Origin of the sequence: Xanthomarina gelatinilytica, assembly GCF_000348685.1 — a bacterium.
Lineage (GTDB): Bacteria > Bacteroidota > Bacteroidia > Flavobacteriales > Flavobacteriaceae > Xanthomarina > Xanthomarina gelatinilytica.
The window spans coordinates 1-57,671 of the sequence record NZ_ANLA01000021.1 but is presented as its reverse complement, the minus strand read 5'-3'; the positions used below and the strand labels follow the sequence as shown (position 1 = coordinate 57,671).

The window sequence follows — 57,671 nt, the reverse complement described above, 5'->3', positions numbered from 1 at the left end:
TTTAAATTGATGCTGCCAGGACAGTAAACCAAGCCATCGGCCTGCTTTATTTCCGGAAAACTGCCTTGCAGCACATCACAGGTATGGTGTGTGAGGTTTTCATGTTGAAAATCAGGTTCATTTCGGCTGAGATTGATTATTTTATGATTGGGAACCAATGTTTTTATTATGGCATTGCCTATGCCTTTGCTCCCTCCAATAACGATATATGTTTTCATGTGTTAAGCCATTAAAGGTTTGCCTTTCAATCGTTTTTCCACTTTGCGTTTCATGGCTGTAAGACGTTTCATGATATCCATGATCTTTTGGTCTTTTTTTCTTTTGTACACTTCATTTAAACTTAAAATAAGTGCTTTCGCTTCCCTAGAAATTTTAATACGATCGCTGGTAGATAAGGATTTTAAACTTGTTTGCTCAAATTTCAAAGCTTTGTCTATAAGTTCCATAATATTATTGTTTTAAATAGTTCTGTAATTCTGAAATTTTTTGTGCTGTGTTGAATTGTCCGCCATAATAGGTGGTAACAGTGGCCGAGGTATCGTCTTGAATGCCTCTGGAAGAGACACATAAATGTTTGGCATCTATAATCACGGCAACATCTGACGTGTTAAGGATGGCTTTTAATTCTTCGGCTATTTGATTGGTTAAACGTTCCTGCACCTGTGGTCTCTTGGCATAATACTGCACGATTCTGTTTAGTTTGGACAAGCCAATTACGGTTCCAGACGAAATGTAAGCCACATGTGCCGTGCCTATGATAGGTACAAAATGGTGTTCGCAATTGGAATAAAAAGTGATGTTTTTTTCAACCAGCATTTGGTTGTATTGGTATTTGTTGTCGAACAAGGCCACCTTGGGTTTGTTTTTTGGGTTAAGGCCAGAGAATATTTCATCAACATACATTTTGGCGACACGTTTTGGGGTTCCTTTTAACGAGTCGTCTGTCAGGTCCAGTCCCATAACGTCCATTATTTCTTCAAAAAGGATGGCTATGCGTTCTTTTTTTTCAGTATCGCTTAGTTTAAAAGCGTCTGCCCTTAAAGGGGTTTTCAAGCCAGTATATAAATGTTCGTCGCCAATGTCTTCATGACTGAAGCCATTTAAGGGATTTGTTTTTTGTTTTAGTGTGTTTGTTTTCATAGTGTCTTTTTTAGGTGCTGTCATAAGCTGTTTATCAACTTAAGCAAAGCAACAATTAGCGTTTGGAAATATGATTGTGTGTAATTTGTTTTTGTCTGGAGCTTTTAAAACGGCCTTTTTCAAATTCCCGCAATTTTAGATGCTTGGTTTTTCTGCCCTGAACCCGTTTTCTCCACATTTTAAAACTGCTCGCTTTCATTTCTTTTCGCATCAGGTTTATAATGTCTTGTTCCTTTAGTTGGAACTGATGGCTAATGGCTTCAAAAGGGGTTCTGTCTTCCCAAGCCATTTCAATAATTCTATCTATTTGTGCGTTTGTAAAATTCATAATTTGGGATGATTCATGGTTGTGCATAAGAGTCTTTGGTCCATCATTTTCTGAAAAAAGCCCTTGTTGTCCCGAAGTCTGTTATCCTGTTTAAATTGTATAAACTGTCCTTGGGCATGAATGCTTGTATTTAAACTTTTAAATACCACCAGTTGGTAGTATGGAATTACCCAAGCGTAGGTTTTTAAAGTTGCATGTATTCTTAGCAACACTCCTTTAGGACGTAGTTCTATGTTGACATAATTGATATCTTGGCTTTTGTTTAGAAGACTTTCAATTTTATAACTGGCTTTGTTGATAATCATACGTTTGGAACCAATGCCTTTAAGTTTTAAGGTTTCGATAAACCCAAACTTCTTTCCAACCAAATTGTCAATACGTTCTTCTTGGTCTCTTTCTGTGTATGTGGTATTCAATATCATGATTTAAAGATACACATAAAATTCTTTTGTCTAACTTTTTTAAGAAAAAATTATACAAAATTAACATTCGACTGTAAGGTTGCTTAGGGATTTACTAATATAAATTGGGATGATTGATGATATGCTGCGCTCGTTTCTTCATATTTTGAAGGTCTTGTTTGTTCATTTTATCCAATAGGTTGTACATCATTCCCATTCTAAAATTATTTTTTAAATAGGATCGTTTTTCATCCAGGAAATTCCAGTACAAACTGTTAAATGGACAAGCATTATCTTCTGTTTTTTTGTTTTTGTTGTAATGGCAGCTCTCACAATAGTTGCTCATTTTATGTATGTAAGAGCCAGAAGAAATATAAGGCTTGGTGGCTATTGTCCCTCCATCGGCATATTGGCTCATGCCTCTGGTATTGGTGAGTTGTACCCATTCTATGGCATCGACATAAATCCCTAAATACCATTCGTCCACTTGATCTGGATGGGTTTGTGTTAGCAGCAGGTAGTTGCCGGTTATCATTAAACGTTGGATGTGGTGCGCATAACCGTTATTCAATGAGTTATTAATGGCCTGTTTGAGGCAGTTCATTTTTGTGTTGCCAGTCCAGAAGAATTCTGGAAGTTGGTTGTGGTTGTCCAGTTCGTTTTTGGTTTTATAAGCTGGCATACAGGCCCAATACATGCCTCTCATGTATTCCCGCCAACCTATTATTTGTCTTATAAAACCCTCTACTTGAGACAGGTGAATGTTGTCTCCATGTTTTTGGTAGTAATTAAGTACTGTTGTTACCACATCTTTTGGAGAAATCAACTTTAAGTTCATGGCAAAGGACAGTCTGGAATGAAACAGATAGTCTTGGTCTGTATGCATGGCATCTTGGTAATCTCCAAAATGAATTAGGAGTTTTTCGCAAAAATATTTGAGTTGTTCCAGGGCTTGTGTTCTGGTAATTGGATAAGTAAAGGTTTTGGTGTCCAAGCGCCCAATGGTTTTAATACGTGCCGTTTGTAGGTCTTTAATAACTTCCGAAACATCATTTTTAAACCACTTGTATGTTGGGATATCTACATCGCCTTTCCATTTGTTTCTATTGCTTTTGTCGAAATTCCATGTGGCACCTTCTGGTTGTCCGGCAACCATAAGAATGTCGTGTTTTTTTCTCATGTCTCGATAGAAGTTCTCCATGAGATATTGCTTTTTACCTTCAAAAAAGTTGGCTACATCTTGTCGATTGGTATAAAAATGTTCGGCAGAAACAACGTTTGAAGAGAGGTCCAGCGATTTGCAAAATGTGCGAAGTTGTTTGTCCAATCGGTATTCGTCTGGTTCTATGTATTCAAAACTTTTGATGTAGTGTTCTTGTATGGATTGTAAAAGATTATCGGTTAAGGACTGCGTGTTTTTTTCATCGTTGATTTTTAAATACACAAGCTCATGACCTTGCGTTTTTAAATGCGATGCAAATTGACGCATGGCTGCAAAAAAACCAATTACTTTTTGAATGTGATGTGTGGTATAATTGGTTTCTTGACGCATTTCAAACATACAATAAACAACATTTTCATTGATGTTTTTAAACCATGAGTGTTTGATGTTAAGTTGATCGCCCAGAATAAGTCTTAGTGTTTTCATTTAAAATAAGGTTTGTTGTAACCAAAGGCATTGATATTTGTTTTGGGGATCATAGCGTTTTGTTTGTAAATCGACATTAAAAGTTCTGTCTCTTGGATCGTTGCCAACACCTGCAACATACATCCAATTGCCATAATTGCTATGCACATCGTAATCTATGAGCATGCTTTCAAAATAAGCAGCACCAATGCGCCAGTCCAGCATGAGTTCTTTTGCAAAAAAGGAGGCTACATTTTGTCGTCCTCTATTGCTCATCCATCCTGTTTTTTTTATTTCTATCATGTTGGCGTTTACAAACGACGATCGAGTGTCTCCATGTATCCATGATTTAACCCATTGCTCGTTGGATTCCCAGAGATAATTTTTGTGAAGGATGCCACCAATTTTAAAAATATCGTTGTGGTGTTTTAATGAGATATACTTAAAATAATCTCTCCAGATCAGTTCAAAAACAAGCCAATAAGTCGATTGATTTTTAAGGTGCTCTTTTTCAAAATGTTTCACATTCCAGTAAATGGTTCGTGGAGACAAGCTGCCATTGGCCAACCAAGGTGAAAATTTGGAACTAAAATCGCTACCAATCAAGCCATTTCTGGTCTTTTTATAAACGCTTAGCTTTTTGGTGGTGAAAAAATAATCGTTCAGCCTTTTAAGGGCTGAAGTTTCACCTCCTTTAAATGGAAAAGCTGTGTTGGGATGCGGTTTAAAGTCATGAAAACCTAAATCGTTCAGCGTTGGGATTGTGGTGTGGTTTTCAATAGGAAGCGTTTTGGTTGCCTGGTCACATTTGACCAAGGGTCTGACAAAACCATGCTTTTCCACTTTTTTTCTAAAGTTGGTGAATATCTTTGGGATTTCTGGATAAGACATGTTGATGTCTTCAGGATGATATAGAAATTGATTGTAGAAGCTATGCCATATTACCGTTTTGGGAACCGCTAATTTGACATTGTTAATTTCCTGTACTTCTTCACTGGTCCATTCTTTTTGATGATATACAGAGGTGATATGATGCTTTTCCACCAAGTATTTAATTGCTGTTTCTGGAGTTTCATTAAAAACAAACAACTCTATGTTTAAGGGTTTTAGGTTGGATTTTAAATTGCTAACCGTATCAATTAAAAATTGGGCCCTATATTTTTCTGTTTTTTTAAAACCAAAGTCTGAATGTTCAAAATGTTTGGGATTAAAACAATAGCAGCCTATAATAGACCTGTGATTTTGCAAGGCTTGTTGCAAGACATAATTGTCTTTAACCCTTAAATTGTTGGTAAACCAAACCAAGCCTATTTCGTTTTGTTTCGTCTGCATTTTTCGCTACAATATGTTAGATGTTCCCAGTTCTTTTCCCATTTTTTTCGCCAGCTAAAGGGCAAACCACAGGTTTTGCAAGTTTTTTTTGGTAGATTTTGTTTTTTTGTTGATTTAGGCATTAGGCATTGGTTGTTTGTTGCAGAAAAGAATAAAGTCCAATTTTAAACATTTACCAGCTCATTGATCATGCCTTTAAAAATAAACCCATGAAAGGGCCAAACGCTATACCAGTACAATCTTCCCCAAAGACCACGAGGTCTAAAGGTGGCAGTTTGTTTTAGTATGTTATCTTCAATTTTAAACTCCAGCCAAGCTTCACCAGGAAGTTTCATTTCGGCATAGAGCAGTAATTTTTGCTGTTTTTTGTCTGCAAAAATCACGCGCCAAAAATCTAAAGCGTCGCCAGCGTCAAGATCTGTAGGACTGGTTCTACCACGACGTAACCCAATACCGCCAAAAAGTTTATCGATGTATCCTCTTACTTTCCATAGATAGTTGCCATAATACCAACCGTTAATTCCACCAATGCTCCAAATTTTATCCAGTGTTTTTTGGGTATCGACAACTTGTCGTTCTTTATAATCTTTAAAACAACCAAATTTAGGCACATTGATGTATTTGTGGAGGTTGTTGGGAAGTCTTCCACTGCTAACCATGGAATCTTTCCAACTGGATACTATGCTATTTTGTTCAATTTTTTCAAAAGCCAAAGCTACTGCTTGTTTATAACTTATTGGCTCAACCTCTAACAAAGCATTAATATTGCTAGGTTTCCCAATGATTTGCACTCCCATACTATCCACCAATGAAATGGCAAGTTTGTAAGAGGTAGAGGTTACAAAATATAACCAATAAGAAGATAGTTTGGGTGTCATTACCGGAACGGTTAAAATATAGCGTTTTAAGCCCCTAACCTCGGCAAATTGTAATAGCATTTGCTTATAGGTTAATATTTCCGGTCCAAACACATCGTAGGATTGGTTGTATAGATCCTCACGTCCTGCACTTCTGTGTAAAAACGCCAATACATCACGAACAGAAAGCGGTTGTGTTTTTGTATGTAGCCATTTGGGAGCGATCATAAATGGTAACTTTTCTACCAAGTCCCTAATAATTTCAAAGGAAGAGCTGCCGGAACCCACAATTATACCTGCTTTAAAAACCGTTAGCGCATAAGCATAGGATTGTAGGATGTCTTCAACATGTTTTCGGGATTTTAAATGTTTGGACAAGTTATTTTCGTTGGTAATACCACTTAGGTAAATAACCTGTTTTACCTGAGTGGTTTCAAGGTAAGTCTTGAAGTTTATGGCACAACGTGCTTCCAAGGATTCAAATTTTTTAGAGGAATTGGACATGGAGTGAATTAAGTAATATGCCACGTCAATATCGTTTGGAATGTTTTGAAGTGTTTCGGGTTTTAAAAAATCGGCTTCAACAACTTCAATTAAGTCCTCTTCTTGGTAGGTTTTGTCTGCCCTTAGTTGATCCCTTACAGTACAAACTACTTGATGACCACTATTAACCATTAGTGGGATAAGGCGTTTGCCAATGTATCCAGTAGCTCCTGTAACGAGAATTTTCATGATAATATGTTTAAATTTGATTTTGGCCTTTGGTAAGCCAATCTGGTTTTTTTGGAAGGTATGGCATAAGCGTCCAGACCATTAATGGCAGCAATTTGTCCTTTGGACAGATCCAAAAAACCATCGGCTTGTAACAAGCCTTCTTTAATGTACATATCTGTAATTTTCCCAACAATCAATATGGTGTTATTGGCTTTAATGTGATATTCCTCCACATAGTCAAGAGCCATTTTAACAGGCGCATCCTTAACAAAAGGTGCGTGACACTGGTTAAGATATTCGGGTACTAACTCACTGGCTTCAAACTCTGAAATTCCAGAAGGATACTTTGCAGAGGTGTGATGCGCTTTTTCAATTATGGATTTATGAATGTGATTGATGGTGAACACAGAGGTTTCCTTAATATTGTTGTAGGTGTCCCTAACAACTGTGGTTGGCCTTAAAAAGAAACCCAACATGGCAGGATCGGATCCTAAATGGGTTACCGAGCTAAACACTGCCAAGTTTGTAATTCCGTTTTGGGATTTGGTTCCAATTAAGTTGGCAGATTTATATCCTGAACAACTATTGATAAGATTGATTCGATGCACATAAGACATGTTGCTAAAATCTTTCTGACTGAAATGTTCCATTGTTAAGGTTATAGGTTGTTAATAATGATGTGTGAAGATTTTAAGTCGAACATCAGATTATAGAGTCCGAAAAACGTTCTGTTCATATAGATAAAATGTTTGGAACCTCTGTTGGCATTGTATTTTCTTATTTGTGTGTTTTTGGAGTATTGTTCACCCAATTGCGCTATTTTTAAAAAGAAGTCTGCATTTGAAAAATCGAAGGTTTCGTCTTGAAGAGGTAGCGAGAACAGGCTTAGCATGTCATGGAACATTTTACTGAAAAAGGCTTTTTCCTCTTGGGTGTCTTCTGGTTTTAAAATTTCCAATTCGTATAATTTGGCCAAGAATTTTTCTTGGTTGGAAATGTTTTCTTTTTGGGCCAACTCAAAATAAGGTATGTAAAAGTCTTCCGGAATGGTTTTAACGCACCCAAAATCCAAAACGATAAGCTGTCCATCTTCAGAAATTAAAAAGTTACCTGGATGAGGGTCTGCATGGACTTTTTTGAGTTTATGGATTTGGTACATATAAAAATCCCAAAGTGCTTGTCCAATCTTATTGGCTTTTTCTTGATTGGTGTTGTGTTTGGTAAATTCCGAGAGATGTTCCCCTTCCATATAATCCATGGTGATGATTCTGTCTGAGGAAAGATCAGGATAATATTTTGGAAACTTTAAATTGGAAATGTGTGCACAGGCTTGTGCAATTTCCATGCTCTGTTGTACCTCAAGCACATAATTGGTTTCCTCAATAAGTTTGGTTTCCACCTCTTTAAAATACTTGTCGGAATCCTTTCCTTTTATATTGAACATGCTCATGGCCACTGGTTTTACCATGGCCAAATCGGATGCGATACTGTCCGCAACTCCTGGATATTGGATTTTCACAGCAAGTTTTTTCCCATCTTTTTCTGCCTCGTGCACTTGGCCAATGCTGGCAGCGTTTATAGAAGTTGCGTTAAAGGTATCGTAAAGTTCATCTGGTGTTTTACCAAAATAGTTTTTAAAGGTTTTAAGAACCAAAGCAGGCGATAAGGGAGGAACGGAAAATTGAGCCAAGGAAAATTTTTCCACATAGGCCTGTGGCAGGATGGTTTTTTCCATACTTAGCATTTGGGCTACTTTTAAAGCGCTGCCTTTTAATTGCTTTAAGCTGTCGTAAATATCTTCGGCATTGTTTTTATTTAAACGGTCTTTGGCTTCTTCTTTGGAAGTCACCATTTTATCACCATAATATTTAATGTAATTCACGCCTACTTTGGCTCCTGTGGAAACCAATTTGGTGGCGCGTTGAATTTTTGAGGTAGGAATTTTGTCTATGGTTTTCATGGATTCATGTTTACTTTTTCTTTAAATAAAAATTTTCCAAAATCCAGTACACTTTTAAGAGGTGTCATTTGAAGGATATCGAAACTTGTATTTACAGATTTTTCAATAAAGACATCTGTTTTTTCAAAAGAAGCCGATTGGTCTTCCATCCAAAACTTAAGGGTTAGCAACAATTGTATCCAAGCAGATTCCTGCAAACCTTTTTGTTGTATCTGTTGAATTTGTTTTTGATTGATATCCAACATGTCAATATCCAAATCTTGAATGTATTTTGTAAAACTGAGACGTAACTTAGAAAGTTTTTTAAGCCCTTTTAAGCTGTTTTGATGCGTTTTCAAGGCCAGAAGCACAAAACTTCTATTTGCCGTTAGGTTTTCAAAAAAAGTAAAATAGAAACTTAGGAGTTTGTTTCTGGCATCAAAAGTTTCGTAATCTGCACTTTTGTGCAAGACCGTTAAAGTGTTGTCAAAAAATGCTTGAAAAATCTCTTTTTCCAATACCTCAAACGAAGTAAAGTGCTTGTAAAATTCCTGTTCATCCAGTTTGTTTGCTCTAGCAAACTGATACACTGTGTGAGGTTTTTTCTCATGTTCCAACACATAATCCATGTATAGGGACATGATGTTCTCGTGGTTTAGGGTTTTCTTTTTTGCCATGATTTCAGTACGTTTGTGTAAAGATACTAAATGTCTAACTTTAAATATTAAAAATTAGACAATTTTAACATATGATGCAATAAGATTTCTCTATGAAGCTGCAAAAAGGCTTAATTTGGCCTACAGGTACCCATAATTAAAATTGTACATTGGATTAAAATGTTCTAAAACTTAAGGATGTAAAGTAAGGAGAGACTGGAAATAAAAACCCATAAAACAACTGCAAAAAGGAATGGCTTTAAACCCGTTTCTTTAAGCTGTTTGATGGAAAGAGTGGTTCCAACCAAGAATAATGTTAGGATTAACAATCTTTTGGAAACAAATACAATATTAGTGGACCAACTGTTGGGAATTAGGTCATAGCTGTTAATAAGTATGGCCACTATAAAGCCTAAAATAAACCAAGGTATTTTTATTTTGTCTGTTTTATTTTTAAATAAAAACATAGAGAATATGGACAAAGGGATTATCCACAAGGTCCTGGACAATTTAACAGTGGTAGCAATTAGCAAGGCTTCTTCGCCATATTGCAAAGCAGCACCAACCACAGAACTGGTATCGTGAATGGCCACAGCGCACCAAAGTCCGAAATCGCTTTGGCTTAGGTTGAAATAATGTCCCAAACCCGGAAAAATAAACAAGGCCACCGAATTGAGGAAAAAGACAATTCCCAGAGCTATGGATATGGTTTTGGGTTCTGCTTTAATAATTGGAGACACAGCTGCAATGGCACTGCCTCCGCAAATGGTGGTTCCAGAAGTTATTAAGTGGCTTAATTTTTTATCCAATTGCATGTATTTTCCAACGAGCAAACCTAGGGCAACCGTTAAAAAGATTGAGAGAGTGGTCAAGCTAAGTCCTTCCAAACTGGTTTCCAGGGTTTCAATTAAGGACATCCCAAAACCCAAGCCCACTACCGCTATTTTCAACAAATATTGAATGCCTTTTTGACTTTGCCTTAAAAAAGGATTTCCAAACAGGATGGTAAATATAAATCCAGTTAACAAGGCCAACGGACTGTTAAGAACACCCAATAGGCAAAGCAATAGAATGATGATAAAAATAACTTTGGAACTGGTGTTTTTCATTTAAAACTGGAACAAGGAATAAACAAAAACCCCAAGTGGATTGGAGTTTTTTTTTGATATGCAAATATAGCAATGTTTTAAGTTATTCCTTAATTATTTTAAATCCAACTTATTTGTGTTTTAAGCAATAACATAACACATGTACCAGATTGAATGCTTTAGCTTTCAATTTTAATGGATTAGCATTTGGGCACATGGGTTCTAATCATTCTTTTGTTAACAGGTTTTGTTAAGGTAATGTTCCATAAAATATTCTACAAAGCTTCATGCGTATCGTCCAAAATTGGTAGTACAGCTCTTCAGTTTGGATATTTTTAGTTAGGACAACTAAAAACCTGTTGTTTTAAAATAAACTTACTGTAAATAAAGGTTTTTGGGTTTAAGAAGTTCGAAATAAAAAATAATTTCTTTTTCATTTTTTTAAAATTGTATATTTGAAATGATAAAATCGAAAATCAAAATGAAAAAATTTACTTTTCTGTGTCTAGCTGTTTTATTTGCAAACATCAGTTTTGTGTTCTCTCAAAACACCTTGTCTGAGAAACAAATAAGAAGCATCTACCATAATTATGGTTGGGAAGATTAGTAATCTTTTAACAATTACGCATGATTTTTACCCGTATTTTTACAATACTAAAGTTTAATTAACATTAAAACAAAACAGATGAAAAAAATATTACTATTATTAGCTGTGGTAGCTTTGTCATTTCAGATGCATGCACAAGTAACAACACCACAATCAAGTCCGTTCAGTAAAGTGGAACAAAAAGTGGGCTTAACAGATGTTACCTTAGAATACTCGAGACCAAGTATGAAAGGACGTGTCATATATGGAGATTTGGTGCCATATGATAAATTATGGAGAACAGGAGCCAATAAAAACACCCTCATTACTTTTAGTGATAATGTAACCATTATGGGACAGTTGGTAAAAGCAGGTTCTTATGCTATTTTTACCAAACCAGGCAAAGAGGCTTGGGAAGTTTTGTTTTATTCAGATACTGAAAACTGGGGAACCCCAGAAAAATGGGATGATGGCAAAGTAGCTGCTAGAGTAAAGGCAGAAGCTGTTTCCATGCCATTTGAGGTGGAAACATTTACAATTGATATTAATCAGATATCAAATTCTGGAGCAACCCTTGAGATAATTTGGGAGAAAACCTATGTAGCTGTTCCTTTTTCAGTTCCAACAGACGACAAAGTTTTGGCATCCATCAATGATGCATTAAATGGAACACCTAAAGCAAATGATTATTATGCTGCCGCTGTGTATTACTTACAAGAAGGAAAAGATATTAAACAAGCCAAGGAATGGATGGATTTAGCCATGAAAATGACAGAAAAACCAATGTTTTATCAATTAAGACAACAGTCCTTGATTTATGCAAAAGCTGGTGATACCCAAGGCGCTATTGAAATTGCCAAGAAGTCCCTGGAAGGAGCCAAGGAAGCCGGAAACGACGATTATGTTAAAATGAACATGGATTCCTTAGCCGAATGGGAGAACTAAAAATCTAGTATAATTCTTATAAATAAAGCCTCACAATTAAAGATTGTGAGGCTTTTTTGTTTAAAAACTTTGGGAAACTTTATAGATTATCCTTTAAGATCTTTCCCGTAAAAAACCTTTAGGACGATTTAGGATTTAATTTTTGAAGGATAAAAGCTATTAGAATAACAAGGATACACCCAAACAAATTAAGCCATAAATAAGGCATCCAGTCTTGCCACCAGCCCAAGATAACTATGGCTTGAGTTATTAAAGCTGCCACAAAAACGGCATTGCCACGAACATATTTAAAGAAAAAGGCCAGAAGGAAAATACCAAGCACATTTCCGTAGAAAATAGAACCTATAATATTTACCAATTGGATTAAATTATCGGCCAAATAGGCCACACAGGCAATAATTATAGCTAAAATTCCCCATGCAAAAGTGAACCATTTCGTGGCTTTTAAATAGTGGGTTTCGCTTTTTCCAGGAACCATACTACGTTTGTAGAGATCCAAGGAGGTGGTAGACGCCAGTGCATTCAATTCGCTGGCAGTACTGGACATGGCAGCACTTAAAATCACGGCCAGTAATAAGCCAATCAAACCTCTGGGTAAATTGTTAAGTATAAAATGGATAAACACATAATCCTTATCATTGGTTTCCACACGCACAATCTTACTGTCTGCTGCTTCCTGTATCAATAATTTAGCAGCTTCCCTATTGGCTATGTCTGCTTGGTTGGCTAAGGCTATTTCATCTGTTAGCATAGGGTTTCCAGTGTCAACGTATTTTTTGATAACCTCTTGTTTGGTGTTGAAAATGGCCAGTTGTTCCTGTTCCAAATCTTGATAGGCATTGGCATATTCCGAATTTAAAATAAGCTCTTCTGCAGCAGGATTGAAATTTATAGGCGAGGGATTGAATTGATAAAACACAAACACCATGACACCAACCAAAAGAATAAAAAACTGCATAGGGACTTTCAACAAGCCATTGAAAATCAATCCCATTTGCATTTCCTTAACCGATTTTCCCGAGAGATAGCGTTGCACTTGGCTTTGGTCTGTTCCAAAATAGGAAAGCGCCAAAAAGGTACCTCCAATCAAACCACTCCAAACCGTGTATCTGTTTTCCAAATTAAAGGAAAAATCCAGGACATCCATTTTACCACTTGCTCCTGCAATTTCCAAAGCTTTGGTAAAGGTGATGTTTTCTGGGAGATAACTTATAATTAAAAAGAAAGCCACAAACATGCCTGTAAAAATAACAGCCATTTGGTGTTTTTGTGTCATGCTTACTGCTTTAGTTCCACCGGAAACCGTATAAATAATGACCAAAATCCCTATGATAATATTCAAATAGGTGAGGTTCCAACCCAGAACGGCCGATAATATAATGGCTGGAGCATAAATAGTGATTCCAGCTGCCAAACCCCGTTGTATAAGAAATAATATGGCCGTTAGGCTTCGTGTTTTTAAATCGAAACGATTTTCGAGAAATTCGTACGCAGTATATACTTTTAACCTGTGATATAAAGGAATAAAAACCATGCAGATTATTATCATGGCTATGGGAAGACCAAAATAGAATTGCACAAAGCCCATTCCGGAATGAAAGGCTTGTCCTGGAGTGGATAAAAACGTTATGGCACTTGCTTGGGTAGCCATAACCGATAAACCTATGGTCCACCATTTCGATTCGTTGCCACCACGCACATAATCCTGTACATTTTTACTGCCTCTGGTTTTCCAAGTACCATAGCCTACAATGGTTACAAGGGTTCCTATTAAAACAATCCAGTCTAATGTTTGCATTTTTAAAACGCTTTAGTGATTAAGTAAAAAACAATAAGGTATAGTGCATTTGCAATCAACACCAAGGTGTACATGTTATTCCATTTGTATTTTTGGTTTGGTTTCATGGGTTATGTTTTTACTTATTAGTTTTCAAGTGGTTTTGCTGAGGTTTCTGGATTTTTGCCAAGGCTCAGCATGTTGGCAAACAATCTATAGGCTCCAGGCACGCCTGCAGGAAATTCCCTAAAAAAGCTCAGTCCTGTATAAATGTAATGGCCTTTACCATATTTAGCTACCAATAAACTTCCTTTTTTAGCCGATTCCCCTTTGTCGTGCATGGAAAAAATAGGAGTGAATTCTTTGGCCCAAGTATCTGGAAAATACAAGCCTCTTTCTTGGGTCCAACCCTTAAAATCGTCTTGTGTTATCTTGTTTGGCGTATTTAACACGGGATGTTTGGGAGCCAGGAATTTTACTTCAGCAGTTTCATCGGTTACACGATCCCTGGAGAGCTCCAGTTTGTAAGGCGCCAATTCATCCACTTTCAATTGATGACTGGTATTGTATTGTACAATCATGTTCCCTCCATTTTTAACAAACTCAAATAACAATTGTTGTTTAAATTTAATGGATTCCAAAGTATTGTATGCTCTTATTCCAACAACTATGGCGTCAAATTCATCTAAAGTTTTGGGGTTGATGTCTTCAGGTTTCAAGAGGGTAACTTGATAGCCAATTTGCTCCAGACTTTCTGGAACAACATCTCCAGCACCAACGATGTAACCAATGTTTTCCCCTTCTTTATGAAGGTCCAAACGCACTATTTTTGTTTCCGAAGGCAACAAAACGGTTTGATAGGGAATATGTTCGTAGTCTATTTCAATCAGTTCCTTGGAATAGGTTTGTCCGTTTACCAGCATTTTTGGGATGATTTGTCCTTCATGTTGATTTTTTGGAGGGGTTACACGAAAGATCACTGTTTTTTCTTCGCCTTTATTTTCAATTTGTATGTCCTGTTTTTGGGGAGTTACCTGCCATTCCTTAGGATACTTCAAGCTTAAAGTTCCTTCTAGGTTATCGCGACCGGCTTTTACCATAACAGGAATGTCCTTGGCTTGGCTATTCTCAAAAATGATGACCTTTTCTGAAATTTTAACCGATGCTTCTGGTATAATTTCAAAGGGTTTGTAAACCTCACCTTTTACAGGATCGTTGGTTTTGTAAACAACAGGTTTTGTGAAAGTTATGGGTGTATGGTTGAAGCGTAATTTGAAAGACACTGTAAAAACCCTTGGTGTTTCTGGTTTTCCTATTAAAGTGTCATTGGATACTTGGTACATGCCTAGAGTCCCTTTTTCGGTGAGCCAATACGGCGTGGTAGGCTTTTGAGTGTCTGGGATTTCCAACACTTCATGAAAGTCAAATCCGTTGTTTTCAGTTAAAGCAAGCTGTTTTTCAATGTTTGTGTTATTGCAAGTTATGGTTTCCAAAGTAATGGGATAAGCACTTCTATTGATGGTTTCTATATTCAATTTAACGGTTTCCCCTGGAGTTGCTTGGCTTACTACAGATGCAGCTTCTAGATACAGTCCAGCACAATTGTAAATAATGTTTTTGATTTCTTCGGTTTTGTAAGTTCTCCAATGTGTGTCTTCCAGTTTTTGAATTAGTTGGTAGGCTTCCACCAGCTTAGGAATACTTGCTGCAGGATTCTTAAAATCGTAATTGGCTTCAACTTGCTGTAATATGTTACCAATGGCTTCGCCACCTTTTACGCGCTTCCAAGTGGTGTCTATACCATCAAACAAGTTGTTTTTATTTTGAGGCATGTCTCCTTTTATCAATTCAAGATATTCCATTTGCACACCGCGAGTACCTGTGTTTCCAAAGCCTTGTGATTTGTGTTGACTTCTGCTTAAAGCGGCGATTTCTGTATTGCTTAACCCAATTGATGGATAATAAACCCCCAAATCGAATTCCAACAACTTGCTTTTATCGGCTTTGTCAAATTTCTCCTGACTGCCATAAAACCACCAAGAAGTATTAAAAAACACACGTTTGGGTTGCCACAGACTAGTGTGATTCAATTGGTTGGGATATGCTGATTTTTTGTTGGTTAAATCGAACGCTTCTAGGCTAAGCATGGCAGAGCTGGTGTGATGTCCATGAGTTTTTCCTGGGCTTCTGTGGTCAAACCGATTGATAATGATATCTGGTTGAAATTGTCGGATGGCTAAAACCACATCGCTTAAAACAGCTTCCTTGTTCCATATTTCCAAGGTTTCATCTGGATGTTTGGAATACCCAAAATCGTTGGCACGTGTAAAGCGTTGTTCACCACCATCTATCTGTCTGGCAGTTAAGAGTTCTTGGGTTCTAATTACACCAAGAAGCTCCCTGATTTCGGGACCTATAAGGTTTTGGCCACCATCGCCACGAGTTAGGGAAAGATAGGCTGTTCTGGCTTTTACATGATTGGACATGTAAGAAATGAGACGTGTGTTTTCATCATCAGGATGTGCTGCCACATACAGAACGGAACCTAAAAAGTTGAGTTTTTTAATGGATTCGTAAATTTCGGAGGCATTCGGTTTTTTTGGTGCTTGAGAAAATGTATGAAAGCCAGAAAACAGCGTTATAATTACAACAAGTAATAGTCTTTGCATGATGGGTTTTTTTGAAAGCAATAAATATAAAAAGAAAACCAGCAAGCTTGCCGGTTTTTATGTTTCTTTAACGTTTCTATTATTGAAAAGGATTTGTTTTTAGTTTAGTTACAACCACTTTTTTCTTTTAAAATAGTAAAGCATGCCCAGGAAAATGACAATCATAATGCCCCAAAGAATCACATAGCCATACCTGAAGTGTAATTCTGGCATGTGGTCGAAATTCATGCCATAAATGCCAGCGATAAAGGTTAAGGGAATAAAGATGGTTGCAATAATGGTCAGTACTTTCATGACTTCGTTCATTTTATTGCTGATGCTTGTCATGTACATGTCCATTAAACTCCATACCATTTCCCTGTAAATATCAATGGAATCGGACAATTGAATGACATGGTCGTAAATATCCCGATAATATTGTATGGTATTGGGTTGTATTAGTGCATGTTCGTTTTTTTCAATGCGACTGATGATTTCACGAATGGGGAAGATGGCACGACGTATTTTTAAAACTTCTTTTTTAAGGTTTAAAATTTGTTTACTTAAATCTTTCTTCAATTCGCCATTAAACAAAATTTCTTCTAAATCTTCAATTTTATTGCCCATGGTTTCGCTTACTATGTAGTAATGGTCCACGATGGCATCTATTAATGCATATAGTAAATAATCGGCTCCAAGGGTTCTTATTCTACCATTTGCCAAACGAAGACGTTCTCTTACATTATCAAACACATCACCTTCAATTTCTTGGAAAGACAAGACGTAATTTTCTCCTAAAACCAAACTAATTTGTTCAATTTTAATGTCTTCGTTTTCATCATAATAAAGCATTTTTAAGATGACAAAAATATAATCGTCATAAACATCAATTTTTGGTCTTTGTGAGGTATTGGCAATGTCTGCCATGATCAATGGATGCAGGTTGTAGTGTTTTCCTATTTTTTCAATATCCTGAATGTGGTTAAGACCGTTAATGTTAATCCAGGTATTGGAATTGGTGTGTTTAAAATTAAAAGCTTCTTCAACCGATTTTAGTTCGGATTCTTTTACAAAGTCTATGGCATAGTCAAACACATCTATAAATAATTTTTCAGTAGGGTTTTCTCCAGTGTAAACTATAGAACCTGGGGATTGTTTGATGTGTTTTTTGTATTTATTGGTTCTTTTCTTTGCCATAAGGTATAAATAATACTATAAATATATGGAATATTTAAATAGCATCAACCCCTTCGTCTATGGCATCTTTTTTAACCAAAGTCACTGCTTTTTGAAGCATTAAATTGTTAGGATAGGTAACCAGGTCGCCATTGTCCAGACGTAAATGAAGTTGAAACGCCCTAATATCCTCAATGATGCCTTCTATAGGAAAATCCTTGTCATGAATCTGGATTTTATCGCCTACCTTATAAGGAAATGAAAAGAACATAATAACACCAGAGGTGATGTTACTTAAAATAGACCAAATAGCAAAAAGGGCAATTCCAATTACGGCAAACACCGAAGAAAATACCAGAGCCAAATCTTTCAATTGGGCACCAAAAATAAAGGTTTCAATTAAAAGGGCCAACAGGATTAAGGTTACAGTGGCATAACGGCTAATTAAGTGAATGCGTGCATCGTTTATACCTGTTTTCTTTCCTAGTTTATAGATTAATTTTTTAGAAATGGACCTAATGATTATCAAGAAAACAATGATAAATAGACTAGCTATAAGTTCTGTTTGGTATGTTTGAAAAAAAGTCATTTTTTTTAAACTCAATTGTGAATTGCAAAGATATAATAGAAATAGGAATTACAGGGCTTCTTAAGGTTTCTTTAAGAAGAAATAAGTGTTTGCAAGGTTTTATAAACCAAGTGGGTTGGTAAGCCTACTACGTTAAAATAGGAGCCTTCTATTTTTATGATTCCAATTTGCCCTATCCACTCTTGAATGCCATAAGCTCCGGCTTTATCATAAGGTTTGCAGGTTTTTAGATAATAATGGATTTCGTTGTCTTCCAATTTTTTAAAAGTAACTTTAGTAATAGCATGTACCGTTTTCTGGATGTTTGTGGTTGTAAAACATACAGAGGTAATAACTTCGTGAGTGGTATGGCTTAAGGACTTTATCATGTTAAAAGCGTCCTGCTCATTTTTTGGTTTTCCTAAGGCTTGTTGGTTGTGCCAAACAATGGTATCACTTGTAATCAAAATATCATTTTCCTTTAATTCCTTTAGAAAAGCAAGGGCTTTTAGTTGAGCCAGGTAGTCGCTAATTTCAAAATGTTTCAATCGTGAAGGAAATTCTTCTGGTATGGGTTTTAACCTTACTTCAAAATCCAAGCCCAATTCCTTAAAAAACTGTTGCCTTCTAGGGGAACCTGAAGCGAGAATTAGGTGGTGGTTTTTTAGTTTTTCTTTTAGCATTATCCCAGTAAAACAAATTGATAAAGTGCCAATGAGAGCATACCAATTAACATCACCAATTTAAGCAAACTACTAATAAAACGAAGTTCTTTTTTGGTTTCGGCCGTATAGGACTTGATGCTGATATAAATTAATGGTCCTATTATAAAGGCCAGAAAATATCCGACCACCAATAACTGGGAATACAAGAATGTGATGATGTAATAAACAACACCAAACACAAGCAAAACCGATAGGATAAACACTACTTTTATGGCTCTGTTTCTTCCAAAGGCAATAGGCAAGGTGTTGAAACCAGCTTTATATTCCCCATCAATATCTTCTATGTCCTTTACAATTTCCCTTATGAAATTGATGATAAAAGCAAAGAAAGCATAGTCTAAAATTATTTTGAAAAAGGTGATTTGAGTTTCTTTGTTTTCAGGAGTCATGGTAGGCAGTAAGTCGAACAAACCAACAATAATAAGGCTTAAGGCCACCAATAAAGAAATCACTAAATTCCCAACCAATAGCAATTGTTTTAAGTAAGAGGCGTAAATATAGAGTAAGGCCGAAATGATAACAAACAAAGCAAAAAAACCATTTTTCCCAACCATATTGGATAAGTAAAAACCCAGTAAAACACCCACCACATTAAATACAATAAATAAGGTGTTGGCTGTTTTTTCTGAAATGCTTTTCCCAACAATCACTCTGTCGGGTCTGTTTACCTTGTCTATTTCAACATCATAAACATCATTAATGATGTAACCGGCTGCAGCCAAACACAGGGTTGCCAAGACCAAGATGGTAAACCCAAACAGGTTTAAGGTAATGCTTAAGTTGGTAGCTTCCAAAAACGGATCCAAAAGTGCATATTTTATTAAAAACTGAACCAACGCAATTAGGAGTAAGTTTTTATAGCGAATAAGGTTTAAGAATTTCAAAGTGTATGGTTTAAAATGGGTTAGTGTTTATAATGTTCAAGTTAAAATAACTATCTTTTGTATGGTTCCTGGTAATGTTTAATTTGAAAAAGTTATTAGGCTATTAAGAGGTTCTAAATAAATAATTCAACAATCAATAATTTCATTACAAATTTAAGAACAATTGATTTTAAATCCATTGAGGGATCTATGATTTTATTGGTTTTTTGTAAATAGACAGATTTTAATTGTAATTAGCATCAAAATTATCCAGCCATTTCCCTTGTACTTTTAGCACCTGTTCTATCACGTCCCTTACAGCACCTTTGCCTCCGTTTTTGTGGGATACGTATTTGGAAATGGCTTTAATTTCCGGAACAGCATCTTGTGGGCAACAAGGCAAGCCTACTAAATTCATTACTGGAAAATCAGGAAGGTCGTCTCCCATATACAGCACATTTTTTATGTTCAATTGATGTTTTTCCAGGTATTGGTTTAATTGGTCTATTTTGTTGTGGGCTCCAAGAAACACGTCTGTAATGCCTAAGCCTTCAAGTCTAAGTCGGACGCCTTCATTGGTGCCTCCGGAAATGATACAGACATGAAAGCCTTTGTTCACTGCTGTTTTTAAGGCATATCCATCTTTAATGTTCATGGTCCTGAGCATTTCTCCAGAGGTGGTGACAGTTATAGTGCCATCGGTTAACACACCATCTACATCAAAAATAAATGTGCTAATATGTTCTAAATATTCTTTATAGCTTTTATCTTCCATGGGTTTTTTTAATTGTATTGGTTAGAAGGTTGTAAATTGCTTTATGTTGTTCGTTCTTAAGTTGTTTTAGGTGTCTTTTAATTGTATTTTTATCGTTGCGTTTTGCAGGGCCTGTTTGAGCCATGTAAGGCGACATGGTTTGAACTTTTTGGGCTGTTTCAAGAATCAATGGTTTTAAAATATCGAATTCCACACCTTCCGATTCGGTAATTTCATGGGCCACACGATAGAGCTGATTTGTAAAATTATTTACAAACACAGCTGCTAAATGTAAGGCTTTTCTTTGGTCGCTGTTCACTCTATAATGAGGGCTCCCAAGCGCTACAGCCAAAGACTTTAATTGAGGGTAATCTTTTTTGCCAATGGTTTCTATGCAAATGGGTACCTGTTTGAAATCTACCTTCGCTTCTTTGGAAAAGGTTTGAAGAGGGTAAAACACAGCCCGTCTGTTTTTTTTGTCCAAATCGTAAATACCTACACTTCCGGAAGTATGCACCACCAAACGGTCTTTAAAAGGCAAAGCTTCAGAAACAGAAGAAATGGCATCATCACTAACAGCAATAATATAAATGTCTGCTTCTGCTAAACCATTTAAGTCAGCAACGATTTCAACTTTATTTTTAAAAGAACTTATTTTGTTTAAATCCCTGCTATACCATTGTTTCACTGAAACGGTTTTGGTTTTCGAGAAAGCCTTGAACAGATGGGTAGCAACGTTTCCTGCACCAATAATAGATACTGTAATCATGTGTCTAAAATAAGGATATTTATATATAAACTTTACGTTGTTTAAGTATTAATTTTTCAGTTTTTTCCAATTGTTTGACAGCTCTAATTACGGTTTCTACACGTAAACCTGTTAAATCGGATATTTGCTGACGTGTTAATTTTACTTCAAACAAACCTTCGGCATTTGCCGAATCCTTTAAGTGGTGCAACAAGGTTAAAATGCGATGTTCTGGTGGATGAATGGACAATTCCTTCATGATTTTTGCCTTGTAGAGCATTCGGTTGCAAAGTTGTTTGGTAAATTTTAAATGTATGTCTGGATGGGCTTTCAGTAAATTGATAAACACTTTTTTATCAAGTACGTATAATTCGCAATCTTCTATGCACATGGCACTGGCTGGATAAGCAAAAGACCCAAAAAGGGGAGGCTCACCAAACGATGTGTTTTTTTCAAAAAAGCCTTGGGTAAATTCTTTGCCATCTTCCGTGAGATTAAACATTTTAACCTTTCCCGATTTTAATTGATAGTAATATCGTGGGATTTCGGCTTCGTTAAAAATAATTTCATCTTTTGAAAAGGTTTTCAAAATAGGATGATAGGTTTCTAAAATAGCCGTTGGAATCATGTTTGTATGATTTGAATCATAAAAGAACAAAGATAAAATTTAGAATTTTGTATCGAGAATTTAAAACACTAAAAAAATGAATTTTTACCAAAAATCCCTAAACGACTTTAGGGAAAACTTTATCTTGTACATACCTCTCTCCATCATTTTGCAGAGTTGTATAGGCTCCATAGCAGCCATGTTTATTTTAATGAACAGTACAGCCGAGTCTTTCAATTTTATTCAATTAACTTTGTGTGTTGTTTTTTCCATGGGTTACAATGCGGTTATTTTTGCCCAATTGAAAAGCAAATTGATTTTTAATGCCTTAATTGCCACTTTATTGGTCAATATTGCATTGATTGTGATTAATGTCATTCAATTATCATAAACTATTTAAAATGACTAAAAAAGATATAGAAACACACGAAGATGTCCATTTATTGGTCTCAAGTTTTTATGCCAAGATTAGGAAGGATACCTTTTTAGGACCTTTTTTCAATCGGGTGATTACCGATTGGGAGGCTCATATAGATACCCTTACCACTTTTTGGGAAACCAGCTTGTTTACCACCAGAAAACTGGAACGTAAATATTACGGAAACCCTTTGGCCGTTCATGTAAAAGTAGATCAAGAGAACAACCAAAGCATTACACAGGAGCATTTTGGGAACTGGCTTAACCTATGGTTTGAAACCATTGACGAACATTTTGAAGGCGAATATGCCCTGAAGGCCAAACAAAAGGCAAGGAAAATGAGCACCTTTTTATATCTCAATATTTTTCAATCCAGACAATAAGACTTATAAAGTTTAGTCATTTTTAACACAACAAAATAAACTAAAAGGCTTAAATTTGCACGACCAAATTTAAGCGTCTCAATATCATGCAAAATAAAATCACTAAATTCTTATTTTCTACCAAATTAACTGCTGTTTTGTTTCTTGTATTTGCTGCTTCCATGGCTATAGGAACGTTTATGGATGCAGGACAGGACACTTCGCCAACGCCATACACCAGGAACCTAATTTACAACACTTGGTGGTTTGAAGCCATCATGCTCTTGTTTATGATTAATTTTATCGGTAACATTCCAAAATACAGGTTGTGGCGTAAAGAAAAATGGGCAACCTTAATTCTGCATTTGGCCTTTATTTTAATAATTCTGGGAGCAGGTATTACCAGATATATCAGCTTTGAAGGCATGATGGCCATTAGAGAAGGAGATACAGAGAATTCCATTTTATCACATAAAACCTATATTATTGCTTATATAGATGGAGATTATATGGTGAACGGCCAAGCCCAGCGAAAAGTAGTGGAGCAGGAAGTGGATTTTTCGCCTCGAATGGAAAATGAGTTTTATTATGAAACCGATTACAACAAGCAGGAGGTAAGCTTCGAGCTTGAAAAGTTTATTGGTGGCGCAGAAATGGATGTCGTTCCTGACGATACTGGTAAGGAGTACTTAAAAATAGTGGAAGCTGGTGGTGGAGCACCACACAATCATTTTTTGGAAGCAGGACAAGTGCAAAGCATACACAATATTTTGTTTTCCTTAAACAAAGAAGTGGAAGGAGCCGTTAACATTACCTCCAATGAAAATGGATTGACCATTCAATCGCCTTTTGAAGGGGAATATATGACCATGGCAACAGGAGCCACAGGAAAGTTGGAAAAAGACAGTATCCAGCCTTTAATTTTGCGTTCCCGATATGTTATAGGAAACATGCAAATGGTTTTCCCTAAACCTGTTATAAAAGGGTCTTTCGATCTGGTTAAGAAATCTGAAATGTTACGAGGAGATGAAAATGGTGTGGTGTTAAAGATTACATCCAACGGGGAAACCAAACGGGTAAACCTGTTGGGAGGTCAAGGATACAGCAAACCTTTTGAAAAAGTAACTGTGGGTGGATTGGACATAGCTGTAAAATATGGCTCTAAAATTATCGAGTTGCCTTTCAGCATAAAATTGAACGATTTTATAGCAGACAAGTATCCAGGAACTGAAAAAAGCTATTCGTCTTTTGCCAGTGAAGTAACTGTTTTGGATGAAGTCCATGGCGATTTTAATTACCGTATTTATATGAACCATATTTTGGATCATGGAGGTTACAGGTTTTTCCAATCTGGTTTCGATCCTGATGAAAAAGGAACCAAACTCTCTGTAAATCACGATTTTTATGGAACTTGGGTTACTTATATAGGATATTCTTTGTTGTACTTTGGCATGTTGGCCATTTTATTTGATAGGAAAACACGTTTTGCCGATTTAAAACGCATGCTCAATAAGGTTAAGGACAAGAAGGCAAAAGCATTGATGATGCTGTTTTTGTTCATTGGATTGCAAGGTTTTTCACAGGACCATTCTCAAAACGATGGTCATGCGCATAGCAATAGACCAACCAAACATCAAATAGACTCAATATTGGCAGCAAACATCACGCCTAAAGCGCATGCCGATAAGTTTGCCCATTTGGTGATACAGGATGTAGGAGGGAGAATGATGCCAATAAACACCTATGCATCTGAAATGCTTAGAAAATTAAGCAAACATGATACTTACGAAGATTTTGATGCCAATCAGGTATTTCTTTCCATACAGGAAAGTCCCTTATTGTGGTACAACGTGCCCATAATCTATTTAAAACCACAAAAAGCAGATTCCATACGTAGATTGATTGGTGTAGCAGAAAGTCAGAAATATGTTGCTTTGGTAGACTTTTTTACAGAAAATGGGGCTTATAAACTGGCTCCATATCTGGAAGAAGCATACAAAGCACAGATACCAAATGGGTTTCAAAAAGAATTTAAGGAAACAGACCAACGTGTAAATCTGTTATACAATACCATTGAAGGTTATGCTTTAAGAATTTTCCCTATTCCTGATGATGAGAACAATAAATGGATCTCTTCGGTTGAATATAGACGGGATGGATATAGAGACAAAATCAATGACTCCCTATATGGCAACTTTATAAATAATGGTTTTAGTGCCTACTTAATGACTTTAAACGCTGCAAAACAATCAGGGGATTTTGCCAAAGCTGAAGAGTTGCTGGGGTCTTTCAAAAAAACACAACATAAATTTGGCAGCAGCGTCATGCTTTCAGACAAAAAGATTCAGGCCGAATTGAACTATAACAAATACGATATTTTTAAAAGACTCTATAGTTTGTACATGTATGCTTCAGCAATTATGTTCCTACTTATCATTTTCCAAATTTTTAAGGAAAGAAGCAAAGCATTAAAAATATCCATAAATGTGTTTAAGGTGATTATTTGGGTGTTTTTTGGATTGCATACCTTAGGCTTAATAGTAAGATGGTATATTTCTGGTCATGCACCTTGGAGTGATGCCTACGAATCCATGATTTACGTAGCTTGGGCTACCATGTTATTTGGGTTGATATTTGGAAGAAAAAGTGATTTAACCATAGCTGCAACGGCTTTTGTAACCTCCATGATTTTAATGGTGGCTCATTGGAACTGGATGGATCCTTCCATAGCCAATTTGCAACCTGTATTGGATAGTTATTGGTTAATGATTCACGTGGCTGTTATTGTGGCCAGTTATGGGCCTTTTACCTTGGGAATGATCTTGGGAGTGGTCTCTTTACTGCTTATGATTTTTACCACCAAGGAAAATAAAAGTAAGATGCTTCTCAACATCCAAGAGCTGACCCTAATCAACGAAATGGCATTAACGGTTGGTTTGGTATTGCTTACCATAGGAAACTTTTTAGGAGGTATGTGGGCAAACGAAAGTTGGGGAAGATATTGGGGTTGGGATCCAAAGGAAACTTGGGCCTTGATCAGCATCATGATTTATGCCTTTGTCATTCATATGAGATTGGTACCTGGATTGCGTGGTCGTTTTACCTTTAATTTAGCTTCCATAGTCGCTTTTTCAAGCATTATGATGACTTATTTTGGAGTTAATTTTTATCTGGCAGGATTGCATAGCTATGCCAGTGGCGACCAAATTGTAAGTGTGAAATTTATAGCCATAGCCTTTGGAATTGTTGCCGTATTAGGCTTATTGGCTTACAGAAAATATGCCAAGTTTTACAAAAAGTAAGCTAAGCATGTTATAAAGAAAAAAGGCTGCCCATGGCAGCCTTCTTGGTTTTATGTTAATAAAAAATGTATTAAAGCTTTATAGGGTTTTTATCTAAATTCAACTCATCCAACATGTCTTGGGTAAATTTGTAATGTCCACGACGTGTGATAATTTTAAATCTATGGTCTTTCATTCTGGTCAATACATCCAGAAAGCGCCATTTGGATTTTAATAGCTTTGGTTTTTCAGATTTTAAACTTATTTCAAAATAATGTTTCCTACCACCTTTTTCAGCCACTATGTCTGGAGTAATAGTAATATCGCTACCTTTTTTAAGGTAGGATTTTGGTGTCTCATAACCATCAACATCCGCTTTAATGTTGTCGAATCCTAGGTTCTCTAAATACGTTAAAGATTCTTTTAAAAATACTTCGTTTTCTAATTTGTCCTGTGCTATCATGCTATAAAGATAAGAATTTTAAATGGAACTTTTGGTTAAGAACCTGTTAAACCTGTTTTTGTTTGTTCATTTTCAGTAGGTTATAGGGGTTATGCTTGTTTTTATATAACATGAGCAATATCAATTAGTTTTAATAGTTAAACATTAAATTTGTAAAATTGTACCTTATACCAACCAAAAGATGATAGAACATTTAAAAGATAATTATGGTTATTTGTTTGAAGACGCGCTGCTTCAAGAGATTAATCAAGTGGGTGTTTTTAAAGAAATTCCTGAAGGCAACAAGTTAATAGAAATTGGGGATTATATTAAATCCATGCCTTTATTGATTAGTGGTGCAGTAAAAATATTAAGGGAAGATGACCAAGGCGATGAGCTGGTGTTGTATTTTATAGAAAGAGGCGATACCTGTGCCATGACTTTATCCTGTTGTATGGGACAAAAGAAAAGCGAAATTAGGGCCATAGCCGAAACAGACACCACCTTGATCATGATTCCTGTGGAACACATGAGTTTATGGATGGGGAAATACAAAAGCTGGCAAAACTTCATCCTGCAAAGTTATCACGAACGCATGTCGGAATTGCTTGAAGCCATAGATACCATTGCTTTTTTAAAAATGGACGAACGTATTTTAAAATATCTTAGGGACAAAGCCATGGTTAACCATAGCGAAGAAATCTCGGCAACCCATCAACAAATAGCAAACGATTTGCATACCTCTAGAGTGGTGGTGTCCAGAATCCTAAAAGCTTTGGAAAACAACCATCAAATAAAAATTAATAGAAATAGAATTACTTTGTTGGACCTTTAAAAAGCTAATTGTAAATTTTCAATATGGATTTACATACCATTTTTGGATATCTGGGAGCATTGGTAATAGGTGTGGTACTGGGATTGATAGGAGGCGGAGGTTCCATTCTTACTGTTCCGGTATTGGTGTATCTACTTTCCGTTAATCCGGTGACAGCAACTGCCTATTCACTTTTTACAGTCGGTTTTACCACTTTAATTGGCGCTGTACAAAACATAAAAAAAGGATTGGTGGATTTTAAAACAGCTTTTGTGTTTGCAACTCCAGCTTTTATAGCAGTATATGCAACCAGAAAGTATTTAGTCCCAGCCATTCCACAGCACATTGGGACAGTTTACGGTTTTGTAATCACAAAGGACATGGCCATCATGATGTTTTTTGCCATTATTATGTTATTGGCTTCCATTTCCATGATTCGTAATAACCAAAAGATATCCTTGGAAGGCAATAAGGTGTCTTATAATTATCCTTTAATTGTTGCCGAAGGGATTGTTGTTGGTGTTTTAACTGGCATTGTTGGCGCAGGAGGAGGATTTTTAATCATTCCTGCCTTGGTGTTATTGGCCAAACTTCCCATGAAAAAAGCAGTGGCAACATCCTTATTGATTATAGCCATTAAATCATTAATAGGATTTATAGGCGATATAGAAAATTTAAAAATAAATTGGTTATTTTTATTGGCTTTTACAGCGGTTTCAGTAGTAGGAATTTTTATAGGAACCTATCTTTCAAATTTTATTGATGGGAAGAAATTAAAAAAAAGCTTCGGGTGGTTTGTTTTAATTATGGGATGTTATATTATTTACAAAGAACTTACCCATTAACAATAAATTGTAACAATTGTTACTACTAAAAAAGAATAACATGCCTATTTTTGTAACCTAATTCCAAATAAAAGTAAAGCTTAAGAGCTGTATTTTTAAAACGAACATATAAAATACCAACACATGAAGATAGAACAAATTTATACAGGTTGTTTGGCACATGCAGCCTATTATATAGAAAACAATGGAGAAGCAGCAATTATAGATCCTTTAAGAGAAGTACAACCTTATATAAAAAGGGCCAAATTGGACGATGCAAAAATCAAATATATTTTTGAAACCCATTTTCATGCCGATTTTGTGAGTGGTCATTTGGATTTAAAAAAGAAAACTGGAGCAGATATAGTATTTGGACCAACTGCAGAACCTTCTTATGAGGTGATTATTGCCGAAGATGGACAAATATTTCAAGTTGGGGAGTATCAAATTAAAGCCATACATACTCCAGGACACACCATGGAAAGTACTACCTATTTGTTGATAGATGAAAATGGAAAAGAACACGGCATCGTAACTGGAGACACTTTGTTTATAGGTGATGTGGGAAGACCGGATTTGGCGCAGAAAATAGCATCCGATTTAACCCAAGAAAAACTGGCAGGTTATCTGTTCGATTCGCTACGAAATAAAATCATGCCATTAAGCGACGATCTTATTGTATATCCCAATCATGGAGCAGGTTCTGCCTGTGGAAAAAACATGAGCAAGGAAACTACCGACACTTTAGGTCACCAAAAGCAAGTAAATTATGCCCTGAGGGCAGATATGACCAAAGAAGAATTTATAGCAGAATTATTGGATGGTTTAAGTGCACCTCCAGGGTACTTTCCTCAAAATGTAATGATGAACATTCAAGGGTATGAAAGTTTTGATCAGGTCATGGAAAAATCGCATAAGCCCTTAACACCTAAAGAGTTTGAAGCAGCTGCCAACGAAACCGAAGCAGTTGTTTTGGATGTGCGCCATCAAAACGATTTTGTTAAAGGACACATACCACGTTCCATTTTTATTGGAATTGATGGAGGTTTTGCTCCTTGGGTTGGCGCTTTAATTGTAGATGTTAAACAACCCATTTTAATTGTAGCTCCTAAAGGGAGGGAAGAAGAAGTCATTACCAGACTCTCTAGGGTTGGTTTTGATCATGTTGTTGGATATTTGGACGGCAGTTTTGAAGCTTGGAAAAAGGAAGGTTTGGAATACGATACCATTTCAGCCATTTCTGCTGAAGAATTTAAAAACAGATACGAAGACATTAAAGACGTTATTTTTGATGTGAGAAAAGAAGGTGAGTACATAGCAGAACATATTGAAAATGCTCATTTTACACCATTGGATTTCTTAAATGACTATTTATCGGAGTTTCCAGACAACGAAACCTTTTATTTACATTGTGCAGGAGGTTACAGGTCTGTGATAGCAGCTTCCATTTTAAAAAGTAGGGGAATCCATAATTTGGTGGATGTTGCCGGTGGATTTTCAGATATTAAAACCTGTGGTGTTCCAACCACAAACTATGTTTGTCCTTCCACTTTAAAATAAACTTGATTTTTTATAATAAATAATTGTGAAGAGCGACCAACGGTCGCTCTTTTTTATGTAACTTATGTTACTGATGGGTTAGGTATAAACGCTTAAATTTATACTTCCAAATAAAACCAAAAATCAACATGAAAAAAAGGCTTATTTTATTTTTTGTAATGCTCTTGGCCATAACGGTTCATGCGCAAGAAGCAGATAGTATTGCCTTGCTTTCCCCAGTAGAATTTAAAACCCAAATAGAACGTGGGTCTGTGCAACTTATTGATGTAAGAACCCCTGAAGAATTTCAAGAAGGCCATATAGTAGGGGCTTTAAACATCGATTTTTATTCTGAAGATTTTGAGAAAAAATTCCATAAGTTGGATAAAGAGCAACCTGTTTATTTGTATTGCCGAAGTGGGTATAGAAGCAACCAGTCTGCCATAAAATTAAAAGAAATGGGCTTTAAAGATGTCTACGATTTAGAAGGAGGCATTCTAAATTATAATCAAGAAGATTAATGAACCGAGCCTATGGTGAACACATTTTACCTTATTATAAAATAGAAAATAAAAATGAACCGAGCCTATGGCGAACACATTTTACCTTATTATAAAATAGAAAATAAAAATGAAAACATCAGTGATTGTTCAAAATCTAAAATGTGATGGTTGTGCCAATACCATAACACAAAAGTTATCTGAATTTAGGAATATTTCAGATGTGCATATCAACATAGAAGAAAGTAAAATTTCTTTCAATTACATTAAGGAAGAGGATGCTTTTCTGGTAAAAGAAACGCTGAAAAAAATTGGTTACCCTTCCATAGAAGATGAAAACTCACTGGTTTCAAAAACCAAATCCTTTATAAGTTGTGCCACAGGAAAATTTAGTTAAAACATGAGATATTTTGCCTTAATAATAACTGTCATGCTGTTTTTACAGAGTTGTAAAAACCACAACGAGCCCTATTTGGCCATAAAAAGCACTGCCAACCAGGAACATCCCGGGAAAAAACTCATGGAAACCAACTGTTATGTATGCCATAGTCCTACAGCATCCATGGACGATAGAATTGGTCCACCCATGATTGCCATTAAAAAGCATTATCTAACAGAAGGTATCAGCAAGGAACAATTTATAGCAGATATCCAAAATTGGATAAAAAATCCAAATGAAACAGATGCAAAAATGCTTGGGGCCGTTAAAAAATTTGGTATCATGCCAAAAACACCCTATCCAGAAGAAACCATTCATCAAATTGCCGATTATATGTATGATTATGAAATTGAACAACCAGAATGGTTTGAATCCCATTATAACGAAGAACGAGGCATGGGCAAAGGAAAAGGCATGGGTAAAGGAAAAGGTATGCAGCAAAAACAAACATCTGCTGAAGCCCAAGAATTGACTTTTGAAGAGAAAGGCTTGAAATATGCACTTGGAACCAAAGCCGAATTGGGCAAAAACCTTATGGGAACCATTCAGAAAAAAGGCACCTTGGCGGCTGTTGAGTTTTGTCATGTTAAAGCATACCCATTAACAGATAGCATGTCTGTAGTGTATCATGCCAACATCAAACGTGTTTCAGACAAACCAAGAAACCCAGGGAATCAGGCCAATACCAAAGAGTTACAACATATTGAAACCTTTAAAAAAGTGGTAGCTGCCAAAGAAGAGCCTCAACCTATTTTGGAAATGCATGAAGATATTGTAAACTTTTACTACCCAATCACGACTAACTCCATGTGCTTGCAGTGTCATGGAACCCCAAATAAGGAGTTGGATACAGAAGCGTATAAAACCATAAAAGCATTATATCCTAAAGATATGGCTATTGGTTATGGAGTAAACGAAGTAAGAGGTATATGGAGTATCACATTTAATAAAGAGTAAGATGAGTCAATTTTCAGAATTAATACATCAAGAGAACCCCGTACTTATAGATTTTTTTGCCGAATGGTGTGGCCCTTGCAAAATGATGTCTCCCATTTTAAAACAGGTAAAAGACAGTTTGGGGGATTCTGTGTCCATTTTAAAAGTAGATGTGGATAAGAATCAATCTTTAGCAGCAAAATATCAGGTTAGGGGTGTGCCCACCCTTATATTGTTCAAACAAGGGAAACAGTTATGGAGACAATCTGGAGTGGTACAAAAAGAGGAACTGATAAACATCATAAACAGTAATAAATAATAGTGAAGGGACCTATAAGGTTCTTAAGGTAAACTGACAGTTCTATGTCAGTGATTTTTGGTTGGTTGGAAAAGGCATGTTTATTTTTAAACATGCCTTTTTGTTTTAAAAATTAAAAAAGTATCTTGTTTTGCTGACCAAAGTCATATTTATTATTATTTTCATACAATACATTTGCTTTTAATATTAACAATTAAACTCCTCACTTATGATTTCTCAAAACCTAGCCTTGTATAATTGGAACAATGGTGTCATTATGATCGCTATTTTCGCTTTAGTTTGTATTACCTTAGTTGGCATATTGGTAAACTTTATGATGAGTGGAAAAAAGAAAGAAGACACAGACGAAGACCAATAAAACATCTTCTCCCGATTCACTACTTGAAGACTTTGGGGGTTTGTTTGGAATTATAAAGATAGAAAGCAATCAATTCCCTTTTAACCTCATCCACAAGTCGCTTAAAAGCTGTTTGGCATCTTCACGGTTTTTTTTGGTCTCTACAAAAGACACCTTACCACTATTGGTGGTTTTGATTTCATACTGAAAAGCAAAATTTTGTGAATTGGGTTTTAAACTCAATAGCCCAAATCGCAAATCGTTATAGTATAAACCGTTTTCTTTTTTTGTGATGGTAAACCATCCTTTAGAAACAGCAATCATGCGTTGTACCTTTTCATCTTGAATTAGTTCTCCAAGCAAGTCATGGTTTTTGGGATAGGAAACAAAGTGTATGGGTTTGGTGTCAAAAAAGGAATAATAACCAATTAAGTAGTTGTTTTTGGTTTCCACATTGGCAGACCACAAGATTGTATTGAATGGAGCAGGTTTTGTTTCAATTTCTGAATATTCTATGTGTTGGTCTTTCAAAGCCATTTCAAACTCATTAAATGCCATTCCTTTTAAAACGAAGGTTAATAGCAGGTAACTGCTGCTTATAATTATACCTACTTTATTATACAATCGTCTTTTGGGAGCATCGCGTTTTTGAAACATCGCCAATATTAAAAACAGCAAAAAAGGTAAGGTATAAAGAGGATCTATTACAAAAATGGATTTAAACGCCAATCTATATTCCAAAGGCCAAAACAATTGTGTTCCCCAAGTGGTGTGGGCATCTAAAATAGGATGTGTTAGAAACGCCCAAAAAAACAGCCAAGACCATGCTTTAAAATCCTTATAGCTTTCATATCTAGAAACAAGCCAACCAAAAATGGGAGCAAAGAAGACAGAAAAAAAGATGGAGTGTGTAAAACCTCTATGAATTTCCAAAGCAGTAACGGTATCCGTAACATAAGATGCCAAGATGTCCAAATCCGGAATGGTACCAGCAATGGCTCCATAAAGCATGGCTTTGTTGCCTACTTTTTTACCCAAAACTGCTTCTCCAACAGCAGCACCTAAAACTATTTGTGTTAATGAATCCATGTAATCCTTTTTTTAGAAAAGCTTTAAAGATTGTTTATTTTCTTCTTGTGTAACAAAAGTAACTGTACAACTTTAAATAGCTAACTATCTTTAATAAAAATTAAAGTCATGGCTAAAATAGTTGTTTTAGGTGCTGGAATTTCAGGACATGTTGCTGCATCACACTTACGAAGAAAGCTTTCTAGGGAACATGAGGTTTTGGTGGTCTCACCAAACAGTAATTACCAATGGATTCCTTCCAATATTTGGGTTGGTATAGGCAGAATGTCATCCAAGCAAATCCTATTTCCTTTAGAGCCACTCTATAAAAAGAAGCACATAGGATATAAGCAAGCCAAGGCTGTTACTTTTCATCCAGAAGGAGATAAAACTGAAGCCAAGCCCTATGTGTTGGTAGAATACGTTGTAGGTGATAAAAAAGGACAGCAAGAAAAGGTTACTTACGATTATTTAATAAATGGAACAGGACCAAAACTTAATTTTGAAGCGACTGAAGGATTAAACCCAGGAACCAATAAAACCTATTCTGTTTGTACATATACACACGCTGATCATGCTTGGGAAGGGTTACATGCGCTTATTCAAGAGATGAAGCAAGGCAAGAAAACCAAGATTCTCATAGGGACAGGACATGCCAAAGCCACTTGCCAAGGCGCAGCTTTTGAATATATCTTAAATGTGGAACAAGAATTACGCAGACATAAAGTTCGTGATATGGCTGAAATTACTTGGATTTCCAATGAATATCAATTAGGTGATTTCGGAATGGATGGTATGTTGTTAAGTTATGGTAGCATGACCATGAAATCCCATGAAATGATTGAAATGATTTTTGAAGACAGAGACATTAAATGGATCCTTGGCGCAGGTGTAAATAAAATTGAAGATGGTGTTGCGCATTACGAAAACCTGGAAGGTGAATACAAAACCGAAACCTATGACTTTGCGATGCTTATTCCATCCTTCTCAGGACACGGTTTTAAGGCGTTCGATAAAAATGAAAATGATATTACAGACAAGCTCTTTAAAGGCTTTATGATTGTGGATGCAGATTATACTCCAAAACCATACGAAGAATGGTCCGTTCAAGATTGGCCGGAAACCTATCAAAATCCTAGCTATAAAAACATATTTGCTCCAGGTATTGCTTTTGCTCCTCCACACAGCATATCCAAACCTAGAAAGAGTAAAAATGGTACAGATATAACTCCTGCACCACCAAGAACAGGTATGCCTTCTGGCATTACAGCAAAATTGGTAGCAGATAATATTATTGATACCATTAAAAATGGCAAAGAATCCTTACATCATAAAGGGTCCATGGGAAATATGGGAGCAGCTTGCATTGCTTCAGCTGGTTACGGATTAACAAGTGGAAGTGGTGTGAGTATTACAACCTATCCTATAGTTCCAGATTATCATAAATACCCTAAAACCCAAGGAAGGCAATTAGGAAAAACCTTTGGCGAAATAGGCTTGGCAGGACACTGGTTAAAACTGGCTTTGCACTATGCTTTTATTTATAAGGCAAAAATGCGTCCTTTTTGGTGGTTGATTCCGGAGTAAGTCTAGATTCAACTTTCAAGACATTCAAGGCTCGAAATATATTTTAACAAATTAAACAGACACAACATGACACAGCGTATCTCAAAATATCAACGATTTAAAATGATGAATCCCATACTTCAGTTTTTCAAGTTCATTTACTTAAGTATTAAAGTTTTGATTATTGTTGCAGGAGGTCATGGAGGCACAAGACAGGTAAACTGACAAGCTTCTTGTCAGTGATTTTTGGTTGGTTTGATAAGGCATTCTTTGTAAAAAGAGTGCCTTTCTTTACTTGGTAACCTATGTTACTGACCAAGACGTTTTATAAACCTAAATTTGCAGTAATAAACGTTAAGATACATGAAAAAACAAATATACCTTTTAAGCTTTATGTTGATTTCGGCTGTTGCTTACGCGCAACAATTGGTACCTATTACCAAAACCGAAGTGTTGGCTAGAGTTTCAGAAGAAAACAGGGCCATAAAAATTTCAGAACAGGAGTATTTAGAGGCCAAGGCAGATTTTAAGCAAACCAATGCAATATTTTTGCCCAATATAACAGCTTCCCATACAGGAATGGCAACAACCAATCCGTTAATGGCTTTTGGTTCTAAATTGAATCAGGAAATATTGACACCTTCAGATTTTAATCCCGATTTATTGAACAATCCAGGTCAGGTTGAGAATTTTGCAACCCGATTTGAAATTCAGCAACCCTTAATTAATATGGATGGTTTTTATCAACGTAAAGCTGCCAAATCCAAAATGGAGGCCCAAGCCTTGCAAATTGAAAGAACTTCAGATTATTATGCCTTTGAAGTGGAAAAAGCATATATGCAATTGCAATTGGCTTACAAAGGCGTGGATGTTTTGGAAAAAGCTTTGGAAACAGCCAATGAAAACAAAACCTTGGCAGAGAACAGCTTTAAACAAGGGTATTTGCAAAGAGCCGATGTGCTTTCTGTAGAGGTACGTGTCAATGAGGTGAAAAACCAATTACAAACTGCAAAAAGCAATATAGCCAATGCGTCCAACTATTTGTCCTTTTTAATGAGCGATACAAACAACGTTATTTACAAACCTTCTGATAGCTTGCAAATTGGCAATTTTGGTGTCATGAATTCTGAAGTTATTTCAGAAAATCGAGCAGATATCAAAGCTTTGCAACTGGCAACAAATGCCTACGAAACCATGAACAAAGCAGATAATATGTCTTTTTTACCAAGATTGAATGCTTTTGGAAGTTATGAATTGTACGACGACCAAATTTTTCAAGGCGATGCCAATGGCTACATTTTTGGAGCCCAATTAAGCTGGACCATTTTAGATGGTACCAAACGCTTTGGAAAGTCCCAAAAAAGTAAGGCAGAGTTCGAAAAATCCAAATTGCAATACGAGCAGTATGTGTCTCAAAACCAATTGGAACTGAACAAGGCAAAACGTATGTTAACTGATGCTGAAAATAGGTTGAATTTAACAAAGCTGGCTTTGGAGCAATCGGAAGAATCCCTACGGATTAGAACCAATAGATATGAAGAAGGTTTGGAAAAAACAACCGATTTGCTATTGGCAGAAACCCAATACGCCCAAAAGCAATTGGAATATTACCAAACCATATTTGAATACAATTACGCACAAGCTTATTTACAATTTTTAACTAAAGAATAATTATTAAGATGAAGAAATATATCTACTTATTAACATTAACTGCAACGTTTATATTTGTTACGAGCTGTGGCAGCGACGGTAAAAATTCAGTAACCGATAATTCGCCAGCCATAAGCGTACAAGTGAGTCAAGTGTCTGAAGCCAATAACAGTCCATTTTTGTCGGTTAGTGGAAAAATACAATCCGTAAACAGTGCCGATTTAAGCACCAGAATGATGGGTTATGTGACCAAGGTACCTGTAAATGTTGGGGATAAAGTGACTAAAGGACAATTGTTGGTGGCGATTAATAACACAGATTTACAAGCCAAAAAAGCGCAGGTTGAAGCGAGTATCACTGAAGCCACTGCAGCTTTTAACAATGCCCAAAAAGATTATAAGCGTTTTCAAAGCTTATTTGCAGATAAGAGTGCATCCCAAAAAGAATTGGATGATATCACTGCCCATTACGAAATGGCAAAAGCACGTTTGGAAGCAGCCAAACAAATGAAAAATGAAGTCAGCGCACAATTTGCTTACTCGAATATTACAGCGCCTTTTGCTGGTGTTGTAACTTCAAAAACAGTAAAAGAAGGCGATATGGCAAATCCAGGACAACCTTTAATATCTGTAGAAGCTCCAGGACATTTTGAAGTGATTGCCATGGTTCCAGAAACCGAAATTTCTGAAATAAAAACAGGTGAGTCTGTAGATGTTTCAGTAAAAGCCATTAACAGTACCTTAAAAGGAAAAGTAACCGAAGTCAGTACGTCGGCTAAACATACAGGTGGACAGTATTTGGTGAAAATAGCCTTGGATAAAACAGATGCCAATATTTTGTCAGGTATGTTCGTTTCCGTTCAATTTCCAGTTGAAAAGAAAGCAAAAACAGAAATGGTTCTTATTCCAACCGAAGCCCTTGTTACAAATGGTCAATTGTCTGGAGTATATACCGTAAGTCAGAGCAACACTGCTATTTTGCGTTGGTTGCGTTTGGGCAGAACCTATGGCGATCAAGTGGAGGTGTTATCAGGTTTATCAGCCGGTGAAACTTACATTGTGTCAGCAGAAGGAAAGCTTTACAATGGGGCTAAAATTTCAATTCAATAACTAAAAGTCGCGTTAAGGATAGAAACGGCATCCTTTTTACGTTAGTTCGAATGAATTTGCTGTGTAAGCAAATTTGTATCGAGAACAAGTAAAAAGATATAGTGGATAGCCTGTTAAAACGCCAAAAAATAAAAAACTCAAATGAAAGAAGGAATCGCAGGAAAAATCGCAAAAATCTTTATACAGTCCAAGCTTACCGTGCTTTTAATGATTGTATTTATGGTTGTTGGCGTGTATAGTTCGTTTTTAATTCCACGTGAAGAAGAACCACAAATCGATGTACCTATGGCAGACATTTTTGTGGGTTATCCAGGAGCCAGTCCTACCGAAGTGGAATCCCGTGTCATTAAACCTTTAGAGAAATTAATCTCGAATATTAAAGGTGTTGAGTATGTGTATTCTACCTCCATGAAGGAGCAAGGGATGGTGATTGTACAGTTTTATGTTGGGGAAGATATTGAGCGTTCGTTTGTAAAACTATACAACGAAATCAATAAACACATGGACCAAATGCCTCAAGGCGTCACATTTCCATTGGTAAAAACACGTGCTATTGACGATGTGCCTATGTTAGGTTTAACCCTTTGGAGTGAAAATTACGATGATTACCAATTGGGTCAAATGGCTTTGGAACTTGAAAGTGAAATCAAAAAAGTTACTGATGTGTCCATGACGCATAAAATTGGCGGTAGAAACCGTCAGTTACGTGTGGTTTTAGATAAAGACAAATTGGCGTCTGCTGGTTTGGATTTCCTTTCGGTTTCTGAAATGATTAAGGCCAACAATACCCAACTTAGCGCTGGAAGTTTTGATAAACACGATACGGAATTCCTTGTAACCACTGGTAAGTTTTTGGAATCGGCTACAGATGTGGAAAATTTAGTGGTAGGTGTACAACAAAACCAACCTATTTATTTAAAACAGGTTGCCACCATTCTGGATGGTCCAGAAGTGCCACAAAACTATGTGTCTTTGGGCTTTGGTCAAGCAAGTGATAAAGGACAAACTTTTCCATCGGATTATCCGGCAGTCACTATTTCTGTTGCCAAGAGAAAAGGAGCCGATGCCATGAAAATAGCAGATGTGATTATTGATAAGGTGGAACATTTGCGCAACAATTTAATTCCAGACGACGTTCATGTGGAAATAACCAGAAACTATGGCGAAACAGCGTCGCATAAAGTATCTGAATTGCTGTTGCACCTTATAGGTTCCATTATTGCCGTAACATTGGTCGTGATGTTGGCCATGGGTTGGAGAGGTGGATTGGTCGTGTTTTTATCGGTCCCAATTACCTTTGCCTTGACTCTGTTGAGTTATTATATGTTGGATTATACTTTGAACAGAATCACGCTTTTTGCCTTGGTTTTTGTAACCGGAATTGTGGTAGATGACTCGATTATCATTGCCGAAAATATGCATAGGCATTTTAAAATGAAACGCTTGCCATTTAAACAGGCGGCTTTATATGCCATCAATGAGGTTGGTAACCCAACCATCCTTGCCACATTTACTGTAATTGCTTCGGTTTTGCCTATGGCTTTTGTATCTGGTTTAATGGGCCCATATATGGCACCAATGCCAATTGGCGCATCCATAGCGATGATTTTATCATTGTTTGTAGCCTTGACCATTACACCATATTTGGGTTATATTTTCTTAAGGGAAAAAGATAAAAAAGGAAAGGTTGAAAAAGCTGAAAAACCAGTTGAAGACACCATTATTTATAAAATATACAACAAACTTGAAAGACCTTTGCTGGAAAACAAAACCAAGCGTTGGTTGTTTTTAGGAGGAACCTTTGCCCTTTTAATGGCAACAATGGTCTTGTTTTTTACCAAATCGGTAGCTGTAAAAATGTTGCCTTTTGATAATAAAAACGAATTTCAAGTGGTTATTGATATGCCAGAAGGAACCACTTTGGAACGTACAGGCGTTGTTGCTAAAGAAATCTCACAATATCTAGCCACACGCCCAGAAGTGGTAAATTACCAGAATTATATTGGCACGTCGGCTCCAATTACTTTTAATGGCTTGGTACGTCATTACGATTTACGTGGCGGAAGCAATATGGCAGACATTCAAGTGAATTTAGTGGACAAAGGCGAGCGTTCTGCGCAAAGCCATGATATTGCCAAGTTATTGCGTCCAGACATTCAAAGGATTGCTTCAAAATACAATGCCAATGTGAAATTGGTGGAAGTACCACCAGGACCTCCAGTATTGTCAACTATTGTTGCCGAGGTTTATGGACCGGATTACAAAACCCAAATGGCCATTGCAGACAGCATTCAAAGCATTCTTAGAAATACCGAAGATGTAGTGGATATTGATTGGATGGTTGAAGACGACCAAACCGAATATCAATTCGAAATCAATAAAGAAAAAGCCATGCTGTATGGTGTCGCACCACAGCAAATTGCTTATACCATGAACATGGCCTTGTCCAACAGGGCTGTAACCACCTTGTATGATGAAGATGCGTCCAATCAGGTTGGTTTGGTATTGGCTTTAGATGAAAAAGAAAAATCGACACTAACAGATATTTCGCAATTAAAGGTAAAGTCCAAACAAGGGAACATGGTTCCTATAGCAGATTTGATAACTATAAATGAAACCATTAGTGCTAAAAGTATCTATAGAAAAAACCAGAAGCGAGTGGTTTATGTGTTGGCAGATATGGCTGGTGACTTGGAAAGTCCTGCGTATGCTATTTTAGGAATGGAAGAAAAGTTAAAAGCCATCACCTTGCCTCAAGGCTATGAAATTAACGAAATGTATTTAGGGCAACCCGACTTTGAAGACGATTATACCGTAAAATGGGATGGCGAATGGCAAATTACTTTAGAAGTATTTAGGGATTTGGGCATTGCCTTTTTAGGAGCCATTATCTTGATTTATATTTTAATTGTAGGTTGGTTCCAAAACTTTAAAGCACCAGTGGTGATGATGGTTGCTATACCACTATCCTTAATCGGGATTATTTTGGGACACTGGATCATGGGAGCCTTCTTTACGGCAACCTCTTTTATAGGAATGATAGCCTTGGCAGGAATTATGGTAAGGAATTCGGTATTACTGATAGACTTTATCAATTTACGAACTGCTGAAGGAGTGCCATTAAAACAAGCAGCCATTGAAGCTGGAGCAGTACGTACAACACCTATTTTGTTAACGGCAGGAACAGTTGTTATTGGAGCTTTTGTGATTTTGTTTGATCCTATTTTCCAAGGTTTGGCCATCTCCTTAATGGGAGGAACCATCGTTTCAACGGTCTTTACATTATTGGTTGTACCATTGGTGTACTATATGATAGAAAAGAAGAATTATAAATAATCTGTCTGGTCGAATGCAGTCGAGACCTATAAGTTGTCTAGTGATAGAAATTGGTTCTCTATGGTGTTTAAACCGACATTAAAATTAGAAATATGAAATTAGTAATCGTAACAGCAGTCGAAGCGTTTCAGAAAGATATTTTGAAACTTTTCAAAAAAGCGAATATTCACAACTTCAGCAGTTCTGAAATCGATGGCTATAAAAATGGGGCTTCTCTTTTAATGACTACCAGTTGGTTTCCAAGTGTTAAAGGAGGCAACGAATCCAGCTTGTTTTTTTCATTTACCGAAGAAGAAAACATTGATGCTTTGTTCGGCTTGATAAAAGAATTTAATAAGAACCTGGAAACCAACAATTCTATTAAAGCTGTTGTGGTTCCTATTGAAAAATATATTTAAAACCTTGTAGAATTAATAATAATTTTAAAAATCAAACAACATGTTAAATACATATTTTAGAGTGATAGTGGGTACTATGGTACTGTTAAGCGTGGTTTTAACCGTATATGTGAATCCGAATTGGATGTGGTTTACCGTTTTTATAGGCGTAAACTTAATCCAGTCGGCCTTTACCAAATGGTGTTTGTTGGAAACCATCCTCGTAAAACTGGGTGTAAAGAAAGAAGGTGTGGGCTGTTCCGTAAAATAATCCGGTTTTCTTAATTGAAAAGTGTAACATTTTCATGATTTGGTCGTCATATTGATACATCAATCAATTAAAAAAAGCAAACCATCATGAGAAAAGACAATCAATTATTGGTCGTAACACATTTAAGTCAGTTATTGACTTTCGTCACAGGATTTGGAGGACTTATCGTGCCCCTTATTTTATGGGCAACACAAAAAGACAAGGTTTTGCAAATGGACGAGCAAGGCAAGCGTATTGTTAACTTTCAATTAAGCTTGATTATCTATGCCATTATTTGTATTCCAGCCATCTTATTGTTGGGCTTGGGCATCATAGGACTGATCGTTATTGGGTTTATCTCTTTGATATTTCCTATTATTAATGCTATAAAAGCCAATAATGGTGAATCACCAACATACCCTTTATCTTTTAATTTTATTAGTTAGTTATATTTTTTATAGAGGTAAATTAGAAACGCTCATTGTATAGTGGGCGTTTTTTTATATTTAGAAAAAAATAAGGTAGTTACAGAAAAATAAGACGCTCATTGTGAACATAAATATTAAGTTTGTTAATTGATATTTATGTGGCGTTATTTTAAAATCATATTATTTTTACTGTTACCAGTTTTTGTAGTTGCTCAAAATCCGGTAACGCAACATATGTCTAAAATTTCTAATCTTCCAGATGTAGAGTTTTATGATATTTTAGAAGATCACAACCACTATATCTGGCTTGCAGCAGATAAAGGTTTATACCGTTATAACGGAAATAATTACCAAAAATTTACAAACCCTAACCAAAAAGCAAATTCTTTATTTCAATTAAAATTAGATGAAAAAGGAAAACTTTGGTGTAGTAATATTTACGGGCAAATTTTCTATGTTGAAAACGATACTTTACATCTTTTTTATGACGCTAGTAAGCTGGTAAAAGGGCAGTTGTCACCTTTTGAAATTACCAATACATCCATTCGCTTATTTACTGTAGATGGTATTTATGATATTATTTTAAAAGACAAAAACATCATCAAGCTTTTTGAAGGTATGTCTGTTAGTGAGAGTACTCACAATGATTTGTCCTATGTCATTAAAATGAATGAAAATGGTAGATCTTCAAAAGAAAAACAGAACTGGTACCAAATCAAAGATGACCAGATAAAACTGCTTAAAACATTCACGTCTAAATACAGAATGCAGTCACCAAAGGTATATGCTTTTAAAAATAGTTCGCTGTTAAATTTTAAAGAACAAGGCAAAAATCAACTTTATATTTATAAAACTGAAATAGACGATGTTTTAAAGCTAAAAACACCTAAATCATTAGAAGATTTAACCATTTACAACATCACTTCTTTAAATAATGACTATTGGTTTTTAACAACATCTGGTGTGTTTATTTTTCAACTAAAAGAGCAGCAATTAGTTTTAAAAGAACAATTGTTTAGTAACGAGTCTGTAACCGATGTATTGGTAGATTTTAATAAAAATTATTGGTTTACAACATTAGACAACGGTGTTTTTGTGTCTTCTAATCTTAATATTAGACAGCTTAATTTAGAACAAGCAAAAGATAAAATTACCGCAGCTTGTGCACTAAATAACAATCAATTTTTATTAGGTACAAATAATGGTAAGTTGTTGTTTTATAATACAAACGGTGTTTTTAAGACGCTTAAATTACCTGGATCAAAAATCATAGGTAATTTATTTTTTGATGCATCACAAAACCATGTAATTGTTAGTATTAATGCATCAGAATCCTATAGTATGGATTTGAATTCGTTTGAAATTAAAGATGAAAAAAACAAATACTCTGTTGCAAAAACATTTTCAAAAATTAATGATGAAAATCTCTTCTACGGAAGCTACAAAGAAGCCATAATATATAACAAACCGTATATTTCAGATTCTACGAGAGTTATTAGAAAAAGCAGAGTAAAAGCATCTGAAATATTAAACAATCAGTTATTTGTTTCTTTTATTGATGGGTTATATCAATTTGATGTTAATAATTTTCAGTCAAAAGAAATTAAGCTAGATAACGAAAGTATTTTAGTAAACTCAATAGCTAAAATAAACGATGCTATTTGGTTGGCAACACAGCACAATGGCTTGTTATGTTTTAAGGATGATCGATTAATTTCTAGACATGATGCGTTGCCAAAGCAAGTGCAAATAAATACATTAAAATCTGATGGTGAATTTTTATGGATTTCTACCGAAGAAGGGTTTTATAGGTTTCATCCAAAAACCAATCATGTAAGGCGTTTAAACACCCAAGATGGATTAACATTATCAGTAGATAAGTTTATTATTCTTGAAGATTATTTGGTGTCTGTTTTTCCAAATTCATTGTATGTAATGCCCAAAAACAATACGCTTTTTAAGGCCTTTAAAACCTCTAAAGTTTGGATAACATCCGTTCAAATAAATGATAAAGATACGGTTGTAAATACCAATTACAATTTACCTTATGATTATAATAAATTACGATTCGATTTTAACTCAAACGGATTTCAATCTAATAAACATGTTAGCTACAAATACCGTATAAAACCAATTGATACCACGTGGCGAAACGTGCCTTTAAATACACATTTTGTGGTGTTTAACAGCTTGTCTAGTGGCGATTATACATTTGAATTACAAGGCAAAAACATTAGCAGTAAAGACGTACAATTTGCAAGTCCTATTACCTTTACTATAGCAAAACCATTTTGGGAAACCTATTGGTTTTATGGTCTAGTAATAGCAACAATAATAGGTTTAGTTTGGCTGTATTTTAGATGGCGATTGCAACAAAAAGAAGCTCAACGTATTACAGAAATTGATAAAATTTTAATCGATAAAAAAATAACAAATTTAAGGTTAGAAAATCTGCGTTCGCAAATGAATCCGCATTTCATTTTTAATGCTTTAAACTCTATTCAAGATTATATAATTTCAAATGAAAAGGAATTGGCAAGCTCGTATTTAGTGAAGTTTAGCCGATTAATCCGCATGTATTTAGATTACAGTCAGCAAAACGAAATTACTTTAGAAGAAGAATTAAACGCTTTAAAACTGTATTTAGAATTAGAAAAAGTGCGTTTTGAAGATGAATTGGAATATACTATTTCGGTTGATAATCAGTTAAAAACAAAACAGATAAAAGTACCTTCGTTATTCATTCAACCTTATGTTGAAAATGCTTTAAAACACGGATTATTACACAAATTAAACGACCGAAAATTACATATTGAAGCGAAGATTATTCAGCAAAATAAATTAGAAATTACGGTTGAAGATAATGGAATTGGTCGAGCACAATCGGAAAAATTAAAACGACCAAACCAACAGCACAAACCCTTTGCTACTAAAGCTAATGAAGAACGTGTGCATCTTTATAAAAACAAATTAAAACGTGATATAACCATAACTACCAACGATTTGTATGACGAGAACGACGTCGCTGCAGGTACAAAAGTGGTCATCACGATGCCAATACAATAAGATATGAAAGCGATAATTATAGACGACGAAAAACGCGCCAGACATTTACTATCTAATTTGCTTACAGAACATTGCGCAAGTATTACTAGCATTGAAGAAGCGCAAGATTTAGCATCTGGTGTCGATTTGATTAAAACCAGTAAACCTGATGTTGTCTTTTTAGATATTGAAATGCCAAATCAGTCTGGATTAGATATTTTAGAATACTTTCCAAATTACATCGATTTTAAAATCATTTTCGTGACGGCATACAATCAATATGCAATTGAAGCTTTCAAATTATCGGCTGTAGATTATTTGTTAAAACCAGTAGATACAAATGAGTTAAAAGAAGCAGTAACAAAAGCTGAAGAAGCGATAAAAGTCAATAATTTAAACGACCAGTTAAACAAGTTACGCGATTCATTAAAGCAACTATCCATGGATAAAATTGCTTTAGAAATCCCAAAAGGAATCATGTTCGCATCGCATAATGATATCGTCTATTTTGAAGCCGATGGCATGTACACCAACGTGCAACTTATGGATGGTAAACAAAAAACCATTTGTAAACCCTTAAAGCATTTTGTAGAGCAATTAGAACGCAATGCGATGTTTTTTAAATGTCATCGGTCGTATTTAATCAACTTAAAATATGTAGATGAATTGGTTAAAGATGATGGCGATTACTTACTAATGAACAATCAAAAACGCATTCCAATTTCAAAATCTAAACGCGATCAGTTTTTGGACGTGATTAAAGAAACGTTTATGTGATTTTCATTCAGAAAGAAATTAGAGCTATTCAGAAAAATCTCACTTAATTTAGCCTTGTTTGATTGTTGTTTTGTAGTTGAATATTAAAATAAATCTCAACTACAATGAAAAAAACATTACTCTTATTAACCTTTTTAATAGCGACTGCATCGTATAGTATACAAGCGCAAAATGTTAACATTCCCGATGCTAATTTTAAAAGCTATTTATTAGCAGACGCAGCCATTAACACCAATAACGACTCAGAAATTTCTGTAGCAGAAGCACAAGCATTTTCTGGTGAATTATTAATTAATGGTTTGTCAATTTCAGACTTAACAGGAATAGAAGAATTTATAAACATTACACGATTAGATTGTTACAATAATAATTTAACGTCTATCGATGTAAGCAATAATCTAGCATTAACACGTTTGCACTGTTCTGATAATCAAATAGAAACGTTGGATATTAGTGCAAACACATCAATTACAGATATACAATGTCATAACAATGGTGTTTTATATGAATTAAACATTGCCAATGGTAATAACAGTAACATTAACTGGATGAAAGCTTATGGAAATAGTTTATCATGTATTCAAATAGATGCTGGTTTTACACCACCAGCAGAAGCCGGAATATATAACCAAGGTTGGACTAAAGGTACCTCTGCATTTTATAGTGAAGACTGTGCTGCATTAAATCAAATTGTAAATATTCCAGATGCTAATTTCAAAAGTTATTTAGTAAACAATAATAGTATCAATTTAAATGGTGATACTGAAATTACAGTGGCAGAAGCACAAGCTACAACAGAGCTACTTATCAATGGTTTGTCAATTTCAGATTTAACAGGTATTGAAGCCTTTACCAATTTAACACGTTTGGATTGTTACGCAAATAATTTAACGACTATTGATGTTAGTAATAACACTAATTTAACACGATTACATTGTGCAGATAACCAAATTACCACACTAGATGTTAGTGATATTCCTACATTAGAGCAAGTTCATTGCCAAAACAATCAATTGGTAGAGTTAAACGTAGCCAACGGAAATAACAGCAATTTTAGCTACATGAAAGCGTATAATAATGCAAGTTTAACATGTATTCAAGTTGATGCAGGTTTTTCACCACCAGCAAATAGTGGTCAATATAACCCAGGGTGGACTGTAGACGGTCAATCGAGTTACGGTGAAAACTGTATTCCTTCTATATTTTACGTAAATGCCAATGCAATAGGTGCTAACGATGGTAGCTCATGGGCAGATGCTTTTACAAATGTAACTGACGCTTTAGCACTTACCAATTTAAATGATGCTGTTTGGGTAGCAAAAGGAACCTATACATTAGCAGATAAAAACACACCAATAGCTGTTAGTACAGATGAAGTGGATATTATTGGAGGTTTTGCAGGAACCGAAACGACTCTAGCTGAAAGAGATATAACAGCTATTCATACTACAAATGCTACCATTTTTACTGGAGATATAAATGGTGATGATATTGATGGAGATTTTTCATCGAACAAAACAGATAATGCAGAGCGTTTATTTGAAGTAACAGCTAGTGATGTGACTTTTGATGGGATTATTTTTGAAAATATTTACGATACATCTACATCTGGTGGTGTTGAAGAAAACGGCGTAATCTTTATTCCTAATAGTTCAAGTATTAATAACTTAAAAATTAAAAATTCGGTATTCAGAAGTAATTATTCTAATGGTTATTTACTTAAAATGAGAACATTAAACGGAGGCTTACTTATTGAAAACACCAAGTTTATAAATAACACCATTGTTAATAGAGGATTGGTTTATGTGCAATCTGATAGTACAAACGGCTATATTTTTACACGTTGGGCTAACGTTTTAGTTGCTGATAACGATATTAATGTTGCGGCTTTAGATATTTACAGAGAAGATTGGAATAACGGAAGCACTTTAGATGTTGTAATTAATAATAGTACGTTTGTTAATAATGATTATAATGGTACTTATGGCAATTCTATAACGGCATCAGGTAATGGTAGTGTAAACCTAAATGTTAATAATACTATCTTTTGGCAGAATACAGTTAATGGTACAGCAGCAACTAGAGATATTTCCAACGGATTAGTTTCTACTTACGATGTGTTTATTAGAAATTCTATTGCAAATGTATCATCAAATGCCGGAACTTACGGGGGGACATTTAGTGCAACAAACGTAACAACTTTAGATCCAGCAACAGATAATTTAAATTTAGATGCCGAATACAAACCAACATCAGCTTCAAATTATATTGTTGATCAAGGTGATAACGCTTACTACGATGAAGCTTTATTTGGCGATTTAGATTTATCAGGTAATGATAGGGTTTTTAATACTACAATAGATTTGGGAGCTTACGAGTACAATTCTACATTAAGTGTTGATGATATTTCTTTAGATGAAAACACAGTAAAGTTATATCCAAATCCAGCAACAGACGTTGTAAATATTAAAACAAATCAAACTATTAAAAACGTAGCTGTTTTTAACGTTAATGGTCAAAAAGTACTTGAAATCGCTAATCAATCTCAAATTAATATTTCTAATTTACCAACAGGAATGTACTTTTTAAGCATAAATACTAACCAATCAAACCAAACAATAAAAATCTTAAAACAATAATTTTTAAAATGAAAAAATTAAACAAACTTGTAATTTTATTTTGTTTTGCTTTAACTGCATTAAATTGTTCTTCAGACGACGATAACAACACAGAACAACCTCAAAATACAAATGTTATTACTTTAAATAATGAAACTTATGTTGTTAATAGCGTTATCGTAGAGCCTGCCTTAGGAGATAATACTTTTGTAAGTTTTTCTAATAAGACAGAAACTGAACTTTTAGATGCCATAAATAATGGGACTCAACTTGATAATGTTAATGTATTTGGTATACGCATTAATCAAAGTCCATTAGCAGAACAAACATATAGTTTTTCTGATATGTCAAACTTTCAATTTGAAGAAAACGCTCAAATTATTAATGGTGAACTAGAAGACGGAAATATATTACTTGATAATAATAATGCAGATACCAACTTAAACGCATCTACAGGTAGTTTAACATTAGAATTATATACTACAGATCAAATTGAAATTAGTTTTCAGTTTACAAGAAATGATGGTATAATCATTAATGGAAGTTATAAAGGGAGTTACATTAGTATGGATAATACAGATGGTTAAACGAAATTGCTATTAATTAAACATTAGGGGAAATTGTTTAAACGCTCACTTTTTTAGTGAGCGTTTTTCATGTTAAGTAATTGAGAAGTTAAAAATAATGCACAAAAAAACCGTAACCTAATGTTACGGTTTTAATATATAATATTAATGTATTATTTTAGCTATTAAGCATAACAGGCATAACAAGCATGGTTACTTGTTCGCCTTCATCCAGGCCATCCACAGGAGTTAAGATACCAGCCCTGTTTGGTAAGCTCATTTCAAGTTGTACTTCGTCTGATGTCAGATTGTTTAACATTTCAGTTAAAAAGCGTGAGTTAAAACCAATTTGCATATCATCACCTTGGTAATCGCAGGTTAAACGCTCTTCAGCTTTATTACTGTAATCTATATCTTCAGCAGAAATATTTAATTCAGCACCTGCAATTTTCAATCGGATTTGATGTGTGGTTTTATTTGAAAAGATACTCACACGACGCACAGAATTTAAAAACTGTGTTCTATCAATTACTAGCTTATTCGGGTTTTCATTAGGAATAACAGCTTCGTAATTTGGGTATTTTCCGTCAATCAAACGACAAATTAAAACGGTATTTTCAAAGGTAAACTTGGCATTGGAATCGTTATATTCTATAATCACTTCATCATCACTGGCAGCCAAAATCCCTTTTAAAAGATTTAAAGGTTTTTTGGGCATGATAAATTCTGTGGTCTGACTAGCCTGAACATCTTCTCTTGAATACTTAACCAATTTATGCGCATCTGTAGCCACAAAGGTTAAACCTTCGGTAGAAAACTGAAAGAACACACCACTCATAACAGGGCGTAAATCGTCGTTTCCTGCAGCAAAAATGGTCTTGCTTATGGCTGTTGCCAAAATATCTCCAGTAATGGTTGTAGAGCTCGCGTCTTCCAAAGAAACAGCTTTAGGGAACTCGTTGCCATCTGCATAAGCCAAGGCATATTTTCCATGATTGGAACTGATCTCTATGGTATTGTTTTCTTCTACCACAAAAGTCAATGGTTGCTCAGGAAAGGTTTTTAAGGTTTCCAAAAGCAAACGGGCAGGAACGGCAATGCTGCCACTATTATCACTTTCCACTTCAAGTTTAGCAGACATGGTTGTCTCCAGGTCACTAGCTGAGATTATAAGTTCTGTATTGTTTAATTCAAATAAAAAATTATCTAAAATAGGTAAGGTGTTTGAGTTGTTTATAACACCTCCAAGAACTTGAAGCTGCTTCAGTAAATAGGTACTTGATACTATAAATTTCATGTATGTTAAATACGTTTTATGTTCGTTTAATTAGTATTACAAATATATCGTATAGCAGCTAATATAGGAAACAAACTTATTAACAAAACATTCGTTAGAAAAAGGGAATCTGAAAGAGAAACCATTCCTTTACCTCGCGTATTTCTTTTTTCTGTAAAAGTTGAAAACAAACCCGAAAACGCCCAATATTACTAAAGGCAGCAAAATATTGAACAATTGCCATTTGGTTTTTTCCAAACCTACTTTTTGGTAATCCAGAAAGGACACTTCAATTTCTTTGGATCGAATGTTTATAAGTCCGTTGTCATCCAACAGGAAATTTACAGCATTCAGCAAAAATTCCTTGTTGCCATACAGCTGTCCAGAGCTTCTATCGAATCCTAGTTCTATAGGTCCGTTTTTGCCCAATTCGTTTTTTATCACATCACCATCGGCAACCACAATCATTTTGGTTGGTTTGCTGATGTTTTTTTCCTTGGAAAGGGGGAATGGTTTTACACGATTGTTGTATACCGAAGTAAATTCCCCTTCCAGTAAAACAGCCATGGGCTGATGAGGTTTGTTGTATAGTTTGGGGTCTGGTTCCATAGTGGTCATTTCCAAACTTATTTCCCTAGGTGTGCCATCGGTTTTGGACAAGATGGAACTTTGAAGCAAAATGGTTTTCTGGACACTGTTTTTTAAGGTGTCTATTTGATTGGCAAAATCAAATTTCACCAAATTGATATTGTTTACAATAGGATGGTGTCCTTCAGGATTTACCAATGGCGAATAAAACCATGGGAATTGCTGAAAACGCGCTTCACTACCTTCGCCAATGGCCAATGTTATGGGAGCAGAGTAGAGGTCGTTTATTAAAACCGGATTGATCCTAACGCCATATTTAAAAAAGAAATCCGTTAGATTTAAATCCCTGGCTATGGCCACACTTTTTCCAGTGTTGTACAAGCTGTCTTTTTCCATGGCAACAGCATCTATAAGCCATAGGCTTTTGCCTCCAGACATGGTATATTGGTCCAGAACAAACTTCTCGTTTTCTGTAAAAGCTTCAGTAGGTTTGGCTGAAACGATTAAATCAAAATCCTTTAATTGGTTTAAGGTCCTTTCGGGATTGTTGGCAACACTATCCAGTGTAAATGGAGCCAAATTGTAATATTCCGATATTGTTTTAAGGAAATCTTCAATATAACGTCCTTTAAGCTCGCCATTGCCAATTAAAAAGGCCACTTTTTTGTTTCTTGGGTTTACCAATTTGCTGAAACCATCGGCAAAGGCATATTCCAAATGTTGTACCGAATGACTGACCAATTCTTGCTGAGTGGCACCTATTTTATTTTTCACCAACGGTATGGTTACTGTTACGTCGTTATAACTGGCCAAAGCCCAAGGAAAAATTACTGCCTGACTGCTTTTGCCGTTTTCCTCAACACTTAATTGCATAGGTGTTAAACCACGATTGTTGAGTTTTTGTATGTTGGCTTCCCTGTTGGCCTCATCTGCCAAAGGATCGATAAAATGAAAAACAATGTGTTTGTTGTGCGATGCAAATTCTTCCAGGATCTGTTTGGTTTCCAATTGCAATCGTCTAAATTCCGAAGGAAAACCCTCTCCTTCCAAAAATACATCAATTAGAATGGGGGAAGCGACATCGTCTATAATATTTAAAGCAGAATCACTTATAGTGTAGCGTTTGTCGGAGGTTAAGTCGAAACGCTCATAATGGTTATTGCTAATGGCATTTATGGCCAATAAGCCAATAAATAAAAAACTTAATAGCAAAACCTCTTTTTTTTGAAGTCCCTTGGTTGTAATGCGTTTGCTGGTAAGAATCAAGAAAAACAGCGTGACGCTTAAAAAGTAAAGGATATCACGTGTATCCAACACACCACGACTCATGCTTTTGTAATGGGTACTCATGCCCAATTGTTCAACAAACATACTGGAAAATATGTCTGCAATACCTTCAAAACCAATGTAAAAGACAATACAAATAAAAACTGCCGAAATAAAAGCCACAATTTGGTTATCTGATAAGGTGGACGTAAACACCCCAATGGCTGTGTAAGCTGCCACTAAAAACAACAACCCGAAATAGGATCCTAAGGTGCTACCAACGTCCAAATTCCCAATGGGATTCCCTAATTGGTAAACCGTAAAAACGTATAAAAGGGTAGGGAGTAAGGCAATGAGAATTAAGATAAAGGCACCTAAATATTTCCCTAAAACAATATTGAATAAGGGTATGGGCTTGGTAAGTAAAAGCTCTAGAGTTCCCTGTTTTTTCTCGTCGCTAAAACTACGCATGCTAACAGCAGGAATCAAGAATATCAAGACCCAAGGTGCTAACAGGAAAAAAGAGGACAAATCGGCAAAGCCATTATCCAAAATGTTGAACTCGCCTTTAAAAAGCCATAGAATAAGACCGTTCAGTAATAAAAAAAGAGCAATAACCAAGTAACCAATAGGCGAGGCGAAAAACGAGTTTATTTCTTTTCTTAATATGGCGAACATGTTTTTTAGGGATTAGGGGTTAGTTGATTGTTGATTGACGATTGTTGATAATTGTTGAATTTTTAATAAGATGACGTTTAGATATCAAAATTATATTTTTTCATATTTTTTCAGACACAATTGCACGAATATTTATTTTTTATTTAAAAAAACTCAAAACCTTAAATCTTAAACCTTGAATTTTAAACCTTAAACCTCAACCCCACAACTAAAAATACTTTCATTCAAGAGAAGCCACTTTATCCACGCTCCAAGCTTCTGGTTTGGCATTGAACAAAGGCTTGGTTTTGCTCCAAACCTCTTTAAAAAGTTCAGAATGCCTGTAAGTTTCCAAATCGGCTTCCGTATCCCAATAGCTATAGGTAAAAAAGATATGGCTATGTGTTTTGTCTCTATACAGTTCTAAAAACTGACAGCCTTTAAAATGTCTTATGCATTCTTTGTTTGCATTAAAATGGGATAGAAATTCATCTATATGTTCTTCGTGGAAACTCATTTTAACAAGTCTTACAAACATTGTATTATGTTTTATTCATTTATAAAATTCACGCTTATGGCATCCATTAAATCCAAGCCCATTAAGGTAGAAGCACTACCAGAGGTTTGGCTGTTGCTTTTGTAAACGGCAATTTCAAGATAATTGGAAGAGTTGAAAACCACCAAACTTTTGCCTTCGTCGTTTCTTTTTTCCAAGGGTAAATCAAAGTTTACCACATCACTGTATTTAGTATATATTTTTTTAAAGGTGTAATTCCTGGCCGAAATTTCAAAAGCCCTTCCTTTTTGGATTTTCTCAAAGAACGCTTTTTTTATGTTACTTATTACGTTTCCATAATTATCTATGTAAATCACGCTGCCCACAATTTGGTTTTCTTCGTCGTTTACATAAGGCATCAGATTTTTTATTGGTTTAATGCTGTCTATTACTTTCCCAATAACCTCTAAGGTGCCACCTCTAGCAATATGGCAAGCCACTTTTACAAACACGTCAAGGGCAGGAAAGCTGGTTTCTATTCTATCGTGAATATTGATTTCCACAATTTTTTCTGGAGCTATTTCGGCACAAATCATGCTCATGATCCCGTTGTTGGCACAAATAAAATAATGATCGTCCAGTTTCATGGCTATATGTTTGTTTTCAATATTCATCTCAGAATCTATACCAATAATATGGATGGTGCCCTTAGGAAAACTACTGTAGGCATTTTGAATGATATACGCAGCTTCAGGAATGTTAAAAGGGGAAACCGAGTGTGAGATATCAACAATTTTTATCTCAGGCAATTCGGTGTAAATAGCTCCTTTTACTGCGCCAGCAAAGTGATCTTTCTCTCCAAAATCTGTTGTTAAGGTTATGATAGGCATGGATTAATTGTTGATATTTTTTTAACCAAACTCACATGAAAATTGTGTAGCTTTGTTTAAGCACAAATCTAATAAATCTTAATTGATATTTTTAATTAAATCCCATAGCTTTTGAACGAAATCATTATCGAACTTGAAGAAGTCTCTCCTAAAGAATTTTTTGGAGCACAAAATGCAAACATCGAATTATTGAAAAAATATTTTCCCAAACTAAAAATTGTTGCCAGAGGGAATAAAATAAAAGCCTATGGAGACGAAGACCTCTTAGAGGAGTTTGATAGACGCTTTAACATGCTCATGGAGCACTATATAAAATACAACAAGCTTGATGAAAACGTCATAGAGCGCGTGCTTACCAGTCAGAGCAAAGACGACTACGCCACAAGCGATGCCAGTGGAGCCACCATAGTACATGGTGTAAACGGAAGGCTGATAAAGGCACAAACAGCAAACCAAAGAAAATTGGTGGAGCTTATGCGTAAAAACGATATGGTTTTTGCCATAGGTCCAGCTGGTACAGGTAAAACCTATACGGGAGTTGCTTTGGCCGTTCAGGCCTTGAAAAATAAGGAAGTGAAACGTATTATCCTCACACGTCCTGCTGTAGAAGCTGGAGAGAACTTAGGTTTTCTTCCGGGAGATTTAAAAGAAAAGCTGGACCCTTACATGCAACCCCTTTATGATGCGTTAAGGGATATGATTCCCGCTGAAAAACTGGCCCATTATATAGAGAATGGAACCATACAGATTGCACCATTGGCCTTTATGAGAGGAAGAACCCTAGACCATGCCTTTGTTATTCTGGACGAAGGTCAAAACACCACACATGCACAAATGAAAATGTTTTTGACCAGAATGGGTCGTGATGCCAAGTTTCTACTAACTGGAGACCCAGGGCAGATAGATTTACCACGAAGAACCATTTCCGGTTTAAAGGAAGCCTTATTGATTTTAAAGAACGTGGAAGGTGTTGGCATGGTATTTCTGGACGATAAGGATGTCATTCGTCATAAGTTGGTTAAAAAAGTCATTGAAGCTTACAAAAGCATAGAAAACAGGGAGTAATAACTAAAGGTGTAAAACCTTAGTCTAAAATTTCCGATAGTATTATATAAAGAAAACCAGTTTTTTAAGACTGGTTTTTTTTGGTTTATCCCAAAAGGGTTCATCTTCTTGTAAATCACATCGTTAGTGCATGGTTCCAATAATTCTATAAACAATCCCAATAATTGTATAACTTTTTTCATCTTATAATACAGACATTTGTAAGGAATCAAAAAAAGTAACAACATGAAAAAATTATTTTTAGTAGCATTCTTATTGGGATTTGCTCCAATATTTGCGCAAGAAACAGACATAGAAGATGTAGAACTTACACCAGATAATTCCTGGTTGAAATTAGGGCTAACTGCAGGAGTGCCTATAGGTGATGCCAACGATGCCTCGTCATTTGCCTTTGGGGCAGACCTTAGGGGACAGTATTTGTTCAACCCAAATATTGCCATAGGCTTGGCTTCGGGTTACACCCATTATTTTGGTAAAGACAATATAGATGATTTTGGAGTTATTCCAGCTGCAGGATTCTTTCGTTATTACTTTACACCAGACGGTTTGTTTTTAGGGGTAGACCTTGGATATGGCTTTTTGGCCAATATAGACAATAATGATGGTGGTTTGTATGTAAACCCTCAAATTGGGTATCATAATAGGGACTGGAATTTTTATGCCTATTACCAAAACACCTTTGCAGAAAACGAATTGGATATTCAAAATGTTGGGGTAGGAGTGACCTACAATATCAGATTCAATTAACATATTATATAAACACAATAGTTAAAAGGGGACAGTTTCATGTCTCCTTTTTTTATTTAGATTTGTATGCTGAGAGGAAACAAATTACTTTTGCATAATAACCAACAGCCAACTTTAAATGAACACAATTACCGATACCAATTTCAACTTTCCTAAGCAAAAAAGTGTTTATAAAGGAAAAGTAAGAGAAGTTTACAATATAAATGATGACCTATTGGTCATGATTGCTACAGATAGACTTTCGGCTTTCGATGTGGTCATGCCAAAAGGTATTCCATACAAAGGACAAATCCTGAATCAGATTGCAACCAAAATGATGAAAGCCACTGAAGACCTGGTACCAAATTGGCTTTTGGCATCACCAGATCCCAATGTGGCAGTGGGACATTTATGTAAGCCCTTTAAGGTGGAAATGGTCATTCGTGGGTATTTGTCTGGACATGCAGCTAGGGAATACAAAGCAGGAAAGCGCATGCTATGTGGTGTAGCCATGCCAGAAGGGATGAAAGAGAACGATAAATTCCCTTACCCTATTATTACACCAGCAACCAAAGCTGAAATGGGAGACCATGACGAAGATATATCCAGAGAAGATATTTTAAAAAGAGGTATTGTTTCAGAAGCTGATTATTTAGTATTGGAAGATTATACCAGAAAACTGTTCCAAAGAGGTTCGGAAATTGCAGCTTCCAGGGGCTTGATTTTAGTAGATACCAAATATGAATTCGGGAAAACCAAAGAAGGAAAAATTGTTTTAATTGATGAAATCCATACACCAGACTCCTCGCGTTATTTTTATGCTGACGGTTACCAAGAACGTCAGGATAGAGGGGAAGCACAAAAACAATTATCTAAAGAGTTTGTACGTCAGTGGTTGATTGCCAATAACTTTCAAGGCTTGAAAGGACAAACCGTTCCTGAAATGAGTGATGAATATATAACAACTGTAAGTGAACGTTATATTGAGTTATACGAAAATATTACAGGAGAAACTTTTGTGAAAGCAGATGTTTCTAATATACAGAGTAGAATTGAGCAAAACGTTTTAGGGTATTTGAAAGCCTAAATTATTAAAGTTAGAATATTAAAAAGCCTGCATTTGCAGGCTTTTTTATGCGTTTTTTTTGATTAAAATTCTCTTACTGCTCTAACACGATCTGAATAAGTAGGCTTCCAATAAGCATATTGGCCTCCGTTATCATATAGTGCTTGTTTCCATGCATAATCAGCATCATATTCAGAGGAACTCCAATATCTTTCATTACCAATCTCTGTTCCTCCATTTGCTACAGCAGTTGCATTAATGAGGTCTTTATGAATAAATAATAAATTTAGTTCATCCTTACTTGGTAAGAACCACCCATCTTTTCTTTCACCATCAATAATTACTGAATAGTATGCACAGAGACCTGCTGCATTTGGTCCGTTACCCTGAATATAACCGTTTAGAATATCAATAGTATTTTGTTTACCTGTCCCAATTTCTGTTCCATCAGCTCCTGGAATATCTCCTACACCTCCATTCCAAATAGCATAATAAGTGTTACCATCTGTAAGGTCTGTTATAGAGCATACTAAACCGTGTTCTCCAGTGGCATCTAAATAAATAATAACACCACCTTCATGATAATCACCAATTTCTAAGGCATTGTTTTCTGGAATATTTTCTTGATTGTCAACAGCTGGTGAATCATCATCGTTATTACAACCAACAAGAAAAAATAAGCTACAGGTTATAAGTAATGTAGTTTTTAAAGTTTTCATAAGCTTGCGAATTGGTTTTATAATGTAGATGCAGAAACTATAAAAAGGTTGCGTGAAAATTACTGCTAACGTTTTTGCATATGGAAAGTTGCGTGTTTGTGTGCGAGGATTTTCCGAAGGAAAATCAGATGCAAGCAAACAAGCAACTCACATTGGTTTAGCTAAAACTAGCAATTAATTTTATACGTTGTGCCTGTTGCACAACTATTCAAATATAGTTTAAAATTTCAAGAATTGCCTGAAAGTTCTTATTTTTAGGGATGCAAGGAAAAAAAGAGTATCAAGAGAAATTATTCAACAATTTTCAGTTAAGTGTTCGGGTACCGGAACACAATTTCACAGGGACCTTTTATGAAAGCCAGGCGACAAAGTACGGTAGAACCTGTATTTGGGACCCTCACCCAGTTTATGGGCTTAAGAAAAGTGAATACCCTAGGTATTAA

The 57,671-nt window shown here is 35.6% G+C and carries 57 protein-coding genes (1 of these 57 running past the window's edge); 28 read left to right on the top strand and 29 right to left on the bottom strand.

Features of this window, described 5'->3' with window-relative positions; translation table 11 throughout:
• The 13 genes from D778_RS12750 to D778_RS12695 form a co-directional block, all read right to left on the bottom strand.
• Positions 1-218 carry the 5' portion of an SDR family NAD(P)-dependent oxidoreductase gene (locus tag D778_RS12750; protein WP_007651388.1) on the bottom strand. The gene continues 466 nt to the left of window position 1, outside the view, so the window shows 218 of its 684 coding nt (coding positions 1-218); it begins with the start codon at positions 216-218; the stop codon falls past the left edge of the window.
• 3 nt (positions 219-221) lie between these two features.
• A complete protein-coding gene (locus D778_RS12745; protein ID WP_007651386.1) occupies positions 222-446 on the bottom strand; it encodes a hypothetical protein in 225 nt (74 codons plus the stop codon).
• 4 nt (positions 447-450) lie between these two features.
• Positions 451-1,140 carry a GTP cyclohydrolase I FolE gene (folE, locus tag D778_RS12740; protein ID WP_040492478.1) on the bottom strand — a complete coding sequence of 230 codons (690 nt, stop codon included), beginning with the start codon at positions 1,138-1,140 and terminating at the stop codon, positions 451-453.
• A gap of 55 nt (positions 1,141-1,195) precedes the next feature.
• On the bottom strand, positions 1,196-1,468 hold the full coding sequence (locus tag D778_RS12735) for a TIGR03643 family protein (RefSeq protein ID WP_007651382.1): 273 nt from the start codon (positions 1,466-1,468) through the stop codon (positions 1,196-1,198).
• Positions 1,465-1,890, bottom strand: a complete 426-nt coding sequence (locus tag D778_RS12730) for a hypothetical protein (RefSeq protein WP_040492470.1) — start codon at positions 1,888-1,890, stop codon at positions 1,465-1,467. Before D778_RS12730 ends, D778_RS12735 begins: the two co-directional genes overlap by 4 nt.
• A 94-nt stretch (positions 1,891-1,984) precedes the next feature.
• On the bottom strand, positions 1,985-3,517 hold the full coding sequence (locus D778_RS12725) for a cryptochrome/photolyase family protein (RefSeq protein WP_007651379.1): 1,533 nt from the start codon (positions 3,515-3,517) through the stop codon (positions 1,985-1,987).
• On the bottom strand, positions 3,518-4,828 hold the full coding sequence (locus D778_RS12720; protein ID WP_007651377.1) for a DASH family cryptochrome: 1,311 nt from the start codon (positions 4,826-4,828) through the stop codon (positions 3,518-3,520).
• Positions 4,804-4,950, bottom strand: a complete 147-nt coding sequence (locus D778_RS14460) for a DUF2256 domain-containing protein (protein ID WP_081602644.1) — start codon at positions 4,948-4,950, stop codon at positions 4,804-4,806. The genes D778_RS12720 and D778_RS14460 overlap by 25 nt, the downstream gene beginning before the upstream one ends.
• Positions 4,951-4,992: 42 nt before the next feature.
• On the bottom strand, positions 4,993-6,417 hold the full coding sequence (locus tag D778_RS12715) for an SDR family oxidoreductase (protein ID WP_007651375.1): 1,425 nt from the start codon (positions 6,415-6,417) through the stop codon (positions 4,993-4,995).
• On the bottom strand, positions 6,414-7,049 hold the full coding sequence (locus D778_RS12710) for a flavin reductase family protein (RefSeq protein ID WP_007651373.1): 636 nt from the start codon (positions 7,047-7,049) through the stop codon (positions 6,414-6,416). Before D778_RS12710 ends, D778_RS12715 begins: the two co-directional genes overlap by 4 nt.
• Before the next feature lie 8 nt (positions 7,050-7,057).
• Entirely contained in the window at positions 7,058-8,359 is a 1,302-nt protein-coding gene (locus D778_RS12705) for an ABC1 kinase family protein (protein WP_007651371.1), read from the bottom strand.
• Positions 8,356-9,015: a TetR family transcriptional regulator C-terminal domain-containing protein gene (locus D778_RS12700; RefSeq protein WP_007651366.1), complete on the bottom strand. Its 660-nt coding sequence runs from the start codon at positions 9,013-9,015 to the stop codon at positions 8,356-8,358. Before D778_RS12700 ends, D778_RS12705 begins: the two co-directional genes overlap by 4 nt.
• Positions 9,016-9,179: 164 nt before the next feature.
• Positions 9,180-10,103, bottom strand: coding sequence for a YeiH family protein (locus D778_RS12695; RefSeq protein ID WP_007651364.1), 924 nt, complete (start codon positions 10,101-10,103; stop codon positions 9,180-9,182).
• Between the two features lie 460 nt (positions 10,104-10,563).
• On the opposite strand from D778_RS12695, the gene D778_RS14860 reads away from it, so the two are divergent.
• On the top strand, positions 10,564-10,689 hold the full coding sequence (locus D778_RS14860; RefSeq protein WP_262507730.1) for a hypothetical protein: 126 nt from the start codon (positions 10,564-10,566) through the stop codon (positions 10,687-10,689).
• Positions 10,690-10,767: 78 nt separating this feature from the next.
• Positions 10,768-11,613: a DUF2911 domain-containing protein gene (locus D778_RS12690; RefSeq protein ID WP_007651360.1), complete on the top strand. Its 846-nt coding sequence runs from the start codon at positions 10,768-10,770 to the stop codon at positions 11,611-11,613.
• A 118-nt stretch (positions 11,614-11,731) separates the two neighbouring features.
• On the opposite strand, the gene D778_RS12685 is transcribed toward D778_RS12690, so the two are convergent.
• The 9 genes from D778_RS12685 to D778_RS12645 form a co-directional block, all read right to left on the bottom strand.
• Positions 11,732-13,411, bottom strand: a complete 1,680-nt coding sequence (locus D778_RS12685; RefSeq protein WP_007651357.1) for a sodium:solute symporter family protein — start codon at positions 13,409-13,411, stop codon at positions 11,732-11,734.
• A gap of 125 nt (positions 13,412-13,536) precedes the next feature.
• Positions 13,537-16,059, bottom strand: coding sequence for a PIG-L family deacetylase (locus D778_RS12680; RefSeq protein WP_040492468.1), 2,523 nt, complete (start codon positions 16,057-16,059; stop codon positions 13,537-13,539).
• 108 nt (positions 16,060-16,167) lie between these two features.
• Positions 16,168-17,235 carry a magnesium/cobalt transporter CorA gene (corA, locus tag D778_RS12675; RefSeq protein ID WP_007651350.1) on the bottom strand — a complete coding sequence of 356 codons (1,068 nt, stop codon included), beginning with the start codon at positions 17,233-17,235 and terminating at the stop codon, positions 16,168-16,170.
• A gap of 34 nt (positions 17,236-17,269) precedes the next feature.
• Positions 17,270-17,803: a mechanosensitive ion channel domain-containing protein gene (locus D778_RS12670; RefSeq protein WP_007651349.1), complete on the bottom strand. Its 534-nt coding sequence runs from the start codon at positions 17,801-17,803 to the stop codon at positions 17,270-17,272.
• A gap of 71 nt (positions 17,804-17,874) precedes the next feature.
• The gene (locus D778_RS12665; protein WP_007651348.1) at positions 17,875-18,465 is read right to left on the bottom strand and encodes a Maf family nucleotide pyrophosphatase; all 591 of its coding nucleotides are present in this window, start codon (positions 18,463-18,465) and stop codon (positions 17,875-17,877) included.
• A complete protein-coding gene (locus tag D778_RS12660) occupies positions 18,465-19,391 on the bottom strand; it encodes a geranylgeranylglycerol-phosphate geranylgeranyltransferase (protein ID WP_007651346.1) in 927 nt (308 codons plus the stop codon). Before D778_RS12660 ends, D778_RS12665 begins: the two co-directional genes overlap by 1 nt.
• 223 nt (positions 19,392-19,614) lie before the next feature.
• Complete coding sequence (locus D778_RS12655) at positions 19,615-20,145, bottom strand: KdsC family phosphatase (protein ID WP_007651340.1); 531 nt, start codon at positions 20,143-20,145, stop codon at positions 19,615-19,617.
• Complete coding sequence (locus tag D778_RS12650) at positions 20,135-20,893, bottom strand: Rossmann-like and DUF2520 domain-containing protein (RefSeq protein ID WP_007651338.1); 759 nt, start codon at positions 20,891-20,893, stop codon at positions 20,135-20,137. The genes D778_RS12655 and D778_RS12650 overlap by 11 nt, the downstream gene beginning before the upstream one ends.
• A 19-nt stretch (positions 20,894-20,912) precedes the next feature.
• Positions 20,913-21,500, bottom strand: coding sequence for a Crp/Fnr family transcriptional regulator (locus D778_RS12645; RefSeq protein ID WP_007651337.1), 588 nt, complete (start codon positions 21,498-21,500; stop codon positions 20,913-20,915).
• Between the two features lie 76 nt (positions 21,501-21,576).
• Here D778_RS12645 and D778_RS12640 point away from each other — a divergent pair, with 76 nt between their 5' ends.
• The 3 genes from D778_RS12640 to D778_RS12630 all read left to right on the top strand — a co-directional run bounded on the left by D778_RS12640 (position 21,577) and on the right by D778_RS12630 (position 25,560).
• Complete coding sequence (locus D778_RS12640) at positions 21,577-21,870, top strand: hypothetical protein (protein ID WP_007651336.1); 294 nt, start codon at positions 21,577-21,579, stop codon at positions 21,868-21,870.
• A 10-nt stretch (positions 21,871-21,880) separates the two neighbouring features.
• The gene (locus D778_RS12635) at positions 21,881-22,279 is read left to right on the top strand and encodes a group III truncated hemoglobin (protein ID WP_007651335.1); all 399 of its coding nucleotides are present in this window, start codon (positions 21,881-21,883) and stop codon (positions 22,277-22,279) included.
• A gap of 86 nt (positions 22,280-22,365) precedes the next feature.
• On the top strand, positions 22,366-25,560 hold the full coding sequence (locus tag D778_RS12630; protein WP_007651334.1) for a cytochrome c biogenesis protein: 3,195 nt from the start codon (positions 22,366-22,368) through the stop codon (positions 25,558-25,560).
• Between the two features lie 70 nt (positions 25,561-25,630).
• Here the strand turns inward: D778_RS12630 and D778_RS12625 are convergent, their stop codons facing one another.
• Entirely contained in the window at positions 25,631-26,002 is a 372-nt protein-coding gene (locus D778_RS12625; protein ID WP_007651333.1) for a hypothetical protein, read from the bottom strand.
• Positions 26,003-26,183: 181 nt separating this feature from the next.
• Here D778_RS12625 and D778_RS12620 point away from each other — a divergent pair, with 181 nt between their 5' ends.
• From D778_RS12620 to D778_RS14710, 8 genes are all read left to right on the top strand, one after another.
• Positions 26,184-26,816 (top strand): Crp/Fnr family transcriptional regulator, encoded by a 633-nt coding sequence (locus D778_RS12620; protein ID WP_007651332.1) that lies wholly within the window; start codon positions 26,184-26,186, stop codon positions 26,814-26,816.
• Between the two features lie 23 nt (positions 26,817-26,839).
• Complete coding sequence (locus D778_RS12615; protein WP_007651330.1) at positions 26,840-27,640, top strand: sulfite exporter TauE/SafE family protein; 801 nt, start codon at positions 26,840-26,842, stop codon at positions 27,638-27,640.
• Between the two features lie 123 nt (positions 27,641-27,763).
• Positions 27,764-29,179: an MBL fold metallo-hydrolase gene (locus tag D778_RS12610; protein WP_007651328.1), complete on the top strand. Its 1,416-nt coding sequence runs from the start codon at positions 27,764-27,766 to the stop codon at positions 29,177-29,179.
• A 128-nt stretch (positions 29,180-29,307) separates the two neighbouring features.
• Positions 29,308-29,679 (top strand): rhodanese-like domain-containing protein, encoded by a 372-nt coding sequence (locus D778_RS12605; RefSeq protein ID WP_007651326.1) that lies wholly within the window; start codon positions 29,308-29,310, stop codon positions 29,677-29,679.
• 109 nt (positions 29,680-29,788) lie between these two features.
• Complete coding sequence (locus D778_RS12600; RefSeq protein ID WP_007651324.1) at positions 29,789-30,055, top strand: heavy-metal-associated domain-containing protein; 267 nt, start codon at positions 29,789-29,791, stop codon at positions 30,053-30,055.
• Positions 30,056-30,058: 3 nt separating this feature from the next.
• Entirely contained in the window at positions 30,059-31,054 is a 996-nt protein-coding gene (locus D778_RS12595) for a Tll0287-like domain-containing protein (RefSeq protein ID WP_040492463.1), read from the top strand.
• Between the two features lies 1 nt (position 31,055).
• Positions 31,056-31,352 carry a thioredoxin gene (trxA, locus tag D778_RS12590; RefSeq protein WP_007651319.1) on the top strand — a complete coding sequence of 99 codons (297 nt, stop codon included), beginning with the start codon at positions 31,056-31,058 and terminating at the stop codon, positions 31,350-31,352.
• 208 nt (positions 31,353-31,560) lie between these two features.
• Complete coding sequence (locus D778_RS14710) at positions 31,561-31,710, top strand: hypothetical protein (RefSeq protein ID WP_007651318.1); 150 nt, start codon at positions 31,561-31,563, stop codon at positions 31,708-31,710.
• Between the two features lie 69 nt (positions 31,711-31,779).
• On the opposite strand, the gene D778_RS12585 is transcribed toward D778_RS14710, so the two are convergent.
• Positions 31,780-32,778 carry a metal-dependent hydrolase gene (locus tag D778_RS12585; RefSeq protein ID WP_007651317.1) on the bottom strand — a complete coding sequence of 333 codons (999 nt, stop codon included), beginning with the start codon at positions 32,776-32,778 and terminating at the stop codon, positions 31,780-31,782.
• Positions 32,779-32,886: 108 nt separating this feature from the next.
• Here D778_RS12585 and D778_RS12580 point away from each other — a divergent pair, with 108 nt between their 5' ends.
• From D778_RS12580 to D778_RS12530, 12 genes are all read left to right on the top strand, one after another.
• Entirely contained in the window at positions 32,887-34,344 is a 1,458-nt protein-coding gene (locus tag D778_RS12580) for an NAD(P)/FAD-dependent oxidoreductase (RefSeq protein WP_007651315.1), read from the top strand.
• Positions 34,345-34,410: 66 nt separating this feature from the next.
• Positions 34,411-34,548: a hypothetical protein gene (locus D778_RS14560; RefSeq protein ID WP_007651313.1), complete on the top strand. Its 138-nt coding sequence runs from the start codon at positions 34,411-34,413 to the stop codon at positions 34,546-34,548.
• 138 nt (positions 34,549-34,686) lie between these two features.
• The gene (locus tag D778_RS12575; RefSeq protein WP_007651310.1) at positions 34,687-35,994 is read left to right on the top strand and encodes a TolC family protein; all 1,308 of its coding nucleotides are present in this window, start codon (positions 34,687-34,689) and stop codon (positions 35,992-35,994) included.
• 8 nt (positions 35,995-36,002) lie between these two features.
• Positions 36,003-37,082, top strand: a complete 1,080-nt coding sequence (locus D778_RS12570) for an efflux RND transporter periplasmic adaptor subunit (RefSeq protein WP_007651309.1) — start codon at positions 36,003-36,005, stop codon at positions 37,080-37,082.
• A gap of 141 nt (positions 37,083-37,223) precedes the next feature.
• Positions 37,224-40,418 carry an efflux RND transporter permease subunit gene (locus tag D778_RS12565; RefSeq protein ID WP_007651304.1) on the top strand — a complete coding sequence of 1,065 codons (3,195 nt, stop codon included), beginning with the start codon at positions 37,224-37,226 and terminating at the stop codon, positions 40,416-40,418.
• Between the two features lie 92 nt (positions 40,419-40,510).
• Positions 40,511-40,816, top strand: a complete 306-nt coding sequence (locus tag D778_RS12560; protein ID WP_007651303.1) for a hypothetical protein — start codon at positions 40,511-40,513, stop codon at positions 40,814-40,816.
• Between the two features lie 40 nt (positions 40,817-40,856).
• Positions 40,857-41,066 carry a YgaP family membrane protein gene (locus D778_RS12555; protein WP_040492461.1) on the top strand — a complete coding sequence of 70 codons (210 nt, stop codon included), beginning with the start codon at positions 40,857-40,859 and terminating at the stop codon, positions 41,064-41,066.
• 86 nt (positions 41,067-41,152) lie between these two features.
• Positions 41,153-41,491: a DUF4870 domain-containing protein gene (locus tag D778_RS12550; protein ID WP_007651299.1), complete on the top strand. Its 339-nt coding sequence runs from the start codon at positions 41,153-41,155 to the stop codon at positions 41,489-41,491.
• A gap of 216 nt (positions 41,492-41,707) precedes the next feature.
• Complete coding sequence (locus tag D778_RS12545; protein WP_238307683.1) at positions 41,708-44,539, top strand: sensor histidine kinase; 2,832 nt, start codon at positions 41,708-41,710, stop codon at positions 44,537-44,539.
• A gap of 3 nt (positions 44,540-44,542) precedes the next feature.
• Entirely contained in the window at positions 44,543-45,295 is a 753-nt protein-coding gene (locus D778_RS12540) for a LytR/AlgR family response regulator transcription factor (RefSeq protein ID WP_007651292.1), read from the top strand.
• 104 nt (positions 45,296-45,399) lie between these two features.
• Positions 45,400-47,934: a T9SS type A sorting domain-containing protein gene (locus D778_RS12535; RefSeq protein WP_007651291.1), complete on the top strand. Its 2,535-nt coding sequence runs from the start codon at positions 45,400-45,402 to the stop codon at positions 47,932-47,934.
• Between the two features lie 8 nt (positions 47,935-47,942).
• Positions 47,943-48,500: a hypothetical protein gene (locus D778_RS12530; protein ID WP_007651289.1), complete on the top strand. Its 558-nt coding sequence runs from the start codon at positions 47,943-47,945 to the stop codon at positions 48,498-48,500.
• 157 nt (positions 48,501-48,657) lie between these two features.
• Here D778_RS12530 and dnaN read toward each other — a convergent pair whose 3' ends face one another.
• The 4 genes from dnaN to D778_RS12510 form a co-directional block, all read right to left on the bottom strand.
• The gene (gene dnaN / locus D778_RS12525; RefSeq protein WP_007651288.1) at positions 48,658-49,776 is read right to left on the bottom strand and encodes a DNA polymerase III subunit beta; all 1,119 of its coding nucleotides are present in this window, start codon (positions 49,774-49,776) and stop codon (positions 48,658-48,660) included.
• A gap of 129 nt (positions 49,777-49,905) precedes the next feature.
• Positions 49,906-52,287, bottom strand: a complete 2,382-nt coding sequence (gene gldG / locus D778_RS12520; protein WP_007651287.1) for a gliding motility-associated ABC transporter substrate-binding protein GldG — start codon at positions 52,285-52,287, stop codon at positions 49,906-49,908.
• Between the two features lie 220 nt (positions 52,288-52,507).
• Complete coding sequence (locus D778_RS12515) at positions 52,508-52,804, bottom strand: putative quinol monooxygenase (RefSeq protein WP_007651286.1); 297 nt, start codon at positions 52,802-52,804, stop codon at positions 52,508-52,510.
• Positions 52,805-52,815: 11 nt separating this feature from the next.
• A complete protein-coding gene (locus D778_RS12510) occupies positions 52,816-53,652 on the bottom strand; it encodes an SAM hydrolase/SAM-dependent halogenase family protein (protein WP_007651279.1) in 837 nt (278 codons plus the stop codon).
• A 111-nt stretch (positions 53,653-53,763) separates the two neighbouring features.
• On the opposite strand from D778_RS12510, the gene D778_RS12505 reads away from it, so the two are divergent.
• The 3 genes from D778_RS12505 (at position 53,764) to D778_RS12490 (ending at position 56,530) form a co-directional block, all read left to right on the top strand.
• Complete coding sequence (locus tag D778_RS12505; RefSeq protein ID WP_007651277.1) at positions 53,764-54,717, top strand: PhoH family protein; 954 nt, start codon at positions 53,764-53,766, stop codon at positions 54,715-54,717.
• A 225-nt stretch (positions 54,718-54,942) separates the two neighbouring features.
• A complete protein-coding gene (locus D778_RS12495) occupies positions 54,943-55,464 on the top strand; it encodes a hypothetical protein (protein ID WP_007651275.1) in 522 nt (173 codons plus the stop codon).
• Positions 55,465-55,582: 118 nt separating this feature from the next.
• A complete protein-coding gene (locus D778_RS12490) occupies positions 55,583-56,530 on the top strand; it encodes a phosphoribosylaminoimidazolesuccinocarboxamide synthase (protein WP_007651267.1) in 948 nt (315 codons plus the stop codon).
• Between the two features lie 62 nt (positions 56,531-56,592).
• Here D778_RS12490 and D778_RS12485 read toward each other — a convergent pair whose 3' ends face one another.
• A complete protein-coding gene (locus D778_RS12485; RefSeq protein ID WP_007651265.1) occupies positions 56,593-57,228 on the bottom strand; it encodes an Lcl C-terminal domain-containing protein in 636 nt (211 codons plus the stop codon).
• Positions 57,229-57,671: the final 443 nt, after the last annotated feature.

What these genes read in the sequence shown, in the direction of transcription:
- folE (WP_040492478.1), bottom strand. Translation starts at nt 1,140, where the DNA reads ATGAAAACAAACACACTAAAACAAAAAACAAATCCCTTAAATGGCTTC.
- D778_RS12540 (WP_007651292.1), top strand. Translation starts at nt 44,543, where the DNA reads ATGAAAGCGATAATTATAGACGACGAAAAACGCGCCAGACATTTACTA.
- D778_RS12485 (WP_007651265.1), bottom strand. Translation starts at nt 57,228, where the DNA reads ATGAAAACTTTAAAAACTACATTACTTATAACCTGTAGCTTATTTTTT.
- D778_RS12615 (WP_007651330.1), top strand. Translation starts at nt 26,840, where the DNA reads ATGGATTTACATACCATTTTTGGATATCTGGGAGCATTGGTAATAGGT.
- D778_RS12670 (WP_007651349.1), bottom strand. Translation starts at nt 17,803, where the DNA reads ATGACTTTTTTTCAAACATACCAAACAGAACTTATAGCTAGTCTATTT.
- gldG (WP_007651287.1), bottom strand. Translation starts at nt 52,287, where the DNA reads ATGTTCGCCATATTAAGAAAAGAAATAAACTCGTTTTTCGCCTCGCCT.
- D778_RS12535 (WP_007651291.1), top strand. Translation starts at nt 45,400, where the DNA reads ATGAAAAAAACATTACTCTTATTAACCTTTTTAATAGCGACTGCATCG.
- D778_RS12745 (WP_007651386.1), bottom strand. Translation starts at nt 446, where the DNA reads ATGGAACTTATAGACAAAGCTTTGAAATTTGAGCAAACAAGTTTAAAA.
- D778_RS12680 (WP_040492468.1), bottom strand. Translation starts at nt 16,059, where the DNA reads ATGCAAAGACTATTACTTGTTGTAATTATAACGCTGTTTTCTGGCTTT.
- D778_RS12695 (WP_007651364.1), bottom strand. Translation starts at nt 10,103, where the DNA reads ATGAAAAACACCAGTTCCAAAGTTATTTTTATCATCATTCTATTGCTT.
- D778_RS12690 (WP_007651360.1), top strand. Translation starts at nt 10,768, where the DNA reads ATGAAAAAAATATTACTATTATTAGCTGTGGTAGCTTTGTCATTTCAG.
- D778_RS14560 (WP_007651313.1), top strand. Translation starts at nt 34,411, where the DNA reads ATGACACAGCGTATCTCAAAATATCAACGATTTAAAATGATGAATCCC.
- D778_RS12490 (WP_007651267.1), top strand. Translation starts at nt 55,583, where the DNA reads ATGAACACAATTACCGATACCAATTTCAACTTTCCTAAGCAAAAAAGT.
- D778_RS12580 (WP_007651315.1), top strand. Translation starts at nt 32,887, where the DNA reads ATGGCTAAAATAGTTGTTTTAGGTGCTGGAATTTCAGGACATGTTGCT.
- D778_RS12585 (WP_007651317.1), bottom strand. Translation starts at nt 32,778, where the DNA reads ATGGATTCATTAACACAAATAGTTTTAGGTGCTGCTGTTGGAGAAGCA.
- D778_RS12625 (WP_007651333.1), bottom strand. Translation starts at nt 26,002, where the DNA reads ATGATAGCACAGGACAAATTAGAAAACGAAGTATTTTTAAAAGAATCT.
- D778_RS12635 (WP_007651335.1), top strand. Translation starts at nt 21,881, where the DNA reads ATGACTAAAAAAGATATAGAAACACACGAAGATGTCCATTTATTGGTC.
- D778_RS14860 (WP_262507730.1), top strand. Translation starts at nt 10,564, where the DNA reads ATGAAAAAATTTACTTTTCTGTGTCTAGCTGTTTTATTTGCAAACATC.
- D778_RS12710 (WP_007651373.1), bottom strand. Translation starts at nt 7,049, where the DNA reads ATGGAACATTTCAGTCAGAAAGATTTTAGCAACATGTCTTATGTGCAT.
- D778_RS12630 (WP_007651334.1), top strand. Translation starts at nt 22,366, where the DNA reads ATGCAAAATAAAATCACTAAATTCTTATTTTCTACCAAATTAACTGCT.
- D778_RS12610 (WP_007651328.1), top strand. Translation starts at nt 27,764, where the DNA reads ATGAAGATAGAACAAATTTATACAGGTTGTTTGGCACATGCAGCCTAT.
- D778_RS12645 (WP_007651337.1), bottom strand. Translation starts at nt 21,500, where the DNA reads ATGATTCCAACGGCTATTTTAGAAACCTATCATCCTATTTTGAAAACC.
- D778_RS12620 (WP_007651332.1), top strand. Translation starts at nt 26,184, where the DNA reads ATGATAGAACATTTAAAAGATAATTATGGTTATTTGTTTGAAGACGCG.
- D778_RS12735 (WP_007651382.1), bottom strand. Translation starts at nt 1,468, where the DNA reads ATGAATTTTACAAACGCACAAATAGATAGAATTATTGAAATGGCTTGG.
- corA (WP_007651350.1), bottom strand. Translation starts at nt 17,235, where the DNA reads ATGGCAAAGAAAAGAACCAATAAATACAAAAAACACATCAAACAATCC.
- D778_RS12650 (WP_007651338.1), bottom strand. Translation starts at nt 20,893, where the DNA reads ATGATTACAGTATCTATTATTGGTGCAGGAAACGTTGCTACCCATCTG.
- dnaN (WP_007651288.1), bottom strand. Translation starts at nt 49,776, where the DNA reads ATGAAATTTATAGTATCAAGTACCTATTTACTGAAGCAGCTTCAAGTT.
- D778_RS12510 (WP_007651279.1), bottom strand. Translation starts at nt 53,652, where the DNA reads ATGCCTATCATAACCTTAACAACAGATTTTGGAGAGAAAGATCACTTT.
- D778_RS12570 (WP_007651309.1), top strand. Translation starts at nt 36,003, where the DNA reads ATGAAGAAATATATCTACTTATTAACATTAACTGCAACGTTTATATTT.
- D778_RS12605 (WP_007651326.1), top strand. Translation starts at nt 29,308, where the DNA reads ATGAAAAAAAGGCTTATTTTATTTTTTGTAATGCTCTTGGCCATAACG.
- D778_RS12555 (WP_040492461.1), top strand. Translation starts at nt 40,857, where the DNA reads ATGTTAAATACATATTTTAGAGTGATAGTGGGTACTATGGTACTGTTA.
- D778_RS12720 (WP_007651377.1), bottom strand. Translation starts at nt 4,828, where the DNA reads ATGCAGACGAAACAAAACGAAATAGGCTTGGTTTGGTTTACCAACAAT.
- D778_RS12565 (WP_007651304.1), top strand. Translation starts at nt 37,224, where the DNA reads ATGAAAGAAGGAATCGCAGGAAAAATCGCAAAAATCTTTATACAGTCC.
- D778_RS12730 (WP_040492470.1), bottom strand. Translation starts at nt 1,890, where the DNA reads ATGATATTGAATACCACATACACAGAAAGAGACCAAGAAGAACGTATT.
- D778_RS12685 (WP_007651357.1), bottom strand. Translation starts at nt 13,411, where the DNA reads ATGCAAACATTAGACTGGATTGTTTTAATAGGAACCCTTGTAACCATT.
- D778_RS12550 (WP_007651299.1), top strand. Translation starts at nt 41,153, where the DNA reads ATGAGAAAAGACAATCAATTATTGGTCGTAACACATTTAAGTCAGTTA.
- D778_RS12545 (WP_238307683.1), top strand. Translation starts at nt 41,708, where the DNA reads ATGTCTAAAATTTCTAATCTTCCAGATGTAGAGTTTTATGATATTTTA.
- D778_RS12530 (WP_007651289.1), top strand. Translation starts at nt 47,943, where the DNA reads ATGAAAAAATTAAACAAACTTGTAATTTTATTTTGTTTTGCTTTAACT.
- D778_RS12715 (WP_007651375.1), bottom strand. Translation starts at nt 6,417, where the DNA reads ATGAAAATTCTCGTTACAGGAGCTACTGGATACATTGGCAAACGCCTT.
- D778_RS12655 (WP_007651340.1), bottom strand. Translation starts at nt 20,145, where the DNA reads ATGGAAGATAAAAGCTATAAAGAATATTTAGAACATATTAGCACATTT.
- D778_RS12700 (WP_007651366.1), bottom strand. Translation starts at nt 9,015, where the DNA reads ATGGCAAAAAAGAAAACCCTAAACCACGAGAACATCATGTCCCTATAC.
- D778_RS12705 (WP_007651371.1), bottom strand. Translation starts at nt 8,359, where the DNA reads ATGAAAACCATAGACAAAATTCCTACCTCAAAAATTCAACGCGCCACC.
- D778_RS12495 (WP_007651275.1), top strand. Translation starts at nt 54,943, where the DNA reads ATGAAAAAATTATTTTTAGTAGCATTCTTATTGGGATTTGCTCCAATA.
- D778_RS12575 (WP_007651310.1), top strand. Translation starts at nt 34,687, where the DNA reads ATGAAAAAACAAATATACCTTTTAAGCTTTATGTTGATTTCGGCTGTT.
- D778_RS12515 (WP_007651286.1), bottom strand. Translation starts at nt 52,804, where the DNA reads ATGTTTGTAAGACTTGTTAAAATGAGTTTCCACGAAGAACATATAGAT.
- D778_RS12640 (WP_007651336.1), top strand. Translation starts at nt 21,577, where the DNA reads ATGAATTTTTACCAAAAATCCCTAAACGACTTTAGGGAAAACTTTATC.
- D778_RS14460 (WP_081602644.1), bottom strand. Translation starts at nt 4,950, where the DNA reads ATGCCTAAATCAACAAAAAAACAAAATCTACCAAAAAAAACTTGCAAA.
- D778_RS12595 (WP_040492463.1), top strand. Translation starts at nt 30,059, where the DNA reads ATGAGATATTTTGCCTTAATAATAACTGTCATGCTGTTTTTACAGAGT.
- D778_RS12665 (WP_007651348.1), bottom strand. Translation starts at nt 18,465, where the DNA reads ATGCTAAAAGAAAAACTAAAAAACCACCACCTAATTCTCGCTTCAGGT.
- D778_RS12560 (WP_007651303.1), top strand. Translation starts at nt 40,511, where the DNA reads ATGAAATTAGTAATCGTAACAGCAGTCGAAGCGTTTCAGAAAGATATT.
- D778_RS12600 (WP_007651324.1), top strand. Translation starts at nt 29,789, where the DNA reads ATGAAAACATCAGTGATTGTTCAAAATCTAAAATGTGATGGTTGTGCC.
- D778_RS14710 (WP_007651318.1), top strand. Translation starts at nt 31,561, where the DNA reads ATGATTTCTCAAAACCTAGCCTTGTATAATTGGAACAATGGTGTCATT.
- D778_RS12725 (WP_007651379.1), bottom strand. Translation starts at nt 3,517, where the DNA reads ATGAAAACACTAAGACTTATTCTGGGCGATCAACTTAACATCAAACAC.
- trxA (WP_007651319.1), top strand. Translation starts at nt 31,056, where the DNA reads ATGAGTCAATTTTCAGAATTAATACATCAAGAGAACCCCGTACTTATA.